This window comes from Bacillus sp. RC242, from assembly GCF_044908245.1.
In the GTDB taxonomy this organism is placed as follows: Bacteria; Bacillota; Bacilli; order Bacillales; family Bacillaceae_G; genus Bacillus_A; species Bacillus_A mycoides.
This window is the reverse complement of sequence record NZ_JBIYCZ010000003.1, coordinates 1-57,671: the sequence shown is the minus strand read 5'-3', so window position 1 is coordinate 57,671 and position 57,671 is coordinate 1. Positions and strand designations below refer to the sequence as shown.

The following is a 57,671-nucleotide window of genomic DNA, read 5'->3' as shown; positions in this document are numbered from 1 at the left end:
CATCTGTAATTCCTGCCAGTTTATTTGCTGTTTCAGCAGAAATTTTCATTTTTGAAACATCTTTTGCGAATTCAGGATTTAACTGAATATCTTTCGCATGATCTCCAACGAAGAAATCTTTTCCCATCACTGTATTCACTTGATTTTTCACAGAACTCATTAAGTCTTCAATATTTTTCTTATAACTAGCAATCTTCCCTTTCGTATCTATTGCTGATTGAATGGCTCCATCTGTTAAAGGAATATCCGATCCATAAATCGCAACAGTCATCGGTTCGCTCCCCTTATTTAATTGAAGTGGATATGTGTCTTGTCCATTTACTGTTAAAACACCATTCATTCTAACACTCGTAATATTAGGATTCATAGATTCATAAGACACTTCTATATTGGCATACTTAGACATCTCTGTAATAATGCGATCACGTTCGTCTAATAGTTGATTAGGTACTTGTGTCCCCGCTTGTCCAATTTTTTTATTCGCCTCTGCTAAACTAGCACCAAGACGATTAAATTCATTGACATGCGCTTCAATATCTTCTTTCGTCTGTACTTCCGCTGTATCTAGGTTTTTCGCAAGACGATTTATTTGACTTGTGAACTTTCCAGTTTCAGCAACTAATGTATCGTAGTAGTTTGATTGTTCTGGATTTTTCGCAACTTCACGAAAAGCATTAAAAAAACCATCCATTAAACTAGATAATGAATTCTTTCCTGTAGTTCCTACCATAGACTCTACTCGTGATAAAGTAGAATTCATATATGCGTAGTAAGAGAACTGTGACAACTGATCATTAAATTGCTTCGTTTTCACTTCATCAGTAATTCGGTCAACACCTAATGTTTGTACACCCGAACCAATTCTCTGTCCTGGCGTATGACCGTTACTTGCTCCTACAGAACCTAAATTCACGGCTTGACGCACATAGCCAGGTGTATGAATATTAGATAAGTTTTGTTTCGTCGTTTGTAATCCCATTTGGGCCGCTAGCATACCAGATAGCGGTGTATTATAATCGGATAACCTCATAATGCTTCACTTCTCCTTTACAATAGTTCATTCATAAAGATTTGCGAATTATTGTTTTTCTCCAAATTGTATTCAGAAACGGAATCCACAATGCTCTCTGTAGTTTTTAATAGTACGTTTAAGTAATATTGATTTTTCAAAAGAATCATTTTTACATTTTCTTCTAATCCATTTAAACTTTTTTGTAATTCTTCCATTTTTTCAATTTCTTCCGGTGAAAAATACGAAAATAGCGAACGCATACGCAATTGTTCGACTTTCTTTTCTTCACAAAACTGAACAACCATCTCCTCAAAAGAGCGAGATAATCCTTTTACACCTTCTATGTACTGCAATTGTTCCACTTGCAGCTTTTGAACTGCATTTACATTTTTATGTTTTAAATTCTCATATATTTGTTCTCCAAGCGTTTGAATATTTTCATATGCTTTTTGAATGATAACAAGCTTTTCATATAATTGTATGTACATATAGCTTCCTTCCCTTTTACAAGACTAAATTTACAATTAAACCATGAATTTCTCCAATTTGATTTAACATTTCTAAATGCCCTGTTTTCGTATTAATTAAATTCATAACATCTTCCATTTCATTTAATCCCACTTCAGCTTGTTTTACAATTGTCATTTTCTGCGAATATCCATAACGTGGATGACGAGACATAACATCTTTATATTGCAGTAAGTTATCAACGTAAAAATTCAAAAATGATTTCACAGTATTTTTGTATTCCATAACATTATCGAGCGTTAACTCTAATTCAATTTTCTCTTTAATTTCCCCAATATTATCAACTAGCGCTTCCATTTGTTCTAACAATTTATCTTTTTTCGGATCTGCATGCAAATTATCCGAAAATGCAAGTCCTGTCCTGACATTTGCTTCTTTCGGCATTTGAGTAGCAGGCGGTATATGCGATAAAATTGGATTATGCGCGATAGAACGTAGCATATATATCACCTATTTATTTTTTTATTTCTTTCAAAACTTAATCGTAAAATCCAGTTATTTATAATTATACTCTGAACACTCATATTTTGCAGTTATTTTTTATAGAAGATATGTTACAATTTAGCATGAGGTGGCACGAATCTATGAATATTTTTCTTTGTGGTTCAAATCAATTAACAGCATTAGATCAAGAAGAAATAAAAAAATTTTTAATTGACTATGCTCACAAACATAAAATTTACATATTATGTTATAAATCTATTGAAAATGAAGTTCTTCGTTTTTTCATTGAAAATGAAAGACTCGCTCAAAATTTATGCTTTTACACGCTACAACCGTTACATGTATTAACAGACGAATTTCAAGAAGTCGTTGATTATTTAAAAAAACACGGAGCTGAATATATTGCTTTTGATCATCCTTCCGACTCCATTTATCGATCAGATTATATGTTTTTTGTAAAACAAATTGTCGAAGATACTGATTTAGTTCTCTGTTTTTATAATAGGGATAAACATACGTCTGTCATTCCTGTTGACATTGCAAAAGAAGCAGGAATTGACGCCGTTATTTATGATTTACCTGGCTTACATGAAAAGCAGATGAAAAAAAGCTTTGAACAAAAAATTCGTATGATGTAAAGGGGGAGGCACAATATCGTTATTGTGCCTATTGTAAATATGAAAACTGAACAAGATTATAATCATTTTATTACGAGTTTTAAACAGCTATTTAATATGGATATCGCTTCCTATAAGCAAGATAGAATGCACAGAAGAATCGATGCGTTCATTTCAAGAAAAGGTTTTGACAATTATACAAGCTTTTTAAACAATTTACGCACTGATCAAACATTATTTTTAAGTTTTATTGACTACATTACGATTAACGTTTCAGAGTTTTTCAGAAATAAAGAACGCTGGCAAACATTAGAGACAAAAGCTCTACCAAAGCTACTTGAACAAAATAACGGTAAATTAAAAATTTGGAGTGCTGCTTGCGCTGCCGGTGAAGAACCATATACACTTTCTTTAATATTATCGAAGCATCTAGCTCCGTTTCGTTATGACATTCAAGCAACGGATCTTGATTTTCATGTTTTAGAAACTGCGAAACGTGGTCAATATACGGAACGCTCTTTGAAAGAATTACCTAATGATTTAAAACAACGTCATTTCACAAAAGAAGATGATACATATATATTGCATCAAAATATTAAACAACAAGTTACATTCAAACAACACGATTTATTAATGCAGACATTTGATACGAACTACGATTTAATCATTTGTCGAAATGTAATGATTTACTTTACAGAAGAAGCAAGAATAAAGCTCTATGAAAAGTTTAGTCGTTCTTTACGAAAAGGTGGCGTACTATTCGTTGGTAGCACAGAACAAATTTTAACACCCGAACGCTACAACCTTCAGCGTTTTGATACATTCTTCTACGAAAAAATATAAAAAAAGGTCGTCATAATTGAAATGACGACCTTTTTTTATTATATAATACGAATCAATATGATACCTATAACCCATATAAAGAGAAATAGAGCGGTAACAGACCATTTGTGCTCTTGAATCGTATGTTTCAACGCATGCGATAATTGCGTCATATTCATTTCTGCAAGTGCTTTCCACACACTTGCATCACGTTCTTTAGAAATACGATCCGTACCGCTAATTAAAATTGTTTCGTTAGACAATTTTGTCATGTAAGCTGTAATAACTGTTATCATTAAGTTCGTATTTCCTTCTGATGGATCTTGTTCCACTCTAGAAATGAGCGCACTTACATCAAGTAACGGAATATGTACTTTTCTTCCAAACGCAAGCTGCACTTCAGCGAAATCATACGTTCCATCTAATAACGGAACTCCCTTTATATGCGCTTGTTTAATAAGCCCCTGCAAACTTCTAACAATTTGTTCATATATTTTGTCCGATTGCTTCCCTTCCTCAGACAACATATGTAGCTTTGAAAACAACTGCAACACGGTATCCATTTCCTTAGAAAGCATTTCTTTTACAATCTTTCCATCACCTAAACTCGCAAGTAGAATCCCTATTTCATTATTTTTCGAAATGATTTGGGACTGCCCCGTAAACACAAGGTTACTCCGTTTTCGTTCTTTCTGAATTTCATGTTCTGAAATAGCAGCAGGCTGTTTTAATGGGTGTAGCGTCTTATTTTCAATTGTAGTACGTTTAATTTCCATTTAAGCGCCTCCACTACTATCAAATTATTAGCCCCACTCTTTATTACTCTTTAAAACTAAAAACAGTACAAATAATCCTGACATAATAGCAAACACATTAGAGGCTTGTACTCCCTGTTCACTTTCTTCTTCTTTTTTCTCTTGCTGTTCTTCTATTTTTTCTTTCTTTTTAGAAACGACTTGATCGTCATTTTTACCTCTTTTCTCTTTATGAGCCTTCACATTATTTACTTCCCTATTGTCTGCCCCTGGCTCTTTTATAACGTAATTGTTTTCCTCTTTCTCTTTCAACGGCTCTTTTATAAAATAGTTTACTTTCTCTTCTTGTTTTGGGATTTGAACAACTGGAAGCTTTTCTTCCGGAAGCGGAGTCGCTATTTTCGAATCTTCCTGCTTCTCAGCTTCTTTCTTATCTTCTTTCTTATCTTCTAGTTTATTTTGATTCTCATGTTCTTCTATCTTTTCATTATCTTCCACTTTTTGTTCGATAATAAAAATGATATATTCACTCTCTGTCACAAGTTTGTTACCTGCCACATCTGTTACTTTCACAATAAGTTGGTGCGGGCCAATAGGCAGCGCTTCTGTTATTTCAATTATTTTCTGCCAATCCATGTCGTGTTTATTATAGTCTAATAAAAAAGTAATATCGTTACCTTCTTCTTTTCCCTTTAATATAACTCGCACTTCTTTAACAGCAGATTCTATATCTACCGTCTTTACTCGTATATGAACGGATTCTCCCTTTTTCCGTTCAATGAAGTTCTCTTTCGCATCATCAATAGTAACCTTCTCTAACTTCGGCAATTCTTTATCTATAGTCGGTGTTTCGTTATTTATTCGAATGAGCGGTACATTTAATTCATTCTCTATTACTTCTTCCTTCTCATCTTCTTTATAACTTTCAACGAGCTGAAGGTTCCAATCACCTTGCAAATCATATATTCCGACTTTGTAATTGGCGATCCATCGTTTCGTTCCTTCTTCATACTCGAAAGATATGACTCTTTCCTGCCTGTACTGCACACCATTTTTTTGTAATTGCAGTATACCTTTTACACTTTGAATATTTTTTTCATTTGGCGCTACAGCAATTCGCAATTCTTCGCCAACCTTTAATTCCTGCTTATTAACTGTAATAATTCCTCGGTCTGTTTCTATCTTTCTTTCTTCTCGTTGTTCTTTCTCTTCCTCATTCTCTACTGCTTTTTTTTCATCTTCAACTAGGGGCATTTCCGTTCGTTTCGGCTGTTCCCGATTTTCTATATTTTGCTCTTCTTGCTCATTCACTTCACTTACATTTTGCTCTTGTACAATTATTTCTTCTGCTTGCCCTTGCAACGGGAAGAAAGTACATATATATACAAATATCAAACTCACTAGAAAAAACTTTACATCTTTCATCTATTTGTTCAAACTCCTATTTCGACGCCCTAGAGCGATTTCGTCACTTTCACTCCGAAAAACCCATCTACATTTACAAGCTCTCCATACGCAACTAATACATCGTTCACATAAATTTGAATGGGTTCATCAATATCTTCATCAAGTACGACTGCTTCGTTTTCTTGTAAACTTAAAATATCTTGAATTGTCTTCACTGTACTTCCAAATACAAATTTAACATTCATTTCTACATTTTGTATAATAGATGCATCCATATACACTGGCTCAACTTGCTTGACTTCTTTATATTCAATTGGCTGTACGACTGGTGCAGGAATTTCTTCCTCTTCAATAACTTCCTCAACTATTTCTTCTTGCTCTTCCATCATCGGATAAAGAAGTCTTCTAACCATTTCTTTCGCTTCTGATATTGGTAGTATTTGATACATCTTTGACTGAAGGAGATCACCAATTTCAAGATTAAAAGTAATTTGAACGAGTTCGTCAACTGCCATCGACTCTCCCAAATACTCCATTTCTTCTTTTAACGAAATAAATTTAACATCTGGTGGTGTCATATCCATTTTTTCTTTAAATATTTCTGACATTGCTGTTGCAGCATGCCCCATCATTTGGTTCATAATTTCTTTAATGCCACTTAACTCTAATTCACTTAGCTCTTTCTCCGGATCAATTTCACCCGTTCCCATCATCATTAAATCTACCATTGTTAAAGCAACATCTTTCGTAAATACGAATACATTCTCATTCTTTAATCCTTCAACAAAATCGACATTTAATATAACAAATGGAACTGGCACTCCGTCATAATGGCGAACATTAATAGCCTCTACACTTGGTGTACTAATAGTGACAGGCTGATTTAAAAGCGTCGATAGTACTGTTGACGCCGAACCGATTGAAATATTCGCAATTTCACCAAGCACATCTTTCTCTTCTTGTGTTAATTGCTCTTTTTCTACATGTTCTTCTACAATTTCAGTTACTACCTCTTCAACTGGAGTCTCTGTTTTTTCTACTTCACCAGATAATTGCAGTAATTTATTTATCATCCGTTTCGCATGTTCAACTGAAACAATTTGCACAAGTTTAGAGTTTACAAGGTTATCTATTTTTAAATCAAACGATACTTTAACAATTGTGTTATTTCCAGTTATTTCAGTGATTTTCTCCATCTCTTCTGATAGCTTTACGACTTTAATTGTCGGCGGAGACATATCTACTGTATCTTGGAAGAATTCCGACATAGATGTAGCTGCGAATCCCATCATTTGATTCATCGCTTCTTGTACAGCACTTAGCTCTAATTCACCAAGTTCTTTTCCTTCTTCCACTTCACCTGTCCCCATCATCATTAAATCAGCAATTGATAATGCAACATCTTGCTTAAGGACAAGAAGATTTTCCATATCTAATCCTTTTGTAAAATGAATATTTAACACAACATGTGGAACTTCAACATCGCTTGTATTATATAAATCTACCAATTCTATACGAGGAGCAGTAATGTTTACTTGCCTATTTAAGATTGTTGATAATACAGTCGAAGCTGAACCAAATGATATATTTGCAATCTCACCAAGAATATCGCATTCTTGAGGCGTTAAATGCTCATTTTCTTTTTCGAGCACAATCGTGCTCGCATTCCCTTTTGTGTGTTGCTCAGGCATTTTCCTTGCCTCCCCATTTCTGTTTTTCTTTCAACGATATAAAGTGAAACTTTAATCAGTGGGGTTTTGTTCCTCCCCCACTGATTATCAGCCCTCACCAATTGGGCGTTTACGGGCAGCAGAGCTCCCACCTAACTTCTTTGTTCCAATCGAATTTTGAGGTGGAAGTTTTACTGCCCACAAATAGTGGGATAAACTGTCTATTACACTCGTTATATTTATCAAACGTATTATTCCCACAATATTTGCAAACGACAGTTGTCACACACTTAATGAATATTTCTAACCCAAAAGCTCCCCAATTGTATACAAGTGGGGAGCTTCCTTCATTCCTATTATAAACCTTCCGGGTTTAAAATGAGGACCACTCGTCCATCACCGAGAATTGTCGCACCAGAGAAACAGTTAGAGCTCTCTGCAAAGAAGTCGCCTAATGACTTTAAGACTATTTCTCTTTGACCGATAATTGTGTTGACAATAAGTCCATAGCTACGACGTGAATTACGAACAATTAATACAGGAACCATTTGACTATCATATGATGCAAACGCATCCTCTACTGTTTTTTCACCAAATACAGTGTTTAAATGTTTTACTTCAATAATTTGATTGCGATAATTTAAAACGTCTTTTCCTTGTAATGATTGAACGTCTTCCTTTTGAATTCGAATCGCTTCGACTATATTACCGAGAGGCAACGCATAACGCGTATCATTTGTTTGAACAAGCATTGATTGAATAATAGACAATGTTAACGGAAGTTCAATTCTGAATGTACTTCCCTTTCCTTCTTCAGAATCAATAATTAAATGCCCACCTAAACTATGAATCGTATGTTTAACAACATCTAATCCAACCCCACGTCCAGAAAGGTCAGATACAACTTCCGCTGTACTAAATCCCGGTTGGAAGATAAGATCAAACACTTCACGATCCGTTAATTTATTTGCCTCTGATTCCGTTACAACACCATTTTTTATCGCTTTTTCTAATACTTTTCCTTTATGAATACCATTTCCATCATCAGTAATTTGGATTACGACATGATTTCCACTATGAAACGCCTCTAATTTAATAGTACCTGTCTCATTTTTCCCGGCATCACGTCGGTTTTCGACAGTTTCAATACCATGATCAATTGCATTGCGAATTAAATGAACGAGTGGATCACCAATTTCATCAATAACTATTTTATCAACTTCAGTATCTTCACCTGTAATTTGTAAATCGATTTTTTTCCCTAAATCTTTCGCTAACATGCGCACCATACGCGGGAAACGATTGAAAACTGTTTCAATTGGTACCATACGCATATTTAATAGTACATTTTGAATATCTTTTGAAATATCCCCTAATCGATTTAAATGCTCGATTAACTCCTTATTTTGAATCGTTTCTGCTAATTCATCAATTCGTCCACGCTCAATTACACTTTCTTCAAACATATTCATTAATGTTTCGATTTTTTCTAACTGAACACGAATAGAACGATTCTCCACTTTAGCATTTTTCGTTTTTGTAGTACTTTTAGTTGACGTATTGCTCACCGGTTGAATTGCCAGTTCTAAAGGTGACTTCAGCTGTCTGGTTTCAACCTGTGGAATCGTTTCTTCCACCTGTACGACTTCTTGTACTTTATGACTACCTTGCTTCACTTCTACTTTCTCAATTTCAGAAACATGAAGCACTACTCGTTTCAATTCTTCAACACTATGATCAGTATTCATATGTACTGTAAACTCAAATCCAAAAGCATCCGCTTCAATTTCTTCAATGCTTGGAACCGTTTTTTGTATATTACCTAAATTTTGTAACGCTTCAATACACATAATGGCACGTACCGCTTTTAAAATAGCTTGTTGTTCAACAGTTATATACACTTCATGAGAAACTGTATCATCATTATTTATACTACTTTGCTCTACATTTTCCATAGAAGCTTCTACATTGCCATTCAATAATGCTTCTAATTTAAGTTTCGTTGATACAACATCTATATTACCCATTCCGCCTTGCTGCACATCTGCAACCATCTTTTCTAAATTATCAATACATTCAAAAATAACATCAATAATATTAGCATTCACCATCATATTTCCGTGACGGATTTCGTCTAAAACACTTTCCATCTTATGCGTTAAATCCGCCATTTCTGTAAATTCCATACTCGCAGACATACCTTTAAATGTATGAGCTGAGCGGAATATTTCTCCTACAACACCCATATCGGCAGGATTGCGTTCTAAATTTAGCACATTTTCATTTAGCGACTGTAAATGTTCTTCTGCTTCTTCAAAAAATATATTTAATAGATCTGTTTGCATTTTAATCCCCTACCTGTCTAACAAACATTTCATTTATGTATAACAATTTAGTGTTTTAAAACAAGAAAAAAGGGGGGCCACATATCTATCTACTATCATTGTTTTGATTCCTTGTGGCACCCCTTATATTAGCTGTTTGCTACTTTTGTTAAAGCTTCAATAACACGATCCGCTTGGAATGGCTTTACAATAAAGTCTTTTGCCCCGCCCTTAATCGCATCTAACACCATACCTTGTTGTCCCATTGCGGAACAAATGACAACCTTTGCACTCGAATCAATTTTCATAATTTCTTTTAATGCTTCAAGTCCGTCCATTTCAGGCATCGTAATATCTAGTGTTACAATATCAGGTTGAAGCTCTTTATACTTTTGAATCGCTTCTACGCCATTCTCTGCTTCACCGATAACTTCAAATTCAGAATTACTTTTTAACAAGTTTTTAATCATTGTTCGCATGAACATCGCATCATCTACAACTAAAATTTTATGTGCCATTCTTTTCGGTTCTCTCCTTACTATGTATAAAAATATCTTAATATTTCACCTTATCATTCTCACTCATTATACAAAATAAAACGATAAAATTTAATATTTTTTTAAAAGAATTTCTGTATTTTTATTATTTTATTACTAAAATAGAAATATATTATTCCTTAATATATATTACAACGCGACGGTTCTTCTCCCAATTTTGCGGTGAATCATTTGGTGCTACTGGTTTTGTGTCTGCATATCCTACCGCTGCTAACCTTTTATCATCCACATTATACACTTCAATTAAATGATGAATCATATTAGCTGCACGCGCTGAAGATAATTCCCAGTTGGAAGGGAATTTTTCATTATGAATCGGTCTGCTATCCGTATGTCCTTCTACAACAATTGGATTTGGTACCGATTGGAAGAACCCTACTAATTGACTAATTACTTCTTTCGCTTCCACCTTAACATTCGCATCACCCGTATCGAATATTAAATTGTCTACTATAACGATGCTAACACCTGTATCTTCTCGATATACATTCACTTGACTAACACCATTATTATCCACATATGCTTTTAACTTTTTATACAATTCATCCATGCGCTTTTTTGAAACTGCTTTTTCATCATTTTTTTCATGTGAAATATCTGGTATTGTATTTTCCATTGCTTTTGCATTTACTTGCTCCGCGTCACTAAACTTTTCAAGCATCTTTGATAATTTTACTGTATCTTGCTCTGAAGTCGCAACTAGTAATACAAAGAAAGTTAGCAATAACATCATTAAATCAGTAAAAGTCGTCATCCAACGAGGCGCTCCTTTTTCCGGTCGCTTACTCATCTTACCACTCCTCAAACTACTAGGCTGCTCGTTTTTCTTTTTTTATCTTCGTTTCATATACGTATGTATCAAGTTTTAACTTTAATTTGGAAGGAATTTGTCCTCGGTACAGCTCTGAAATTGCTTCTATTACAAACTTCTTCTCTGTATACAAATCTTCAATACCACGATACACTTTTTCAGATAGCGGTATTGCAATCATATTTGCAATAATAGATCCATATAATGTCGTCAACATTGCAACGGCCATCCCTGTACCAATTTGTGAAGTATCTTGTAAGTTTTGCAACATAATAATAAGACCAATTAACGTTCCTATCATGCCCCATGCTGGAGCGAAATCACCAATCTTATCTAATAATGTCGCTCCTTTTCTTAACTCATACACTTCAGTTTCAACATCTTTCATTAACACTTCTTTTAATTCCGCTTCATCATAGCCGCTTAACATTAAACGAATTCCCTTTTGAATAAAAGGATTGTCTACTTGCTCTCCATCAACTTCTAATGAAAGCAATCCATGTTTTTTCGATTTTTTCGAAAAATCAACGAACAAATCCGTTAACTGTTCTAAATCTTCTTCTCTTCTATGTAAAACAGTAAAAATACTTTTCATATATTTTTTTATTTCTCCAAATCTATATGCCACAACGATTGTCGCTGTTGTTCCCCCTACGACAATTAAAATAGATGAAACATCTAAGAAATTTTTAAACCCTTTTATTCCACCACCGCCAAACATGATTGCCGCTATTACAATGGCAAAACCTACTATAATGCCAATTGGGCTAGAAATTTCAAACTTCCTTTTTTTTCTTTGTGGTCTAGCTAATACTTGATTTTCGTCTCCCATATTCCTTCCCTTCCTTATCATTTTTATAAAACATTTTTTTATTTTAATAATGCGTTTTCACATATAACATTCATTATACGCTTATCATCTATTTATCGCAATATACTCATAAAATTGACACATTTCATTTCCACATTAGAATTATAGTATGGAAATATGAGGAGGATCTCGATGGAACATAACATTTTGCAAGTCATTGCATTAGCAGAAAAACTAAAATATGAAATGCGACATAGTTGGCTTTCTAACGGACGTCAAGAAAGTGTTGCTGAACATACGTGGCGTATGTCCCTAATGGCTATCTTAGTTGAGCCTTATTTGGATCAAAAAGTAAATATAGAAAAATTACTTAAAATGGTTATTATTCACGACCTTGTTGAAGCAGAAGCTGGTGACATCCCCGCCTTCGATACGATGAATAGCCGTGAATTACAATTACAAAAACAAAAAAATGAGCAAAAGGCTATTTTAAATATTAAACGTACACTAGAAGGTTCTCTTGGCGTGGAATTATACGATTTATGGATGGAGTTCGAAGCGAAAGAAACGTATGAAGCAAAAGTTGCTAATGCACTTGATAAACTTGAAGTGAAAATTCAGCATAACGAAGCTGATATTGATACTTGGCTACCAATTGAGCATAAAATGACTTTCCAAGTTGGTAAACATACAGATTTTGACTCTTTCTTATCTAAATTACAAAAAATCATTGAACAAGACGGAGAAAAAAAATTACTCGCTGCCGGCATTGACGTTGAAGCATGCAAACAGTAATCATTTAATTATGAAATAAGACACTCAAAATGAGTGTCTTATTTCATAATTGTTGATATTGCCTGCTTATAAATAAGTTGTTGTTTTCCATCTACTAATATTAATACTGTAAATCTATCTACTCCAACTACTTCCCCTACTATTCTTACTCCGCTCTTTAAAAATATAGTAACTGCACCTTTTTCTTCTTTTATTTGTTTATACAACTCTTCTTGTAAATGTTCCAATAACTGTTCTCTCCTTTATCAGTAAATAATCCTAATATAAAAAATTAAAGATTAATCACTTACATACTTTGTCTTTTATATTCATAAACTTATTAATTAGTATATCTAAATCCCGACTAAATAACAAAACTTTATCATGATCTAATCCATGCCTAGCAACAAGTTGAATTAACTCTTTCTTTTTGTGTTCTATTTTATTGTGTAATTGTCCCATCTCCATCTCTATACTAAAACTCCCTTTTCCCATAATATTACTTGTAAAATTATAGTACATTTCCACTCATAAAAAAATAAAAAAATGGCTTTTTTTACAAATTTTATATTTATGAAAAGAAACTTTAATGTAATTGTAAGTTACATACCCCTTTCATTTGCAATACATTCACCTAGTATACACTTCCATATTGTTTTACCATTTTTAAAAAAGCGCTATGAAACAAAGTAAATATCACATTTAAATCCGATCACAGGCTCTTGTCTAATTAGAAGTAAGACTTGCTCCTTTTCTAAATAAAAACATATCTTATAAAGTAATCCATTAGTTATATAGATTAATTTCCTAAAAAGGAGGAAAAAACATGAGCTTTGGTGGTAGTTGCGCTGGTTTCGGCGGTGGATTTGCTTTACTCATCGTGCTATTCATCCTTCTAATCATTATCGGATGTAGCTGTTGGGGTGGCGGCGGAGGGTTTTAAATATAATACGTATCCTTTTCGCTAAACTCTAAATGAATGAAATAGGTTAACTAAAAACTATACGAAAACAGCTCATATTTGAGCTGTTTTTTCATACTTTCGTATGAATTTATGTCCATCTTTTTTGTGATTTCAACTAACAAGAAATCGTTTACTATGGAATAAGAAACATTTTTATTAAGGAGGATTATAATGATTAAAGGTCTTTATGAAGCACATTTACCTGTCTGTAATTTAGAAATTTCGATACCTTTTTATGAATCACTGGGGTTAAAATTATATAAAAGAGACAACGATATCGCCTTCTTTTGGATTGTAGAAAATGAAAGTTGGATTGGTCTTTGGGAAGGAAAAGAATACAAAGTCAATTATCATCCATCCTTACGACATATCGCTTTCCAAGTAAGCTTACACGATTTAGAAAACGCAATACACTGGCTCAAACAGAAAGGAATTCCAGCGCGAAAAGACTTTGGAATGGAGCCAATTGAGCCAATCGTTTTTCCAGAATTAGCACACGCCTCCGTATATTTTAACGATCCTGATGGAAATAGTTTAGAATTCATTGCACAATTACCTGTTGGACTACCTAAAGCAGAGAAAATGTATTTAAGTGAATGGAAAAAGCATGTACAAACATCGCCAATAGATAGGGATTAATTTTTATGTCAGTGCAATCAGTTTCTTATTCCACACTTCTTAGAACAAATAAAAACTTTAAAAAACTATTTTATGGTCAAACATTAAGTGTACTTGGGGATTGGTTTCATACTGTCGCTTTATTAACACTCGTCTATAGCATAACAGAATCTTCATTTATGTTAGCACTCACCTTTATGAGCAAAGGGTTATCTCAACTTCTTCTGAGCCCATTCATAGGCGGAATTGTAGACCGTTTTTCAAAAAAGAAAATTATGATTTTTACCGATATTTTACGAGGAATTATCGTCCTCACTTATTTATTAGCATTCTACAAAATTGAAATTATTTTCGTTTCTAATATATGCTTATCAGTACTCTCTTGCTTATTCGAGCCTGCTAAGCAATCAACTCTAAAAAATATCGTACATCAAAAGCATTTCGTAACCGCTAACTCTCTTTCTAGTACAATCAATGGTTTTATGTCTATTATGGGAGCTTCTTTAGGTGGGCTCATTGCACAATCTTTAAGTATCGAGATTGCCTTTTTTATTAATAGCCTATCATACTTTATTTCAGCCTATATTATTTATAAAATGAGTATTCCTGCTCGTGATACTTTTACCACGAAAAAAGCATTTTTTACTGATATAAAAGATGGTTATACATACATATTACAAAGCAAAATTATTTTAACATTAATTCTTGTCGGCATTTCATGGGGCATTATTGGAGGTGCCTATCAGTTACTTCTAACAATCTATGCCGAAAGAATCTTCCACACTAACATTGGCATTTTATATATGGTTCAAGGGGCTGGACTTATGATTGGCAGTCTCCTCGTTAATCTTTATATGTCTAAAAATGAAGACAACATGAAAAGATCATTTGGCTTGGCCTATTTACTACAAGGAATTTTCTTTCTCGGATTCATTCTATCCGATCAACTTATTATCGGTATCATTACTCTATTTTGTATGCGCATAGCAGGAGGAATCATCGTTCCACTTGATACGACATTGCTTCAAACTTACACGAAGGAAAATATGATGGGTAAAGTCTTTTCATTCCATTATTCCATTTACGGATTTCTTATTCAGTTATCTATGTTTATTACAGGATGGCTTTTAGAAATCCTTTCTCCTCAAGTAATTGGTAGCTTGTTAGCTATATGCTGTATTTTTGTTAGTTTTATATGGCTTTTCTTGTTTTATGGCGGGGAACTTAGTGAAGAATCTACTATCACTTAATGGCATGTATATGTACATGCCATTTTTATTTTTGTCGAAATTCACAAGAAAAAGGCGATTTATTTCTCTTACGTTCTAATTTTTTAGAATGTACAATAAATTTAGATTATAAGAAAGGGGCTAAAATAATGTTTGAGGATCGACTTACCATTTCAGCAGAACAACAAAAGCTAATTTCCAATGCAACTCGCATTCAAATTCTTCACCTTTTAAAAGACGAAACACTCACTGCAAAACAAGTATCTACTAAACTAAATAAATCTGCTGGTAGCGTTCACTATCACATCCAAATTTTATTTGACGGAGGCTTACTTGAATTAGTAGATACAAAGGAAAAACGAGGGATTATTGAAAAGTACTATAAAGCAAAATCTGCTCACTTCTATATTGAAGAAGCAGGAACGGAAGGAACAAATACAGGGAGCCATATTGTATCTCATTTATTTTTAACTCCAGAGGAATTACAACAACTCACTTGGGAGCTCTCACAAGTTTTATTACGCTGGGAAAGCAAAACCGCTCGTCAATCAGCCTCAGAAGAAGAATACGCTATTTCCTGCCGGATTAAAAAACAATGAAAGAAAGGTCCAATTGTTTATGAAAAATAAATTATTATTATTGTCGGGAACAGGAATTTCTCGTTTAGGTGATTTTATGTATCTCATCGCTCTAAACTTAATGGTGTTAAATAGCACAAACTCCCCTGCTGCTGTAGCAGGATTATGGATTGTAGGTCCAATTGCCACCGTTGTTACAAAAATATGGTCTGGTAGTATTGTAGATCGATTAAATAAACGGTCAATTATGCTCATCGCAGATATTATTCGAGCAGTTCTCATCGGCTGTATTCCACTATTTGATTCTATTTGGGCCATTTATATTTTTATCTTTTTGACTCGCATTGCTACATCATTTTTCGATCCAGCTTCATTCACTTATAAAACAATGCTCATACGAGCTGAAGAGCGCGCTCAATTCAATGCTTGGAATAGCTTATGTACAAACGGGGCTTTTATTATCGGTCCAGCTCTTTCTGGAATACTTCTCACTACTTACTCGGCAGACTTTGTTATTTACTGCAATTCACTTTCATTTCTACTTTCTACAATTCTCATTTACTTCTTGCCAAACATTACATTACAAACAAAGCAAAACGAAGAGGTTGCAAATACTTTCGTACAAACATTACGAAGTGATTGGAAACAAGTTTTTTCATTCGCTCGAACGGAAACTTACATTATTCTCATATTCGTTTTATTTCAATCCACTATGCTTGTTTCTATGGCACTCGATTCACAAGAAGTTGTTTTCACAAATCAAGTACTGTTTTTATCCGATATAGAATATAGCATGCTTGTTAGTATAACTGGTGCTGCTTACGTTTGCGGTTCATTTCTCGTCTCTCTCTTTGCCAAACGATTAGCAATTCAACATTGTATCGGATTAGGTATGATTTTCACAGCAATAGGTTATGTGATTTTTGCCTTTTCAAATTCATTTATAGTCGCAGCGAGCGGTTTCATTTTACTTGGCATTTCTTCATCATTTGCTGGTACTGGCTTTATAACATTTTATCAAAATAACATCCCTGTACATATGATAGGACGTATCGATAGCGTGTTTGATTCAATAAAAAATTTCATCCAAATCTTTTTCATTTTAGCAATTGGAGCATCCGCACAATTTCTTTCCGTTCAAATTACTGTAATCAGTAGTTCATTACTCATTCTTTTCCTTTCCTGTTTATTAGCAATCCGGGTAATGACGCCTTCACGAGAAAAATATTTTAAAGCTACAGGATCATCTTTGGAATATTAACCGCAACATAAAAAGCGGCTATTTGCCGGGCAGTAAGATCCCAATTGGTGTGGGCTAATAATCAGTGGGGGATGAACAAAACCCCCACTGATTAAAATTTCACTTTATGTTAAAATATTTATTGGATCTGATTATGTAGGGGGGCTATTTGGGAGATTATATTCATTTTCATATGTATTATATTAGTAGCTTCTATTTTACAAACAAGTACAGGTTTTGGCTTTTCTATTATGGCAACACCTTTCTTACTCATGCTATTTCTACCACAAGAAGCTATACAAATAAATATCATTTTATCATTAATTATTTCCATATCACTCATTTGGAAAATAAGAATGGACATTGATTTTATTCTACTGAAAAGATTAATTTTCGGAAGTATAGTTGGTGTTCCTTTTGGTATTTTAATTTTCATTTCCATTAACATCAACACATTTAAATTAGCAATTAGCATCCTGCTCTTACTATTAACGTTGATGCTAATATGCAACTTTAAGATTAAATCAACAAAATCTAGAGATTTCTTAGTGGGTGGATTATCCGGTCTTTTAACGACAAGTATCGGTATGCCAGGACCACCCCTGTTACTTTACTTTACAGGAACTGATACGAAAAAAGAGAAGTTGAGAGCAACTACTTTGGCTTTTTATCTGTTTATATATTTCATTAGTCTCATAACTCAAATACTCTTTACTGGCACAAACAAAACAATTTGGGAATCAAGTTTTTATGCAATTCCAATCGTATTTCTAGGTTTGTTTATAGGTCAAATTATCTTCAAATGGCTTAATCAACGGATTTTTAAAATATTTACGTATATCCTTTTAAGTTGCACGGGGGGGTATCTTCTTATTGAAAGTTTGAACTTGTTATAGAGGCTGCTTTAGATAGTGCACAATAATAGATAGGTTCAAACGAAATTATTGCTGCATTTTCAAGTGCGGTGGGGCATTCTATATCAAAACTTAAATAACTTTATTGGCAGTTTACAATTAGCAATAATCGTTCTTTCATAAGACAAATATTTTAAATCGAATACTAAATAAAACGATAAAAAGCGGCTATTATGCCGCTTTTTACATTAAATATTTTATAAAGCAAAGACCTGCACTTACTATCACGAATATATTAAAAAATAAGAAAAACCCTTTTTCAAAATCTGTATACTTTTCTACTTTTACTCCACGTTTTTTTAACTCCATAACTATCATTGCAACTTCACGTGCATACTCAATACTTCCAAATTGTATATGAGTGTTATTATATTTGATCTCAAAGACATTTTTCATTTTTTTATGTTGCGAAATAGATTGTATATCCTCTATTGGCATGCTATGCTCATTTGTTTTTTTAAAATAACAATCTAATCCTTTCATGATTACTCTTTTATTTGTTAAAACGATATAATAATAAAAAGTAGCTCCTACGTAATATATATTTGGTATTACTTTATTATTTGTCATATATCCTTCGTCTACTAATAGTTCCTTCTCAATTTCTTCACCAGTTTGTAATTCGTTCCTAATTGATTCTTCTAACATTTGTAAAGTTATTTTTTTTAGTAGATCTCCATTTCTCACATAATACTTATCTATATTGATAGACTCATTCGCCTCTTTTTCTAAACGTACAATTTCTTCATCTGAATATTGGAGCTCATTTAACATCGACAATAATCTTTTATCCATATTACACACTCCCTTTCCACAGTTTTTGAAGTTTTTTCTTCCCACGAGAAATTCGATTGTATATATAATCAGCCGTTACTTTTAATTCTTTTGCAATATCGTCAATGGAATACCCATCAATATACCTCTTTAAAAAGATATATCGATCCTTCGTATTTAAATCTTGTACGATTTCCATAATCTCTTCTTCTTGTTCTATTTCATACCTATCATGGATACCTGTATCTACTTCTACATCTTTATCAATTTTATTCTCTTTATATACTTTCTTTTTATATTCCAATGCCTTTAATTTAGTAATACCAATCATCCAAGATTTTAAGTTGCCCTTTTCTATATCAAATTGGTCGATATTAAACCAAATGACAGTAAATACATCATTATAACAATCATCCACATATTGTTTTTCAATAGGGGTACTTAATGATTTATGAATAATGTACAAAATTAATTTTCCATATTGATCAATCACTTCTTTCAAAGCATCTTGATCGCGTTTTTTCATAGCTATAATTAAATCCTCTTCAGAATCGAAAATCATAAACATCTTCCTTCCTCAGTTCCCCTTTAGCAGCTGCTTTTACTTACTATTGGCATTTCATTCTCATTTTCTATCACTTTTGTAAAAATTTATTAATTTTTATTTTATATAATAACAAATAAAAACCGAAGTTGAGAAAGCGAGTCTCGCTTTCTTAGCTTCGGTTTTGCATGTGATGTTATAGCTTAAGCTAATATCTCAGGTTTGTCCTTTTTACTCATTTCTTATTTAATCCTTTTTCATTTAAAAACTCTTTCATATGCATTCTTTTCTCTTTGGACATAAATGAACTCATTGATTCTGTCCATGTTACGTTTTTTTGATTTGACGATCTTTCCTTGTAATACGCACTCATCGTTTCATCATATTCGTTTAATAATTCATCATATTTCTTTTCATCGTATCCATTTTCATGAAGAATTGCTGCTACCGGTAATCGTGGTTTTACTCCATGCTCTTCATCTGGTACTCCGACTGTCATTCCGAATACCGGATATACTTTATCCGGTAAATGAAGCAATTCACTCACTTCTTTCGGGTTATTACGAATTCCGCCAATATAACAAATACCGTATCCTAAAGATTCAGCTGCAAGTGCTAAGTTTTGTGCAAATAATGAGGCATCTACTGTTGCTACAATAAAGTCCTCTACTCCCTCATGTTTAATCTCTGTTCCATGTTTTTCACATGCCATTTCAAGTCGCTTTAAGTCTGCACAACAAACAAAGAATGCTGCGCAGTCTTTCACGTGACGATTCCCGGATAACTCAGCTAGTTTACCCTTGAGTTCTTGATCTGTTACATATATAAGAGAATACGCCTGTACAAAATGTGAGGAAGCCGCATGTTGTGCAGCTTGCACCATTCTTTCTACTATCTCTTTTGAAATTGGTTCTTCTTTATATTTACGAACTGAAACGTGTTTCTCCATTTTATGTATCATCTCATTCATGAAAATCACTCCTTTTTTCTCTTCATAATGAAAAATTACCATATCTTTTTCATTATTCACAACTTATAAGCACAAAAAGAGCAATTCTTTTCGAATTGCTCTTTTTTAATGTTTATTAATACGGTATATGAAATTATATCGACGTTTTGGCAAATAACGACGAATTTATATGCTGTTATGCAATGCTTGTTAAGCTGCTTTCAACACTTTAATACCTTTTACGATATTCCAAATGAAGTAATAAATCCCTACAAGAATGAACACTGCATATGTGATCATCATTCCAATTCCAGCACCATCAGATTGATTGAAGCTTAAACCGTATACGCCCGACACTGCTAATCCTCCAAATAAAATTGCGTATGGGAAAACATGTGACCAAAATGCTTTTTTTGCGTGGTATTTCACTTCATCTTCCGCAACGAAGTACACGATAATTGGTAGTAAAAATGGTGCAAAAAAGATACTAAAGTAACATAACGAAGATAAAATATTATTTCCTTTCATCCGATTCACCTCTAAAGTTTTTTGTTACCTTCATTATGTCAGGAAACCTTTCCAGAAACTATCGCTTTACCTTTCATGAACATGACATTTTTGTAAGATTTCCCTCGAAATAAATCCCGCCTCAAATTTCGGGCGGGATTACTTTCACTATATTCGATTCATAAACCAATATTGCGTAATCGCTAAATATTCTCGTACATTCGATGGAATGATAATTGGCTTCGGTGTTTTGGCCGGAAGCCCTTCTAATTGCAAACCTTGTTTTGCAGCTATTTTTTTCGCTCTAAACATATGGAAATCGTTTGTTACGATCATACCTTTTTTCATATTGGCTGGAATTAACGGTTTTGAGAATTTAATATTTTCATCTGTGCTCGTCGACTTATCTTCCATTATAATGCGGTCTTCTGCAATATTTTGTTTCATTAATCCTTGTTTCATCGCTAATGCTTCTGTAATATCTTCACCTTTTCCTTGGCCTCCAGATACAATAGCAATTGTTTTATCATGTAATTTTAAATACTCAGCTGCTTTATCAATACGATATTGCAATGAATAAGAAGGTTTTGTTCCATTTACTTTCGATCCTAGTACAATTATATAATCCGCATCATCAATTGCATTCATATGCCCATGCTTATAAATGTTATATTGTAAAAAACCCGCATATACGGCGCAAATCATTATAACAACTAAAATATACTTGATTATTTTCTTCTTTCTCATATCCATATACCCCTATTTCCTTTACTTCCTTCATCATAATATCCATTTATTCGTTTGTATACAGACAAATTCCAATTAACCCTAATTTATCCTCCAAAAGGTAATATTTCTATTAATTTCGGGAATAGTAAGTACAACTTCGCACGAAGGAGTGTCCCTATTGCTTCTCTTTTTATGTAACGTATCATTCTTTTTTATCTTATTTTTACTATCACTTAAGCTACTTGGTAAATCTGCATTAGCACAACTAACTCCTCATGATTTTGGGGCTATTATCTTTTTATCCTATTTAGCTTTTCAAGCCATACCAGTCGCTGGTGCTTTACAAGCATTTCTCGGTATGGTCGTTATTACATGTTTGCATTTGCTTCTTACAAAATTAAGCCTACTCAACAAACTAAATCGTTTTATTCTCGGACACCCCATTATTTTAATTAAACATGGTGATATTATTTTTGAGAACTTACAAAAAAGTAGATATCCGATCCCTGAATTGCTTTCTAACCTTCGCGTCGCAGGATATCCAAGTGTTCATGAAATTGAGTATGCGATATTAGAAGCGAATGGAGCTATTAGTATTTTACCAAAAAGAGAACTTGTGCCTCTGACTCCAAAAGATATGAATATAGATGTTAAGTATGCAGGCTTACCAATTGCTCTTATCGTTGATTCACAAATTCAATACGATAACTTAAAATTAATCCATAAAAATGAAAAGTGGTTACATGCAGAGTTAATGGAGAAAGGCGTTACAAATATTAAAAATGTGGCTTTCGCTTCTGTTCAGGAGACAGATGGATCTTTTGCGATTAGTTTAAAAGAATAAAAAAATCCCCTTGACTTGTTCAAGGGGATTTTCTTCACTATATTGCTTCCTTCTCTCTCGCCATGTTTAACGGAACAGGATGTTTCATGCGATTCATCGTAAATACGATAATTGCTGTCAATACTTCCGCTACTGGCATAACGAGCCAAATTCCAGTTATACCAAATACTTTTGGCATAATCCATAACAATGGGATAACAAATAGTAAACCTCGGCTCATTATTATAAGTACTGATTTTTTCGTTTGTCGCACTGATTGGAAGTATTCTCCGTATACAATGTTATAGCCTAAAAATACATATTGAATAAAGAATAAACTAATACCTGTTAACGTTAACTCCAGTAGTTCTGGCGATTGAACATCAAATAAACCAATAATATATTTCCCGAAGAATAAACCGATGACAATTGCAATACCTCCGAGTACTACCGCAATTTTTACAGCGAACTGCAATCCTTCACGTAATCTTTCTGATAAATTTGCACCGTAATGGAAACTAGCGATTGGTTGTAACGCTGCACCAACACCGAAGAATAATAGCAATGTCATTGCATGAATACTATTCACCATCGCATAAGAAGCTACACCTAGTTCTCCTGCATATTGAACGAACGCAATATTAAAACCGATCGTTACGATTGCAACTGTACTTTCTGCTGTAAAGCTTGGGAAACCGATCACCATAATTTGTTTAACCGTATCCCATTCAAAATGGAATTTCGTCCACTTTAAAACACTATTTTTTCTAAAAAAGTGAGTTAATAATACAAGGAAACCAATTGCTGCCGAAAGAATAGTCGCTGAAGCAGCACCAGTTACACCCCATCCAAAGATGAAAATAAAAATATAGTCGAACACTATATTTAATACAGCCGTTACAACAAGACCTGCCATTGCTAAATTAGGATTTCCGTCATTTCGTATAAATGTACTTAAAATATTTTCTAAAACGTATATCATTCCAAATGTTAATAACACCTGTAAATAGTCTAATGCGTATGGTAAAATCACTTCATTCGCACCAAATAAATATGCTAAATCTTCTATTCTCCATAAGCAAATAGCCGCTAAAACGCCAACGATAACAACTGCTACTGTCATAGATTGAGTAAAGATAGACCTTGCTCTTTCCAGTTTATTTTCACCTAGTGCAATGGAATATAGCGTTGCTCCGCCCATTCCAATCCATAATGAAATAGAGAAGAAAATTGAAAATGCTGGAATAGCTACGTTTACTCCGGCTAAACCGTTTGCTCCAACTCCTCTACTAATCATGACTGCATCAATCACAATATTAACCGACATTAATACCATCCCAAGAACAGCTGGTATTAAATACGTAATAAATAAACTTTTAATTGGTTTTTCTCTTAATTTTTCTGTTGTTTCCATCATATAAATGCTCCTTTTTCAATGCTCTGTTCACAGTTTAAACCTTCAAGTTACTTGAAGGTCAATAGAGAATCGAAAAATATATAAGCCTATTTTTTAACAACAGGTATTTGAATTTCCGTTACTTGCTCCTTCGGATTTTCTGTTACGGACCAATCAATTAATGCAAGTTCCAGTGCATCTCCGCACACTTCATATCCTTCGTTATCAATGTGCTTTAATAATTCCGTATACGTTGCGTCTGTTTCTTCATATGGTCCATGGTGATAAGAACAGGCAAATATCCCTTCTTTTATTTCATCTGAAGTATGCGCTTCAAAAGGCATGTAATCCAATAAAATAAACACACTGTTATATGCTTGAAATTCATTTTGCATTAATGCTTTTTTTGAAACTGTTACACCGATATCACCTGAAAATAAACTATTATCAATTTGCTTCATATTTTTTTGCAACGAATGGATATAATATTCAAACATATCATCCGTTGTATTTGGTGCAACTGCAATTGCTGTAATTTTTCGTTTCGGTATCTTTTTATAAATAATTTGATTTGCTTCAGATTTCGTCGCTTTCTTCATTAAATGGATTTTATGTTCCATTTTTGCCAAAGCATACTCGATTTCTCTTTGTTTTTTCAGCATCATTTCTTGTTGTTTTTCAAGTAAATTCAGCGCATAAGATGGATTTCGTTCATCAATATATTTCTTTATTTCCTTTAATGGGATGTTCAATTGGCGTAAAAATTTAATCGTATCTAATAGTGAAAACTGATCAATTGTGTAATAACGATAATTGGTTTGAGGGTCAACAATTGACGGATGAAAAATCCCTTTTTCATCATAATAACGTAATGTAGATTCCGCTATATTATGCATTTTCGCCATTTCCCCAATTGTAAAACGTTGATTTAATAACATTTTTCTTTCTCCATTCATTATATGTAAACTTTATTACTTCCTATTATATATCTATATCCCCCGTTTCTAAAACGAATCCTCTCATGAAAATCTGCTATTTTTTCATTGATTTTTAATAAATTTTATTATATATTAATTACAGGTTCAAATTACAAGTTCAAAAGAACTCGTAAATAGACCCTTTGTTTAATGGATCTTTACATATTATCATTAGGCAAATTCCGAGAAATCGTATGATAAAAATAAAAAATGATGAGGAGAGGATCAAATGGAATTCGAATTTTTCTTTCAAATTGCACTTATCTTATTAAGTACAAAGCTTGCTGGTGACCTTAGTGTTAGATTAGGTCAACCTTCTGTACTCGGTAAATTAATTGTTGGTATCGTTATCGGTCCAGCTATATTCGGATGGATTGAAAATTCAGATCTTCTAACACAATTAAGTAATGTCGGAGTTATTCTTTTAATGTTTATGGCAGGACTTGAAACAGACTTAGAAGAATTAAACGCAAATCGTAATTCTTCTTTAGCTGTTGCACTTGGAGGTATCGTTCTTCCATTCGTAGGTGGTTACGTTGCCGGCCTTGTTGTCGGTATGGAACAAGGGAATGCTGTCTTTTTAGGATTACTTCTATGTGCAACAAGTGTTAGTATTTCCGTTCAAACACTTCGTGATTTAGGTAAAATGAAAACACGTGAAAGTACGACGATGCTTGGAGCCGCTGTATTTGATGACATTCTTGTTGTTATTTTATTAGCATTTGCAATGAGCTTCTTAGGCACAGATGACGTTAACTTAACAATGATTATCTTGAAGAAAGTAGTATTCTTTGCTTCTATCATTTTAATTGGCTGGAAAGGTGTTCCAGCAATCATGCGTTGGTTATCACCACTTCGCGTATCTGAGTCTATCGTTAGTGCTGCGCTTATCATCTGTTTCTCATTCGCATACTTCGGCGAACTATTAGGAATTGCTGGTATTATCGGTGCTTTCGCAGCTGGTATCGCTATTTCTCAAACGAACTACAAACATGAAGTAGAAAAGAAAGTAGAACCAATTGCTTACGCTATGTTCGTTCCAGTATTCTTTGTTAGTATCGGTATGAATATTACATTTGACGGTATTGGCGATCAAATTTGGTTCATCTTAGCATTAACAGTTATCGCTGTATTCACAAAACTAATCGGTTGTGGATTCGGTGCACGAATCACTGGATTTGATGCAAAGTCTTCTGCAATTATCGGTGCTGGTATGGTTTCTCGTGGTGAAGTTGCACTTATCATCGCAGGAACAGGACTTTCTTCTGGCCTATTAGCACAAGATTACTTTACAGCAATCGTTATCGTAGTTATTTTAACAACGATGATTACACCACCAATGTTAAAATACACTTTTGGTGCAAAAGATAAAGCAATGAAAGCAAGTAAATAAGTTTACTATAATAAAAGGAGATTGCTATCTTAAAAGATAGCAATCTCCTTTTTCATTTTCTCTTTAAACAATTCCATTCATTTTTAACCATTTTTCAAAAATGGAGCGTGCTTCTTCATCATCGATATCATCACGAAATGAATAGACTTTAATGCCGTAATCATCTATATATTCACCTAGCTTCATTTCACTTACTTTCTCATAAAGACTCCCTGCTTCATATTCTGGAATATATGCATCCCAAACTGCCTCATTTATTCTTTTGTACGCTGTCACTTCTAAATCATAACCATCTTCATAATATCCGATGTGATAATGTTTGTTAGAATCATATTTCTCCATTAAAAGCTCCTCCTAATAAACAAAAGCGAGCCTTATATTACAGCTCGCTCCTCTCGTTCTATTTATTAAATACGTTCCATCGCTGTCTTCAACGTTCCGACAATAAAAGCAATTTCTTCACCTGAAATAACGAGCGGCGGTGCTAATGTTAATACGTTATTATACCCTGCTGTTGTCATACCGTTGCGTCCGATAATGAGCCCTTTTTCTTTACAAGCATTTACAACACTTGCAATTTTGTCATTATCAATTGGTTCTTTCGTCGCTTTATCATTTACTAGTTCGATTCCAACTAATAACCCTTTCCCTCTAATATTTCCAACAAGCGGATGTGCCCCAATTTCTTCTTTTAATTGATTTAATAAAAGTGAACCCATTTGTGCAGAGCGCTCAATTAAATTTTCATTTTCCATAATCTCTAAGTTTTTAAGTGCTAATGCACAAGCCGCTGGATTTCCACCAAATGTATTAATATGACGGAAGAATTCATATTCTCCCTTCCCTTTAAACGCTTCATATATTTCTTTTTTCACAGCTGTCGCTGATAACGGTAAATAAGCACTCGTAATCCCTTTTGCCATCGTGATAATATCAGGCTTAACTTCATAATTCATAAATCCAAATGCTTTTCCTGTACGTCCGAAACCGCAAATCACTTCATCGCTAATGAGTAGTGCACCGTGTTTTTGACACGTTTCATGAACAGCTTTCATATAGTCTTTTGGCGGCATTAAAATGCCTCCGCCCGTAATAATTGGTTCCATAATAAAAGCTGCAATCGTTTCACTTAATTCCCATGTCATAACGCGATCTACTTCTTTTACACATTCTACATCATAAATATTTTGCGATTCCATTTCTGGCATGCGGTAACAATCTGGAGGCGTTACGTGTAAAAAACCTGAAGCAAATGGCTCATATTGGTATCTACGCTGTGCTTGGCCAGTTGCCGCCATCGTTGCCATTGTGTTTCCGTGATAACCACGATAACGTGACATAAATTTATAACGATGCGGTTCACCTTTTTGAGCATAGTATTGCCTTGCTATTTTAAAAGCTGTTTCGTTCGCTTCCGAACCACTATTAGAGAAGAATATAACATACTCTCCTCCAAGCCACTCGTTTAACTTTTCAGCGAGCTTAATTGCTGGTTCATGTGATTGTGACATCGGAAAGTACGATAATGTTTGCAATTGCTTATAAGCTGCCTCTGCGAGCTCTTTTCTTCCATACCCACTATTTACACACCAAAGGCCACTCATACCGTCTAAGTATCTTTTCCCCTGTATATCTTCAACCCAGCACCCTTCTGCTTTCGCCCCTACCATTGTACTACTCGGGCTAAAGGGACGCATTCCGTGCCACACATATTGCTCATCTTTTGCTAATAATTCATCGGTTTGTTTTGTCTTCATCATTTCTTCCACCTTCCATAACAACTTATTTTTCACAAAGCTGCGCTGGTACCATGATGAGTTAAATTTCTCCCTGCCTATTTTCATTCCACAAAATTAAGACAAATCCTACTTACAAAGCAGTATTATTTACAATAAAATGACAAAAGAAAAAGGAGCTTTTCTTATATATCGAAAAGCCCCTCTTTTTTAATGTGAAGACGCATCGCTAATACCATGACCAGTATTAGATTTCACAAGAATTTCATCAAATTTCGCTGCATCTTCTTTCTTACTAGATAAAACTGTCCCTAAATATGCTGCAAGGAATCCAAGCGGAATTGAAATAATTCCAGGTGTCGTATATGGGAAAATCGCTTCCCCAACAAATATAGCTTTTCCAGCTACTGGGTTCCAAACGTTTGGACTTAACGCTACGAGAACAATCGCTGATACAAGACCAACAATCATACCAGAAATTGCTCCTGTTGTATTAAAACGCTTCCAATAGATTGTAAATAATATAACCGGTAAGTTTGCACTCGCTGCAACTGCAAATGCTAGTGATACTAAAAATGCTACGTTTAATGTTTGAGCAAATAAAGCAAGTATAATAGATACTATCGCCACCCCAATAGACGCATAACGCGCCATTGACACTTGCTCTTTTTCCGTTGATTTTCCTTTACGAATAATCTCATTATAAAAATCATGCGCGAATGCTGATGCTGCTGTTAACACAAGCCCTGCTACTACAGCTAAAATAGTTGCAAAAGCAATTGCTGATACGAAAGCAAATAAGAAATCTCCGCCTAATGCTTTTGCTAATAAAGGTGCTGCCATATTACCAGCAGGGTTTGCTTTAATAATCGCCTCATTTCCTACAAACGCTGCTGCTCCAAACCCTAAGAAAATTGTCATAATATAAAACGCGCCAATTAACCACGTCGCATATACAACAGATTGACGTGCAGTTTTTGCATCACGTACTGTAAAAAAGCGGACAAGAATATGTGGTAATCCCGCTGTACCAAGGACTAGTCCTAAATTTAAAGAAAGTGTATCAAGACCATCCTTATACTTTACTCCTGGATTTAAAAACGAATCTTTTAATGGAGTAGCTGTTTTCATGTGAGCGAACATTTCAGTCACACTGAAATTAAATTTGGAGAAAACGATAACAGAAATAATAAATGTCCCTGCCATAAGTAGTACAGCCTTTACAATTTGAACCCAGCTCGTAGCTGTCATTCCTCCAAAAATAACATACACAGTCATAAGTGTACCTACGATTAATACAGATGTTGTATATTCAATACCTAATAATAGTTTAATAAGTGCACCCGCACCAACTAATTGTGCAATCATATAAAAAATTGAAATCGTCATCGTATTAAGCGCTGCTATACCACGAACTTTTTTCGCATCAAAACGTGCCGCAATCATATCCGCTAACGTGTACTTCCCTAAATTTCTAAGCGGTTCTGCGACAAGATATAGAACAACTAAATAAGCAACTAAAAAGCCGATACTATAAAAGAACCCATCAAACCCAGTTAACGCTATCGCTCCGGCTATACCAAGAAATGACGCAGCAGACATGTAATCCCCAGCAATAGCCAGACCATTTTGCCAGCCAGTTAATCCCCCTCCAGCCGTATAAAATTCACTCGCATTTTTCGTTTTTTTCGATGCGAAATACGTGATAACGAGCGTACCAAGGACAATAATTAAAAATAGTGCAAACGCAGTAGTATTCAAATTCAGCCCCTCCCTTTTTGCATATCTTGCAGAATTTTTTGCGAAATTTGATCAAAGGATTCGGCTTTCTTGCTGTAAATCATACATAATGACCATGTCATAATAAATTGCGCAAAAGCAAATACCCATGCCCATGTCACATCACCAAACGCCGGTGTATTAAGCACCTTTGAATAGGATGTTAAAATAGGTAGTGCTATAAAAAAACTTAAAAAGAAAATACTCATCGGAATGATAAACTTCTTTTTCGTATTTAATAACAATTGAAACTCTTCAGACTGAACAACTTCTGTATAATTCACCTCATTTTTTAACTTACGTGCTGACGTATCATCTCGTTTCATTCTCTGGTCCCCTCTCTTACTTGAAATGCACTTCCCCCTTGTATACCTAAAAACTAAATTTTATAAATATTCAGAAACTTATTTTCATTTTAGACAATCCGTACATTCCTGCAAAGATTTTTCGATAGACATTTTCCGGCATTTTCCCCTAAGTTTTTAATATACTTTTTCACCATAAAATTCGAGTACTTCAATCCACACCAATCGGGATAAAAAAAGTAGTGCTTATCGCACCACTTCTGTCTTTTTCTCTTTTTCTAAATTACGGGCTGTTTCGCTTAATTCAACTTCTTTTCCATCTTTAAGCGTTCCAAATATAAAATCGAATACTGGATTTGAAACACCAAACCAAAACTTTTCATTTTTATAATGGTGTAATATATGCTGTTTTTTTAGCCATCTTCCAAACTTAGTGAAGGGACGAATCGGTTTATGTGCAATATAATGTTTCCATTCATAAACGAGGAGCATGATAATCATTCCGATTCCGAATGAAAGTGTAACAGTAACACTTTTTGTAATACCATACGTTATAAGTAAATATATAGTAAAGCTAGGTATACTAAACCATACAGGCAAAAATAAAAGCTTTAAATCATCTGGATATACGTGATGATCATAATGTAATCTTCTTAACATTTTTAATAAAAATGCGTTTTTAGGCGGCTTTAGATGGAATAAAAAACGGTGTGTCATATATTCGTTAAACGTATAAAAAACAATCCCAAACATACACGCTAACATACCAATCCATGTGAAAAATTGCATTTTTAAAATAATGATAAAAATTAATAAAATACTATACATAATAACAATATCATGTTGCAAAAAGAACTCTTTTACCACTCTCTTCATCGTTCTTCCCCCTTTTCCAAAAAAACAGCCGTAACATATCGTTACGACTATTTTTTTCTATTTTATTCTATTCACTTTACAAATTTGCCTGCTGTTCTATTGCCGAGAAAAAAGTGTTCGGACCAAATATATTTTGCTTCGGAATAATGTGTTCTACTGCAAACACTGTTACTTCTCCTCTTTGTACTTCTCCAATAATGAGACCAAATACTTCATGATTTACCGCAAACGTTGGTTGTTTCGTTTGCAGTAACCTTGCTGCATTTTTAAATACCGCTTCATATAATGGGTTCCTGTCAGTAATTTCTTTTCGGATTTTTGGTGCTAACGTGATGATAATTTCTTTTCCGTCAATAGTGGTTCGATACATAAAAATCTCCCCTTCAATCTTATGTGAACAACTGTAAAGCTTTGTATGCAAAATGGATGGAATATCCTACTAAAATAATACCTGCTCCGGCTGTAATATAGCCAAGTGCTTTTGGTTTTAATAAAGTTCTTCCAAAATGTACAGAAAAAGCAATATTTAAGTTCCACAAAATAATACCAACAATAATGCAAAGACTGTACAAAAAAGCTTCTTGTTTCGTTACCTTTGTAAGCAATGAGCTAAGTGTACTTCCGTATATACCAAACCAAAAAACGAGATTTAATGGGTTGGATATCGCAATTAAAAATCCCGCCATAAAAGATTGTTTAAGTCCACCTACCTCTTCTTTGTTATATTCCATATTCGAGTGGGAGATTCCTTGTTTTACACTTTGAAATCCTAAATAAAATAACAGAAAAAACCCAGTGCAGTACATAAAAGCTTGTACATATGTATACATAAACACAGAAGATAAACCAAAATAAATAAGAAGCATAAACAAAATATCAGCAGTCATTCCTCCGATTCCAACAATCCACGCATGCCAAAATCCACGTTCAATTCCACGTTTTAACATTTCAATATTAATTGGACCTACCGGCGCAGCTAATGAAATACCCAATACTATTTGTTGTATAATTGCTCCAAACATCGCTCTATCCTTTCTACTTCTTTTACTATTAAGTAATGATGCAAATATAGAAAATAGACTAGCTTTCATAAAAATTATTCACTAATACAATACCCTTTTTTATCCAAAATATACAAAAGAGCCATCAGTTGATGGCTCTTATTTCTCTACTCTATGATGAAAAGGACATTTACCTTTAACCGGCTCAATATCATCCCCTATGAAATATTGTTTCCATTCACGATGATTAGGATCGCCGTAGTGACTAATGTTAGGGTGCTTCGGCAACTGATCCCACTTTTCAACTCGTTCACGGACCATTTGTCTTGAATACGACCCTTTAGGACGATCTCCTTCTAATCCCTCGAAAATAGTTCGTGGCTGGAATCCAATAACGAGAGAATTTCCTAAATGCCTAGTCTTTCGCTGTTTATAAGCCGGCGCATTTCCAAACGCAAATATCGGTTCACCACCAAATGAAAATTCCCATAAATAATGATCTGGATCTTCAGGAATTTGCTTCGGCCATGTTTGATCATCGTTTTCATGTAAATATTGTAGTACTTTCCAAAAATAATCTCGATAATATTCGATTGATTTCTCTTCACATTCCGGCTCTACAAAAAGAAAAAAGCCTCTTCTTACAATTGGCCGTTCTTTCATTAACTCCAAAAAAGATAACATTGTATTGGGTAAATGCCCCCAATCATTATGAGAGAGAAATGAATAACGAAGTTCATTCTTTTTCAAAGCTGTTAAACCGAAATAACACGGAAAAGTTGGTTCTAGCACGACATTCGAAAAATCATGAAATTCTTTTGCAACCCAATTCGGTATGTCGGCTCTATTTTTCATCCCTTCATTATCTAATAAATAAGACTCATCCATTCTTTCACCTCATTATGTACAGCATTCACTTAAGAATATTACATACTCGGCTTGTCCTATACCTTTTTAAAAATTCGAGAAAAAATTAATTCAAAATACAAAATTTTTAAAACGCTTACTTGACTAAATTCTACCAATTCATGTATATTTAAATTAATCATTTGGCAGAATATTCGAGAATATAGCATTTTTTATTTATATTATTTTTTAATGAATTTCACTAAATGAAAAAAGGAATCGTTTTTAGGAGGAATTGTGACATGCAAGGAAAAGTAAAATGGTTTAACAATGAAAAAGGTTTTGGATTTATCGAAATGGAAGGCTCTGAAGATGTATTCGTACATTTCTCTGCTATTCAAAGCGACGGCTACAAAGCTTTAGAGGAAGGTCAAGAGGTATCTTTCGACATTACTGAAGGAAACCGTGGACCTCAAGCTGCTAACGTAGCAAAACTTTAATCCCACATATGACAGGAGGTTACCTTACTTGGTAACCTCCTTTGTTATTCCTTTGTATATTTCCGTTTTCCAGAGCAAAAACTATGTGAAATGCGCAAAATACAAAGGAGGCAATAACAATGGGGTCACATGTAAATGATTTTGAAGAAGTAAAATTCCGTGTAGAAACTGCACAAAAAATGGTAGGTTCTGCAACAATTTCAATGGATCCAGACACATTAGAGCATGCCACTACTGCAGTAGAATCGGCTCGTTCTCAGCTTGAAATCATGAAATCCGTTGCAACGGATTTAGATGAGCCATTTCTAATGAATGAAGAAAAAAAATTAAGTAAATGCGAGCATCAATTACACGAAGCAAAGCACTAAAAAACATCCAGAGAAAATTCTCTGGATGTTTTTTTATGACAATTGCTCCCCATACTTTTTCAACTTCTCTCCAACCGTACATTGCCGTATACAAAAAGAATGGGCATAGTATTTACTATGATTTTTCCGATTATGTTCCTGCAGGAAACATCCTCCGCAATACGTTTCTAATAAGTCATTTACCTCTGTAATGAGTTGCTTCTTCTTCACGTGTGCACCTCTCTATTCGGTTATTTCTTTATGACTATCAATTGTCGTCCCTTCTAATGCTTGCGCTGCTAATTGATGTGCCTCTTTATTTTGTTTTCTAGATATCGGTTCACAAATAAGCTTTAATTTCAGTTGCTTCGCTTTTTGTTCAATTTGGTCTAAGTAATGATTTAAATGTTCATCATAGCAAGGCCATTCACCAGCTAATTGCTGCAGTACAACTTGAGAATCTCCACGAAGTGTAACTGCTTCATATTTAATTCCTAATTCCTCGAGTGTATTCATCCCGTATAATAATGCTGCATACTCCGCTTCATTATTATCATATATGCCTTCTATGTATGCATTGCGACGAATTCGGTAATTTGTATTTCCTTTTTTATAGTATACACATATACCAACCCCAGCTTCTTTCGTCTGCACATCATAACCACCATCAAAATAAACTTGAATTTCTTGCGGATCTTCCTCCACTTGCTTACTCAGTTTTTTCATTTCTTTTAATGACCATTCCGCGTCCATTTCATCGAAAAATAAAAGTTCTTTCACCCTACCTGTTTTCTCAAAATCCTCTGCAAATTGCAGTACATCTTCTATGTTCATATAATCTGTCGTTAATTCCGTCTGCAAACCGCGCTTCGTTTTATACAACCAATGAATTTTATATTTCATACTAGATTCCCCTTTTATAAGACTTCTTATATGTAGCCAGCTAATGAAAGCCTCACTTTATTTTATTATATTGTATCAAGAGTCACAGCATTATATTCAATGTGATTACATACAAAAAGAGCTATCCCTATAGGAATAGCTCTTTCATCTATTGCATAAATCTTTCAAATTGCACTCGCTTATTAATCCAGTACATTACAGGCATACCAATTGCCATTACAACAAATTCACCAACTGCACAAGTTAGCCATGTCAATAAAAATGGCAGATCAAACGCAAGATGAAGTTCAATTGCAATCATAAACATTGTGACTGTAAAAATAACTGTATTAAAAATCATACGAGCCCAAACACCTTTAATGAAGCGCATAGAAATAATAGTTGCAAGTAATGCAAGAATGGATTGCCCTACTCCAAATACTAAATCATAAGCGATCATAGGTGAGAAAAAGAGATTCGTTAAAAATACCCCTAATACAATCCCGTAAATTGCTTTCTTATTGAATACAACGAGATGATTAAACATCTCTGAAATACGAAACTGTACACTGGTAAAGCCAAATGGCTGAATAAGCATAGAAACAGCAATATATAATGCCGCTAAAATACCATTACCGACTAATGTCCTTATATTCATGACAAAATCTCCTTAGTTTTTTTACGTGGGATGGTTTCGAACCACGTTATTCGTTTTTAAGCAACAAGATTATATTTTACGCAATAGGCACTCTTTCGTCAATAGATTCCTATCATTTACTACCTTTTTTCTTTTGGACAACGTATAATAAAACATATGAAAGATTTAGGAGGTTTCACTTCATGACAGCAACAATTCAAAATGAAAAAGTGATCGTTTCCATTTCTGACAAAGGTGCAGAATTACAAAGCGTTCGCTTAAAAGAAGATAACACTGAATACTTATGGCAAGGCGATTCTACTTATTGGGGGCGCCGCGCACCAATTTTATTCCCAATTGTCGGCCGATTAGTAGATAATACATACTACGTAGATGGTAAACCATATTCTTTAACACAACACGGCTTTGCTCGTGATCTTACATTCTCTGTAAAAGAACAAAGTGAAACGAATATTACTTATATTGTTACTAGTAATGAAGAAACATTAAAAAAATACCCATACGAATTCGAATTACTCGTTTCTTATGAGCTAGATGGACAAATCGTTCATGTAACATATAAAGTAAATAACCCTACTTCAAAAGAGATGTTTTTCTCAATCGGAGCACATCCTGGTTTCAACTTCCCCTTATTAGAGGGCGAATCATTTACAGATTATCATTTATCATTTAATGGTTCTGAACGCTTAAAAACAAGCGTATTAGAAGGACCTTATCTTTCAAGTAAAAAGCAATTAATCGCTGAAAATGCGAATGAATTACCACTTACATACGATTTATTCAAAAATGATGCACTTATTTTTGAAAATATGAATACGGATGAAATCTCTATTCGTTCTCATAAACATAATAAATTTGTAAAAGTAGAATTTGACGGATTCCCATTTGTGGGTGTATGGACACCAGGCGAGAACGCACCTTTCTTATGTATTGAACCTTGGTACGGGATTGCTGATGAAGTAAATCCGGCAAAAGATTTCAAGGAAAAAAAAGGAATTCAATCTTTACAAACGAATGAAACATTTACATGTCGTTATAGTATTACAATCGGCTAAGTCACTCTATCCCCTACTTCAAAGAAACATATAAGTAGGGGATCATCTTATAATTTGGAGGTTTCTCATTTTGATTGAAGTATATATTGATGGTGCATCAAAAGGAAATCCTGGTCCTTCTGGTGCAGGAGTGTTTATTAAAGGGGTGCAACCAGCTGTACAGTTATCATTGCCCCTTGGGACAATGTCCAATCATGAAGCAGAATACCACGCTTTACTTGCGGCATTAAAATATTGCACGGAGCATAATTATAACATTGTCTCTTTTCGTACCGATTCGCAGCTTGTCGAGCGAGCTGTCGAAAAAGAATACGCAAAAAATAAAATATTTGCACCACTATTAGAGGAAGCACTGCAGTACATAAAAAGTTTCGATCTCTTTTTTATTAAGTGGATTCCAAGTAGTCAAAATAAAGTTGCTGATGAATTAGCTAGAAAAGCTATCTTACAAAATTAACGGGGGTATGAGTGTGAAAAAAGATTGGGTTGCTCCTCTTGCTTTATTATTCGTCTCTTTTATTTGGGGAGCTACGTTTGTTGTCGTTCAAAATGCTATGTCTTTCGTTGGTCCATTTACTTTTAATGGTATTCGCTTTTTATTCGCTGGAATTATTTTATTATTCGTTCAAATGATTTTCTCAAAAAGAGCTTCAAAACAAGATATAAAACAGAGTAGCTTCGCTGGATTAATTGTTGGATTCTTTTTATGTATTGGCTATGTATTACAAACATTCGGCTTACTTTATACAACTTCTTCAAAAGCTGGTTTCTTAACAGGGCTTAGTATCGTTATGGTACCAATTTTGTCTTTTATCTTTTTAAAACAAAAAGCTACCATTTTTATCGTAATGGGCATTGCTGTAGCAACAGCAGGTTTATACTTATTAACGGCTGGTGATTCTTTTCAATTAAACATTGGAGATATACTCGTTCTCGGTTGTGCAGTTGCTTTTGCTGCCCATATTCTTGTTAACGGTTTCTTTTCTAAGAAAATATCACCTTTATTACTAAGCACCTCTCAAGTATTAGCTGTCGGTATATTTTCTTCTATTTGCGCTTTTTTGTTTGAAGATTGGGAAAAATTATTTTCAGTTTCACTATGGACGAATCAATCCTTTTTATTCGCTCTATTTCTAACTTCCCTATTTGCGACATCCATTGCTTTTTTCATTCAAACATCGGCACAAAAACACACTTCTCCAACGAGAGTAGCAATAATCTTCGCAATGGAGCCTGTTTTTGCAGCATTAACAGGCGTTCTAGTTGCAAACGAACAACTTTCTATTTCTGCCATTATCGGTTGTTTATGTATTTTCCTAGGCATGGTTTTTGTTGAGCTACCTTCCAAAACAAAAAAAGAAGCGCAGGCTGCGTGAAGTTATGCTTGTAACTTCCGCATAAAAGCCTTAGCGCTTTTTTTATCTGTAATTTCTTCCTCTTTCAATCGTTCTAATAACGCAACAAAATAACTGCCATCAAACTGTAATTGATGTTTAATCGTCGCTTCTATTGCTACGTTCACAATCCCATCAGATGCACCAGTATATCCTTGTCCGAACATAATAAATCCTTGTGCTTCCTCTGATAATTTAAATCCTTTCGTATGTAAGAATGAAAGATAATCTTCTACTGTTTGCATGATATTCCCACCTACTCAAAAATTCTCCACTTCCTATCATACATGTTTTTACACTCTATGAGAATGAAATTTATTTGACAACTTTGTAAATCTATCGTCTACTTCTTAGAAAAAAGAGGAGTTCCTTACAATATAAAAGAATATGTAAAGTGGAATTTATTTTATATTAAAGGGGATATCGAATGAAACAAGCACTATTAATTATCGATGCTCAGCAAGAATTAATGGATGGAAATGAACAAGAAAATGAAGTTTTTCGTAAAACCGAGCTATTATCTACACTAAATACAGCCGTACAGAAAGCAATAGATTCAAATGCCCTTATTGTTTTCGTAAGAGATATCGATGTTGCTTCTGGTAGCGGAGAAGGATTTGAAGTACATAATCAAATTAAAGTACCTCAGTCTGCAATCCTTATTAATAAAGCAGCAACAAACGCTTTCTATGGCACTTCTTTACTTGAACTTTTAAAAGAAGAGAAGATTAGCCATATCGTTATCGGTGGATGTAAAACAGAACATTGCATCGATACCGCCGTTAGAACAGCAACTGTACAAGGATTTGACGTTACATTAATTAAAAATGGTCATTCCACAACTGATTCTAACGTGTTATCTGCAGAGCAAATTATTGGTCATCATAATAAAACTCTACATGGACATTATAACGTTGATCATTTTTCAATGGTTAGAGATGTCGAGGAAGACCTTTTTCAACCTATTCATGATCAATATCGCGATTAATATGGCTATAAAAAAGAATCCTTTTCACAAAAGGATTCTTTTTTATCCAAAAATTTGCGCTGCAATACTGTATAGTTCTCCATTTCTTTTCAAAATTTGATCACTATTTTTTATCATAATTGGTGGGGTATTAACCTTTTGAAAACCAGTAATCTCTAATTCTTTCATGAAACCTTTCTTTCCTTCTGGTACATCAATTCTTAATTTACCATGATGCTCTCTTGCTAAATAATGTACCATTCTCATTGCCATCGCATCATTTTTAGCAACGACCGGCCCTATTATTTTATTTTCTGGCGTTTGTATACTTAAACCGTAACCTAATACATTTTGTTGTGCATCCTTTGTAACAATACATTGTTCACTTTGAATAATTCGATACTTTAAAAACTCTTCTCTATTTGTTCCAAATGCATCTTTATCTATTTGTATTATTTCTTCTAAATCACGTTCTTCATAATTCACAATATACTCTTCATTTCCTACACAATGGTAATTCGCATTGTACGAGTTACATATGTATTTAGAAACATAACTAACAGCCCTGAATCCTAGTTTTTCATATAAAATTTTCCCCTCATCCGTGGCAATAAGCATAATGGGGGTTTGAGTTAATACGCTTTTAACACATAAATCCGTTATTATCTTTCCAATCCCTCTTCCTTTATAATCTGGATGTACAATTACCATTCCAATTGAGGCTAATGTCTCCCCGTATAGTATAATTGCTGCGCTAGCAATAAGCTCTTCTCTCTCATTTACTACACCATATACTATACCCGTATTCAAAATCATCTCAATTTCCTCTCTGTTGTAATCCCAGCCAATATGAGAAGATAATGCTACAATATCCTCTCTTTTCCCTTTCCTAAGACGCTCCACCCTAATCTCCACTTCAATCATTCCCCATCTCCTTCTTTAGACGTTTGAACCATTCTGCATGAATCAACTTGTACATGTTTCCCTTTATCACTCACACACATATCCTATTTTGACCAAGACTATATTGTAAATGAGGTGACAACATGCCCATTACGAATCGATTTTCTACCACCACTAACGGCGCACTCGCTATTACAGGAAACACACTAGGTTTAAGTAAAATTAGCAATCTAAACCGTGCTGGTACAATCGGTGCAATTGGTGCATTCGTAACTACGAATACCGCTTTACAAGTAACTACTTTTCCTGCAGGTACAACGTTAAACTATACACAAAATAGTTCTACCGCTATTTTGAATATCCCTGCTGGTAGTACTATTCTTTACGCAGAACTCGTTTGGGGTGGAAACTATTTATCTCGGGATCAAAACATTACGAGTGTATTAGGAAACCCCGTTTCTTTTACAACACCTGTGTCAACATACTCAATTACCCCTTCGGCTGTTACAGCTTCAAATCAAACATTCGTTTCTGGATCTGTCACATTTGGATTTTACACACGATCAGCGGATGTAACGTCACTCGTTCAAGCTGCTGGATCTGGATCTTATACAACAGGTTCTGTTCCTGGACTTGTAGATCCTTTAGACGCTTCTAATGGAGCCATTAATTCTGCAGGATGGACGCTTATTGTCGCTTATCAAAACGGTTCCTTACCCGCAAGAAATTTAACAATTTACGTAGCTGGTAACCGCGTTTCTGTAGAAACCGGTAGTGCAGATGTATCTGTCTCAGGGTTTTTAACACCTGCCGGGGGACCTGTAAGCGGGAGATTATTTTTAAGTTCTACTGAAGGGGATGCTGATTTAACTGGGGATCAAGCTTTATTTGGACCAAATTTCAGTTCATTAAATGCATTATCTGGGCCAAATAATGCTGTTAATAATTTCTTCGGTTCTCAAATTAATAATGCTGCAGGGAACTTAGATACAACTGGTACATTTGGAACGCGAAACCAGAGTGCCTCTACAAGTACAAATATCTCCGCTGGAAGACAAGGATGGGACATTACTTCCATTGATATTTCTCCTTATTTAACAAATTCCCAAGTATCTGCCTCAATTCGTTTAACTACTAACGGGGATGCATATATGTTAAATACAGTCGGTTTACAAATCAATATAAACTCACCTAATATACAAGCAACTAAAAGCGTGAATAAAAGTGTCGCTACAATTGGAGATATTCTAACCTATACAGTTACTGTTCCTAACACCGGGCTTCTTCCTGCAAATAACGTTACTTTTACAGATGTTCTCCCTAACGGTACTTCCTTTATACCTGGAAGCGTAACGATAGATAACGTACCACAAACAAACGCAAATCCGGTCGCCGGTATATCTCTGGGGACAATTAATAATGGCTCTTCTCGTACAGTAGCTTTCCAAGCGACTGTCGTTTCTCTTCCAAGTCAAAATCCTATCTCTAACACTGCGAATATTACATTTCAATATACACCGATTGCCGGAGGAACGACTTTTAACGGTCTTGCAACAAGTAACTCTGCAGGAACACAAATTAACCTCGCAGATATTAATGGCACAAAATCAGTTAACAAACTTTTTACCGATATTGGTGAAACATTAACTTACAGTATTGCCTTAGCTAATATAGGAAATATCGCTGCAACTAATGTTATATATACAGATCCGATTCCTAGCGGGACTACTTTCATTCCAGGGAGTGTAACTGTTAACGGAGTTACTCAAGCTGGAGCAAATCCCGCTAATGGTATATCAATTGGATCTATTGCTGCAAATTCTACTACTACTATTTCCTTTCAAGTATTCGTTCCTTCTATCCCCCAAACAAATCCAATATTAAATAGTGGTACAACAACATATCAATACATTCCTGTACCAAATCAGCCGGCAGTAAGTGGAACTGATACGACAAATATTGTCTCCACTCAAGTGAATAATGCTACTGTAACAATGACGAAAGCAGTAGATAAAAACTATGCAGATATTGGCGATACCCTGACTTACACTGTTGCCTTTACAGGTACAGGTAATACGAATGCGAACAATGTTATTTTTACAGATGTCATTCCTACAGGAACAACTTTTGTCCTAAACAGTTTAACAATAGATGGCTCGACACAAGTTGGCGCTAATCCCGCTAATGGTGTGAACATAGGATCCATCCCAACTGGCACAACCAAAAGTGTTTCATTTCAAGTAGTAGTAAACACAATACCCGCGTCAAATGCCATATCTAACGGATCAAGCGCTTCTTATCAGTACACCGTTAACCCTAGCCAATCACCCATTATGAAAAACATTTCTTCTAACGTCGTTACTACTCAAATTAACAATGCGAATTTAACATTAACAAAGTCTACAAATAAACAATTTGCCACAATTGGCGAAACGATAAGTTATACAATCCTTATTACAAACAATGGAAATACGGCCGCCAATAACGTTCAACTAACAGATCCACTTCCAAATGGAACGATATTAACATTAGGTTCTGTAACGCTCAACGGAGTTTTGCAAAATGTAGATTCTCTCGTTGCTTTACCTATCGGCACAATTCCTGGTGGAGCTACTTTCACCTTATCCTTCCAAGTAACAGTCATTAACATTACTGCACAAAACCCTATCATTAATAACGCTTTCTCCTCTTATATTTACACTGTAAATCCAAGCCTGCCACCAACTTCAAAAACAGCAAATTCTAATTCTGTTACATCAACAATTAGACTAGCAAATCTTCATGCTAATAAATCTGTAAGTCAAACGTTTGCGGAAGTTGGAGATGTATTAACTTACACCTTTGCTCTTACAAACGATGGAAATGTTACAGCGAACAATGTATTACTATCCGATTCCATTGCGAATGGCACTTCCTTTGTACCGAACAGTGTTATAGTTAACGGTGTTACTCAGCCGGGCGCAACACCGGCTAGCATCAATATTGGTAGCATCAATGCTAATACTACAATTACAGCTTCATTCCAAATATTAATAACTAGTATTCCAAATCCTAATCCTATTTTGAATAGCGCTTCCATCTCCTATAACTTTATCGTTGATCCAAACGCTTCTCCTGTAAGTACAAACACAACTACAAACACTACATTTATCCAAGTTAATGATGCAAATGTAATTTCGGCAAAATCAGTGGATCGAGAGTTCGCTACTGTTGGAGATATATTAACTTATACCGTTATTTTAACGAATGCAGGAAGCGTTTCTGCTGATAATCCTACTTTCATAGATATAAATCCAGATGGTACTACCTTTATTCCAAATACTTTTCTTATTAATGGCGTTTTGCAAAACAATGCAGATCCAAATATCGGTGTCCTGTTACCTTCTATTCCTGCTAGCGGATTAATTACCGTTTCTTATCAAGTAACTGTCACTGCTTTACCAGCCCAAAATCCAACAACTAATTCATCGAGTACACAGTATAGTTTCGTTCTAAATCCAGGTGATCCACCAATTATAGAAACATCTTTAAGTAATACTGTAAGTACACAAATTAATTTAGCAAATGTAGTTATTGTCAAAGAGGTAGATTTAACTATTGCCGATGTCGGGCAACCAATCACATATACAATTTCCTTAGCTAACCTTGGCAATACTACAGCAAACAATGTTGTTGTTACCGATATAATCCCTCTCGGCACCACTATCGTACCAAATAGTATTTTTATAGGTGGCGCTTTACAGCTAGGTGCAGACCCAAGTACCGGCCTTCAAGTCGGCTCCATTCCTGCAGGTGGTTTTACAACGATTGTTTTTCAAATAAGTGCAAATGGGCTACCTTCACCAAATCCAATTCAAAATAGCGCTTCACTTCAATATAACTTTATCGCTGATCCAAATTTACCTGTTGTTGTGAAAAACGCTACTAGTAATATAGTAACTACACAAATTAATACTGCTAATATTGTTGCTACAAAACTAACGAGCACAAATTTCGCTGATGTTGGTGATGTCATATTATATGCGACTATTTTAACAAATAACGGGAATATCCCTGCTTCTAATGTAACGTTTACAGATATCATTCCAGCGGGTACCCTGTTCATTCCTAATACTGTAACGATTAACAATGTCCCTATAGCAAATGCAAATCCTGCTAACGGTATTTTTATCGGTACGATAGGAGCGAATTCATCACGAACCGTTGCATTCCAGGTTCTTGTACCAACTATCCCTGCTGTAAATCCGATTACAAATCAATCAGGCACAACATTCCAATATACGTACGATCCATCCAAGCCAGCTGTAATGCAGATGGTGGCTTCTAACACGGTACAGACAACTATTAATAACGCCTCAATTGCCGCTACAAAATCTGCAGATAAACAGTTTGCTAACGTAAATGATATTATTACGTACACGACTACTTTAACAAATAACGGGAATACACTTGCATCAAATATAGTATTTACAGATGCCATTCCAAGTGGGACTTCATTTATTCCAAATAGTGTAACAGTAAATGGTACTACACTCCCTAATATAAATCCAGCAAATGGCGTAGCAATTGATCCAATAAACCCCAATACAAATACAACAATCTCATTTCAAGTAATAGTAAATTCCATCCCTAGTCCAAATCCAATCCCGAACCAAAGTAATACAACGTACCAATATGTCGTAAATCCTAACTTACCTCCAGCATCCGCCAATGCGTTAAGTAACGTAATAACAACTCAAATTAATAACGCTACGATCGTCGCTACTAAATCAGTGAATACACCGACAGCTGCAATTGGAGATATCGTTACCTATACGATTGCAGTTACAAACACAGGTAATATCCCTGCTAGTGCAAATGTTTTAACGGATGGGCTTGGCGCAGGAGCTTCATTTATCCAAAACTCCGTAACTATCAATAATGTTCCACAACCAGGATTAGATCCATCACTTGGTATTCACTTAGCAGATATTCCACCAGGTAATACTGTATTTATTGCTTTTCAAGCACAAATTTTAGCGATACCGCCTAGTGGCACATTAACAAATAATGCCCTTGTAAATTATGAATATACAGTGAACCCAAACCAATCACCTGCTGTTGGTAGTACAATTACAAACACAACGGTTACTCCAATTATTGATGCTACTCTATCTATAAATAAAACTGTCAATTCAACATTCGCTACTATTGGAGATACACTTACTTTCACTTCTACCATTACTAATTCCGGTAACACTACCGCAAACAATGTTATTTTTACAGATTTAATTCCAGATGGTACAACGTTTATTCCAAATAGTTTTACAGTAAATGGAACAACCATTCCTAATGCAAATCCACAAAATGGTATCAATATCGGTAACATAAATTCAAATGCATCAGTTATACTCAGCTTTCAAGTAAACATTACAACGATTCCAAATCCTAATCCAATCCCTAATAAATCATCGCTTCAATATAGTTTTATTGTAGATATTAATGAACCACCTGTTTCACGAACAGTTAAATCCAATAAAACTTTTACACAAGTAAATACTGCTTCCGTTATCGCAACAAAAACTGCGAGCAGTGCATTTGCTGCTGTTGGCGATACAATTACGTATACAACTACTCTCACTAATAACGGAAATACAACTGCAAACACACCTGTTTTTATCGATATATTACCACCTGAACTTTCATTCGTTCCTGATAGCATACAAATTAATACCACCCCACAACTCGGATTTAGGCCAGATAACGGGGTTCCTTTAGACCCCATTCCAGTTGGAGGAACGACAACCATCAGCTTCCAAGCTATTGTCGGTTCAATACCAGATTCAAACCCTACGATGAACCAATCTAGTACAACATACTCTATCATTATTGACCCTACCGAGCCGCCTGTTACAGAAACGGCTACTAGTAATCCGGTCTTAGTTCAAATAAATGAAGCAATCATTCAAGCAACGAAAAGCGTGGATCGTATCTTTTCTGACGTAGCACCTGGAAATTCATTTTTAACGTATACTGTTTTATTAGAAAATATAGGGAACACGACTGCTATTAATATCATTTTTACAGATCCGATTCCAAATAATACAGTATTTATAGAAGATAGCGTTCGAGTAGGTGGGGTTTTATTACCTGGAGTAAATCCAGCGAATGGGATACCAATTGGAGATATTATTGCAGGAGATTTTATAAACGTCACCTTCCGCGTGCAAGTAGTTAGTATTCCAAATCCAATTTTCACAATTGGGCCTGGGGGACCAAACTCACCGGTTGTAAACGGTGCTTCTATTAATTATCAATTTATGACAGGACCTAATTTACCACTCGTTTCACGAAGTACAACATCCAATTCTGTTTCGACACAAATAAATTCCGGGGAAATTGTAGCGGTTAAATCCGCGGATAAAAATTTCGCAACGATCGGCGATACAATTTCTTATACAATTACATTAAATAACCCTGGAAATGTCACTTCACAAAATATAATTTTCACGGATATTTTGCCTGATGGAACGACATTTATTTCCGGGACTCTTACAAGCGATTCTGGTACACAGCAAATTGGAAATCCGGCAAACGGGATTCAGATTGGAAATATAAATCCAGGTGGTACGGCTACTATTACGATAAATGTCCTTGTGACAAACATTCCAAGTATAAATCCAATCTCTAATTCTAGTTCTGTACAATTTCAGCATATTGTCGATCCAAGTCAACCCGCTATAACACAAACCGTTTCATCTAATACCGTGACTACGACAATAAATAGTGCAATATTAACTACAACAAAAAGTGCTGATAAATCTATAGTGTCTGTTGGAGATACGATTACGTATACCACTACTATTACAAATACAGGGAATACAGCAGCAACGAATATAACATTCACAAGCGCTATTCCAGCTAGCACTACATTCATACCAAATTCAGTTACAGTAAATGGAGTTCAGCAACCTGGTGCGCAACCAGCACTTGGAGTAAATTTACCAAATATCGCACCCGGTGAAACAGTAACTGTTACTTTCCAAGTAAATGTTATTTCTATTCCCCCTTCAAGCTCGATTATGGATAATGACACAATTTTATATTCTTATACTGTTGATCCAAGCGGAGCTCCTATTACAACTTCTACTTCAACGAATATCGTTACAAATCCTGTACTAGATGCCATGATAACGATGGTAAAATCAGTCGATCAAACGCTTGTAACACTAGGTGATACCATTACCTATACGACCATTTTAAAGAATAGTGGTAATACAAATGCAACTAACATTACTTTCACTGACCTTATTCCAGATGGTACAACGTTTATTACTGATAGCATTACAATAGATGGCATCACACAAATTGGTCTTAATCCTAATACAGGTATAACGATTGGATCAATTGCTCCTAACAGCTCAATATCTATAGCATTTCAAGTTACCGCTACTTCCACCCCTGTTCAAAATCCCATTGCCAACTCCGCTACTGCTTCTTACACATTTATCGCTGATCCAAATGCACCTATTGTTTCAAGAAATGTTACTTCAAACACAACGTTTACTACAATTAATACAGCTACCATTCTTTCATCAAAGCAAGTTGATAAAGCCTATAGCCACATCGGAGATACACTCACTTATACTGTCACTTTAACAAACAACGGAAATTCCTCCGCACAAAATGTTATTTTCACAGATACAATGCCGAGCGGAACTACATTTATCACAAACACATTTTCTATCAATGGAATTCCTCAAAGCGGTGCGAATCCAACGAATGGTGTAAATATTGGTCCTATAACAGCTGGGGCTACAGTAAATGTTTCATTCCAAGTAAACGTGACCTCATTACCAACCGCAAATCCAATTGTAAATTTCTCATCGACATCGTATCAATTAGTCTCACCACCTGATGCAGAAACTTCAATTAGTAATCCTGTTTCAACGCAAATTAGAGAAGCTATATTATCCATGACGAAAAATAAAAGTGTATCCTTTGCAGATACCGGGCAAACTGCCTTTTATACTACTTCTATTATCAATGTAGGCAATACCGATGCAACTAACATTGTATTCACAGACGTATTACCAAGTGGACTCACATTTGTTCCTAGCACGTTAACTGTCGATGGCGTTTTACAACCTAATGCGAATCCAAATACAGGTGTATTACTCGCAGCACTTCCACCAAATGAAATATATAGTATCGTCTTTCAAGTTACAGTGAACAGCATCCCACCGAGTAATCCAGCACCAAATACAGCATCAACGACGTATGAGTTTACTGTTGATCCAGGTAATCCGCCGGTATCGAATACAGCTAGCTCCAACACTACACTTCTTCAAATAAACAACGCAAATATTATTAGTACAAAAACAGCAAATCTTACTTTTGCGGATGTTGGTAATACAATAACATTTACACTTAGCCTTCCTAATACAGGGAATGTGGCTGCAACTGATGTAACTATTATCGATATTCTTGATAGCAATTTAAGTTTCATTCCAAACAGTTTCACAGTTAATGGGCAAACCATTCCAAACGCTGATTTGTCTACTGGTGTAAACATAGGTTCAATTAATGGGGGTAATACGGCAATCGTTACATTCCAAGCAACTGTTACTACACTTCCAACACTTAATCCAATTTCTAATTTTACTTCTACCACATATCATTATGTCGTTGATCCTAGCCAGTCACCTATTACAACTTCCAATCAATCGAATACAACGACAACCCAAATTAATAGCGCTATCCTTACTGCACAAAAAAATTCAAATGCGGAAACGGTAGATATCGGGCAGGATATCGTCTACTCCGTTACAATTACAAATAGCGGAAATGTTAGTGCAACGAATGTTATTTTTACCGACCTTATTCCAGCCGGAACTTCCTTTGAACCGAATAGTTTTACACTTAACGGAATTAGCATCCCAAATGCAAATATAATTACAGGTGTTCCAATTGGTGATATCGCGCCAAACCAATCTGTCATCGTAGCATTTCATATTAATGCCAATGAAATTCCGCCTATAAATCCAATTTCCAACCAAGCTAGCGTTAGCTTCCACCATATCGTTAATCCAGCAAATCCTCCAGTTTCAAAAAATATTACTTCTAACAGCGTTACAACAAAAATTGAAAGTGCTATTTTAAACACTATTAAAATAGGAGATAAAGCTTTTGCAACTATCGGTGATACGATTACGTATACAACTACTATTACGAACACAGGAAATATCTCTGCTAACAACGTTGTTTTCTCAGACCCTATACCGACATGGACACAATTTGTTGCAGGATCAGTCATTGTTGATGGCACTTCATTACCATCCGCTTCTATCATTGACGGTGTTGGCATAAATACAATAACTCCAAATCAAATCGTAACAATTATGTTCCAAGTGCAAATCGTAAGCAATCCAACAACGTTCACACCTGAACTCCAAAACTTAGGATTTGTTAACTTCCAATATAACGTAGGCAATTCATTACAAGCCCAGCCTGGCAATGTGGAAACGAACGTCTTCGTTACTTCTATTAATTCAGCAATACTTTCAGCTGTAAAAACTGCTAATACAGCCTTTGCAAATATCGGAGACACAATCACTTATACAGTTTTGATTCAAAACAGCGGCAATACAAACGCTACGAATTTAAATTTCTCAGATCTTATTCCAGCTGGAACGACCTTTGTTGAAAATAGTTTTTCTGTAAATGGAAGTATCATTCTAGGGGCAGATCCAAATAACGGGGTTAATATCGGAACCGTTAGTACGAACAGTTCCTTAACTGTTACTTTCCAAGTCATGGTTGCATCTACTCCACCTTCAAACCCAATTACAAACGTTGGATCTATTCAATTCACATTCATTGTTGACCCGGCAGCTCCTCCTGTTACAAGCACAATAAATTCTAATGGCGCTTCAACACAAATTAATAACGCTACCGTTACTACTGTTTTAGAAGCAAATCGATCAATCGTATCCATCGGAGATATAATTACGTATACAGCAACATTAACAAATACCGGAAATTTCCCTGCAAATTCTGTATTGCTCATAAACGGAGTTCCTGTAGGTGCAGTATTCGTTCCAAATAGCGTTACGTTAAATGGAATGTCACTTCCAAATGCAAGTCCAACTCTCGGTATTCCAGTTGGTATTATCGCACCAGGTGATTTTGCTACTATTACGTTCCAATTTCTTGCAAGTTCTATTCCACCGCAAGGGGCGATTATAAATCAAGCCATTACAAGTTACACGTATATTGTCGATCCAAGTCAACCTCCAGTTACAGCAACATCCTCATCTAATACGGTTAATACAGCTGTCGTTGATGCATCGTTATCCGTAATTAAAAATACAGATTCTCTCGTACAATCTACTAACGGTACAATCACTTACACAGTAGTCGTTCAAAATAACGGAAATACAACTGCAAATACAGTTAATTTAACAGATTTGGTCCCAGAAGGAACTGCATTTATTCCTAATAGCGTGACCATTAATAGCGTTTCCGTTCCAGGTTCCGATCCAAACGTAGGGATACCATTAAACGCCATCGCGCCGTCAGAAATCGTCACCGTCACATTCCAAGTTATCGTTCAATCCATTCCAAGCGTGAATCCAATTTCTAATACAGCCCGTATTGACTATACTTTTATCGCCGATCCAACCTCTCCTATCATCTCTCGTACAATTACTTCTAATCCAGCATCCACACAAATTTCAGATGCGACTATCATTTCTTTAAAAGCAGTCAATGCACAACAAGCAACAACTAGCGATATTTTGACCTACACGATAACATTAGAAAATAACGGAAATATCTCAGCAACTAATCTCTCATTTTTAGATTCTACTCCAAATGGGACTACATTCGTAGAAAATAGTTTTACACTTAACGGAACAGCTATACCTGGTGCCAATCCAAACGTAGGTGTTACTTTGCCTAACCTTGCAGCAAACGCTACTCACCTTATTTCGTTTCAAATTCTTATTAATAATTCATTCTCGCAAGATTCTATTACAAATCAATCCAATACAACATATACAATTCAACCAGATCCAAGCCAGCCGCCTATTACTGAAACATCTACAAGTAATATTGTCATTACAAATTTTGTGCAAGCACAATTGACAATTACAAAAACGTCCAATCCAATAACTGTAGATATTGGCGGAACTATACTTTATATTTCTGAAGTGAAAAATATCGGCAATGTTGACGCAATAAATATTATTTTTACAGATTCTATTCCAGCTGGGACTACATTCGTTCCCGATAGTGTCACAATTAACGGTGTCCTGCAGCCAGGTGTAAATCCAGAAAACGGAATACCGATTGGAACGATTCCAGCAAATAGTTCAAAAACGATACTATTTCAAGTGCAAACAAACAATCCACCTACTGAAACCGAAATTGTAAATCAATCTTCTGCAAATTACCAATATGTAAGTATTCCTACAGCTCCACCGGTGAATCGCTCTGCAAACTCTAACATTGTTACAACATCACTTCAAAATGCAAATATTATTTCTGTTAAAAGCGCTGATGTAACTTTCGTATCAATTGGGCAAATTATTACCTACACAAATACACTACAAAATATAGGAACCATTCCAGCTAACAATACCGTGTTTATTGATAACATTCCAGAAGGTACTATATTCATTGAAGATAGCTTATCAATAAATAATGTGATTCAGCCTGGCGCGAATCCTGAAAACGGAGTAACTCTCGGCACGATACAACCAAATGAAACAGTCACTATTTCATTCCAAGTACAACTTACAAATATACCGTCCGGCAATACAGTCATTAATATTTCAGACACTTCGTACGAATACCAAATTGACCCTAGCTCTCCGATTATTCAGCGTAGATCGTTATCAAATGCAGTAAACACGGTAGTGCGGACGGCAAATGTTAGTGCAATTAAATCCGCCAATAGATCCATTACACGCATCGGTCAAATCATCACATATACAGTCGCAGTTACAAACGCTGGTACAGTACCTATTACAAATACTCTCCTAATTGACGCAATTGCAGCTGGCACCACATTCGTTCCAAATAGCATCCTTGTAGATGGCATACCAAGACCTAACGAAAATCCAATTACCGGAATCACCCTTGATATTATCCTTCCAAATAATACGATTATTGTTACGTTCCAAGTAAATGTAGTCTCTATACCTTCTCAAAATAACATTAATAATATCGCTGTCATTCACTATGAATATCAACCGGATCCAAGCTCACCACCAATTTCAGAAACGACCTCTTCCAATAGTACAAATATACAATTTATTGACGCTATTCTTATCGCTACAAAATCCGCTAATAAAGTATTAGCTAATATTGATGAAATCATTGAATATACAGTATTAATCCAAAATAACGGATCCACTACAACTAACTCCATCTTTTTTACAGATACTATAGAAGATGGAACAGTATTTATTCCGGGAAGTGTAATAGTTAACAATACTGTACTTCCTGCAGCAGATCCGAATATCGGCTTTCCCATTGCTAATATCGCGTCAGGTCAATCGACAACAATAACATTCCAAGTTTCCGTTACGAATTTACCTGCTGTAAATCCAGCACCTAATACTGCAAACATCGTCTACGACTTTATTTTCAATCCTGACTTTGCACCAATTCAAAAATCTACTACTTCCAATACTACTTTCGTTCAAATTAATGACGCTGATATCGTTTCACTGAAAACTGTTGATTTAACTTCTGTAACGATTGGTGACATTTTAACTTATACAACAACTTTAACGAATACAGGGAATACGGATGCTACTGCTGTTGTATTTACAGACAATATTCCTGATGGAACAACCTTTATAGACGGTAGCGTTTTAGTAAATAACATTCCGCAGCTTAACGCCAATCCAAGTACCGGTATACTTGTAGGAACGATTGCTCCTGACATTTCTATCCCAGTCACATTTTCTGTTACCGTCGTAGCTCTTCCAGCTAGCGGCCATGTTCAAAATCAATCAGCTTCCCGCTATACAATAAACGGGGAAGAACAAATATCGACTAGTAATATTACCTTCACTGAAGTTATTTCTGCTAATGTAATTGCGACAAAAACAACGCCAATCCAATACGCTGACCTACAAACTATTATCCCTTATACAATTTCCATCATAAATAACGGAAATATACAAGTGGAAAACATTATCGTTACAGATATCATCCCAGCAAATACGAGCTTTATAGAGAATAGCGTTATTGTAAATGGCAACGCTCGGCAAAATGACAATCCACTTAGCGGTATACCAATTGATAACATTCCGCCTAATACGACAGCAACTATTCTATTCCAAGTCCGGGTTATTTCGATTCCGCAAACAAATCCAATCTCTAACACGAGTGCAATTGAATATGAATACACGGTACCAGACCAACCACCTATTACCGAAACTATTATTTCATCAGCTGCTGTAACAGAAATTAATCATGCGAATTTGAATAGTAATAAAGCTGTTGACCTTGCATTTGCAACGGTTGGTGATACGTTAACGTATACGATTACATTAAATGAAACTGGTAATGTTGCAGCAAATGATGTAATCATTCAAGATATTATTCCTCAAGGTACTACGTTTATAGAAAATAGCGTCATTGTCAACGGAGAAACTCTTCCGGGAGTTAATCCAGTAAGCGGCATACCAATTGGCACTATAATTGTAGGTGGAAATACTATCGCTTCATTCCAAGTAACTGTAACTTCTATTCCAACACCAAATGAGCTCAACAACAAAGCAATTACTACTTTTAACTATATAGTCAATCCAAATAACTTACCTGTTACAAATACGACTACAACAAATACTGTGACAACAACTGTCCAAAATGATAATGTCGTTGCCATAAAATCTGTTAATGCCACGAATGCATTACCTAGTCAAACTTTAACGTATACAATTACTATTACTAATAGTGGCAATGTGACTATTGACGATTTTCTTATTGTAGACACTGTACCAGTAGATACAACCTTCGTTACTGGTAGTGTTACGATTAACGGAATCAATCAACCTAATGCGAATCCCGAAAACGGTATTACATTAGGAAACCTTGCTCCTAATGAATCTGTTGTCGTTACGTTCCAAGTAACAATATCTTCTTTGACTCTTCAATCTGCTATCAATAACGATGCTACTATCTCCTATACGTTTATCGTCGATCCAACCGAACCACCTATTACAATTACAAAGCAAACAAATACCGTTACAACAACGATCGTTGATCCAATGGTGCGCATTGAGAAAAACGCTGACAAATCTTCTGTCGTTATAGGAGATATTATTACATTCACATTAGAGATATTTAATCATTCCCCAATTCCTACAGTAAGTACTTCCGTTTTAGATATGATTCCAGCTGGTACAACATTTATAGAAAACAGTGTAACAATTAACGGTACTTCGGTTCCAAATATTCGACCAGACACTGGTATTAACATTGGTTCCTTATCGGCAGATGGAGTAGCAACTATAACATTTAAAGTTCTCGTAACTTCTATCCCTTCAAACAGTACAATTATCAATTCCGCAACAGTTACAGCTGCTTTCCAATTGACACCACAGGATCCAATTATTATTTTCATTGTTAATTCGAATATTGTTCGTATACCAGTTCAATTTATAACGGCAGCAGTGATAAAAAATGCTTCCGTCAGCTCTGCTTATTTAAACCAATATTTTGATTATACAGTGCGTATTACGAATACTTCCGAGATTTCACTTTCAAATATTTCATTACAAGACACCATTCCAGCAGGTTTACAATTTATGAACGGTACGGTCTTCATTAATGGGGAACGCTCTCCACTAGCGAATCCGAATATCGGTTTCCTAGTCGCTACTAATTTGGAACCGAACGAAACAATTATCGTGTTATTCACAGTACAAGTGATAAGTCCACCTATTAATAATGAATTTAAAAACACGGCAAACGTTTCTTTACAACTTCAAGTCTCTCCTACCGATCCACCAATCACAGTAACCATTACAAGTAACGAAAACATCGTCACCTTTATTCCAGAAAATCCAGATGAAACACTTCCAAATTTAAATTGTTTCTTTGACGGTGAACGTTTCATACGCATTACTCCTCGAAATATACGAAATTACTTTTGGACTTGGATTTGGTGGCGTTAATCAAAAAAGAAAAAGCTTGTAGTTCGGATAATATCCAAACTACAAGCTTTTTTCATAAACAAAATTATCAATTGCTAGCAGCACTATATGCTACATGTCGTTTCTCAATCCGTTCTTCAATTTCTTTCATATTCTCTTTATTAGTTAGTAGGGATTGTTTATTTTCTATTAATAATTGTTTAAAGGATTTTCTCACTTTTTTTCGCATGTTTATTTTCCTCCTTGGGGGATGGTTTATATAAAAGATAACTTGAAACTTTAATCAATGAGAGGATTTACCCTCACTAATTATTAGCCTACATCAATCGGGCTTTTACAGGGAGTTACTCTTCCATCATCACTCTTTATTCAGCTATAATACTGAGATAGAAGTCCTATCTCCCGTTAATGCGGGATAAGGATTTATCTGTGTGTCCTTATAATAGTTGATTGTTGTGAATTCCATTTGAACTTCATATGAAAATTCCGTTTATTTTCTGACAACTTTGTGAACAAAAAAAGAAAGGTTAATCAAAAATATATTTGATCAACCTTTCCATGCTCTTTAAAGCATATTAATTAATATTTCAGGTCTTCCCCAATTCATTTCGTTACAAACAAAGCGTAGTTTTTCTTCGTCCATTGTGTGTAACCCTTCTTCTAACGAGCATGAAATTGGAACTTCACAATGAATTTGCGCTAATTGTAAAGAGATATTTAAATTCTCTAAATCACTTTCAATTTTTGTGCGCTGCGCTTTCGTTAATGATGCTATATTTTCTAGCACTGCCGATACTGTCCCGTATTCTTGAATAAGCTTATACGCTGTTTTTTCACCAATACCTTTTACACCCGGATAATTATCACTTGTATCTCCCATGAAAGCTTTCGCATGAACAATTTGCCAAGGTTCTACACCTTTATCTTCCATGATTTTTTCCGGTGTGTAATACTCGTAATTTCCAATTCCTTTACGAAGAAGCATAACTGTAACATTCGTATCAACAAGTTGAAGTAAATCTGTATCACCTGTCAAAATATAAACTTCCGCTTCATTGCAATATTGTTTTGCAAGCGTACCGATACAATCATCCGCTTCATAACCTTTCATACCGATTACAGGCATAGATAATTTCGCAGTCATTTCTTGCACTAAATCAAATTGCGGAATTAATTCTTCCGGCGGTGCTGCACGATTTGCTTTATAATTCGAGAAAGATTCCGTTCTAAATGTCGTACTTCCCATATCCCAGCACGTTACAATGTGCGTTGGTTCGATTGCTTGTGTTGCTGTTAATAAATGCTTCATATAACCATGAATCCCATTCGTCGGGGTACCATCTTGTCGTTTCATAAATTGTCCATATACACTTGTTGCGTAAAAAGCACGAAATAATAGTGCCATACCATCAACTAATAATACTTTTTTCATAATTCCTCTCCTACTAACAAAAAATAATAACCTCACGTTATCACGTAAGGTTATATATAGATTACCATTCTACGTTTTTGTTCAACTTTGTCTATTATACATTGTTTTTGTATATTTAGCATCATTAACACATTAAGACATTCTACCACAGCAAGTATGAAGTATTCCTGAATACGTATTTTTACCTGTCGAAACAACTACAGCCTTTGCATTTCCGTCAACAATATACGTACCTTTGAAACATACATTTTCAAGTTCAAGTGGATTATAGTCTTTCATCCGTTTTAATGGAATAAATCGTTTACGTTCAAGATGATAGCAACTTTCAAATTTCTCAATACTAGCATCATTTCCTGTCAGCATAGATTCATTTACTAATAAATCATTTGCATAAATAATACGTACATCTGCCGGCACTGTATCGCCCTCTGAAAGAAAAATCATATCTCCAGGTACAAGCTCTTGTATTGGTAATTTCATCATTTTCAGTTCACTGTTTAGCCCTGTTACGCTAGAGGCTTCTACTCTAGAAACAGTAACTGTTTCACATTGTAATTCATCACCCATATTTTGTTTTGAAAGACCTGGGATCATTCCACTTAGCTTCATCATTACTTCCGCAATACGCGCTCTTTTTGAAGTTAATTCATTTCGACCGTATACTTGAATACGCTTTTGTGCCTCTTTCATAGATAGTCCGTCTCTTGTTGTTTTAAAATACGCAAATACAGATTTTACATCTCTTGTTGCGATTTCAATTAATAAATCTTTATTTTTTTGAAGCATTGTTTGTTCTTTCATTGCTTTTTTACTTAATTTATACGAAGTGTTACCCACACTTTTATTTACATATAACATATTATCGTCTCCTCCTTTACAACATAGGAAGAAACACTTTGTTTCTCAATTTATCCACTTTACCGTGAAAGTGTCTAGCGCTTAAATACTCGAATAAACGCTACATTACGATAAATATAGAGGGAGGAACAAGTCGTTTCCTGCCTACATCATATATTTTTGATTTGAAGTATATGGGTAACGGAACCGAGTCAGAATTTGACATGCTCCTCACCTCCTCTTTAATTTTTTAGTTATAATCTATACTATGAAATTACTCATAGCTTGCTAACAAAAAAGACCCTTACTCATAAGAGAGCAAAGGTCATTGCATACACAAATAAGCGATTCCTAATATAATACAATTAGAAATCTACGGACCTCTCCCTCGCCGAGTTTTAGCACTGTATAGCATAGGTTCATTACCAGCTACGTTAAGAAAAACCTTAATTCGATCATTCCTGTTGACCCATTGGCGTCTCTCGACATTTTTGGGCAGTAGCATTTCTCTATACAGGAGCCTCACCTAACAGAGACTTATTATAATTACATAGAAAATGTTACTCTTATTTAAAATAGATGTCAACACTTTGTATGGAAACTTTTCCTTTTATTACAACAACTATCTCGAGTTTAGTACACTAATACGTATTCTGCTCAGCGTTCGGCTACATAAATTAATTGAACACATATTGCAAGAAATTAGCACATGAAAAATAAAACCCTTACGTTAAAATGAAGTGAACCCGAATAGTGGTACATGAAAAAAACACCTCCTGAATTCGCATACTAAGTATGCAAATTCAATGGAGGTGTTTTTCGTTTGAAGAC

General features: G+C 34.9%; 53 protein-coding genes and 2 riboswitches (1 of these 55 running past the window's edge). Of the genes, 18 read left to right on the top strand and 35 right to left on the bottom strand.

Going from position 1 to position 57,671, the window contains the following annotated elements:
* From flgK to ABH957_RS07195, 3 genes are all read right to left on the bottom strand, one after another.
* Positions 1-979, bottom strand: partial view of a flagellar hook-associated protein FlgK gene (gene flgK / locus ABH957_RS07205; protein ID WP_404511020.1) — the 5' portion only. It extends 908 nt beyond the left edge of the window; the window shows 979 of its 1,887 coding nt (coding positions 1-979); it begins with the start codon at positions 977-979; its stop codon lies beyond the left edge, outside the window.
* A gap of 68 nt (positions 980-1,047) precedes the next feature.
* Entirely contained in the window at positions 1,048-1,500 is a 453-nt protein-coding gene (locus ABH957_RS07200; protein ID WP_404456037.1) for a hypothetical protein, read from the bottom strand.
* Between the two features lie 16 nt (positions 1,501-1,516).
* Positions 1,517-1,981: a YaaR family protein gene (locus ABH957_RS07195; protein ID WP_404456034.1), complete on the bottom strand. Its 465-nt coding sequence runs from the start codon at positions 1,979-1,981 to the stop codon at positions 1,517-1,519.
* Between the two features lie 143 nt (positions 1,982-2,124).
* Here ABH957_RS07195 and ABH957_RS07190 point away from each other — a divergent pair, with 143 nt between their 5' ends.
* Positions 2,125-2,622, top strand: coding sequence for a flagellar motor switch protein FliG (locus ABH957_RS07190; RefSeq protein ID WP_098636181.1), 498 nt, complete (start codon positions 2,125-2,127; stop codon positions 2,620-2,622).
* A gap of 39 nt (positions 2,623-2,661) precedes the next feature.
* Positions 2,662-3,444, top strand: coding sequence for a CheR family methyltransferase (locus tag ABH957_RS07185; RefSeq protein ID WP_256491126.1), 783 nt, complete (start codon positions 2,662-2,664; stop codon positions 3,442-3,444).
* 38 nt (positions 3,445-3,482) lie between these two features.
* Here ABH957_RS07185 and ABH957_RS07180 read toward each other — a convergent pair whose 3' ends face one another.
* The 7 genes from ABH957_RS07180 to ABH957_RS07150 all read right to left on the bottom strand — a co-directional run bounded on the left by ABH957_RS07180 (position 3,483) and on the right by ABH957_RS07150 (position 11,779).
* Positions 3,483-4,199 (bottom strand): hypothetical protein, encoded by a 717-nt coding sequence (locus tag ABH957_RS07180; protein WP_113708659.1) that lies wholly within the window; start codon positions 4,197-4,199, stop codon positions 3,483-3,485.
* A 27-nt stretch (positions 4,200-4,226) separates the two neighbouring features.
* Positions 4,227-5,603: a transglycosylase gene (locus ABH957_RS07175; RefSeq protein ID WP_404510843.1), complete on the bottom strand. Its 1,377-nt coding sequence runs from the start codon at positions 5,601-5,603 to the stop codon at positions 4,227-4,229.
* A 29-nt stretch (positions 5,604-5,632) separates the two neighbouring features.
* Positions 5,633-7,276: a flagellar motor switch protein gene (locus ABH957_RS07170; protein WP_404456024.1), complete on the bottom strand. Its 1,644-nt coding sequence runs from the start codon at positions 7,274-7,276 to the stop codon at positions 5,633-5,635.
* 335 nt (positions 7,277-7,611) lie between these two features.
* On the bottom strand, positions 7,612-9,600 hold the full coding sequence (locus ABH957_RS07165; RefSeq protein ID WP_404456021.1) for a chemotaxis protein CheW: 1,989 nt from the start codon (positions 9,598-9,600) through the stop codon (positions 7,612-7,614).
* A 128-nt stretch (positions 9,601-9,728) separates the two neighbouring features.
* Positions 9,729-10,097 (bottom strand): response regulator, encoded by a 369-nt coding sequence (locus ABH957_RS07160; RefSeq protein WP_000940577.1) that lies wholly within the window; start codon positions 10,095-10,097, stop codon positions 9,729-9,731.
* Positions 10,098-10,248: 151 nt separating this feature from the next.
* Positions 10,249-10,926 (bottom strand): OmpA family protein, encoded by a 678-nt coding sequence (locus ABH957_RS07155; RefSeq protein ID WP_404510841.1) that lies wholly within the window; start codon positions 10,924-10,926, stop codon positions 10,249-10,251.
* A 19-nt stretch (positions 10,927-10,945) separates the two neighbouring features.
* Positions 10,946-11,779, bottom strand: a complete 834-nt coding sequence (locus ABH957_RS07150) for a MotA/TolQ/ExbB proton channel family protein (RefSeq protein WP_131245961.1) — start codon at positions 11,777-11,779, stop codon at positions 10,946-10,948.
* 171 nt (positions 11,780-11,950) lie between these two features.
* Between ABH957_RS07150 and ABH957_RS07145 the strand changes: the two genes are divergently transcribed.
* Positions 11,951-12,553, top strand: coding sequence for an HD domain-containing protein (locus ABH957_RS07145; protein WP_061688870.1), 603 nt, complete (start codon positions 11,951-11,953; stop codon positions 12,551-12,553).
* 38 nt (positions 12,554-12,591) lie between these two features.
* Here ABH957_RS07145 and hfq read toward each other — a convergent pair whose 3' ends face one another.
* Positions 12,592-12,780, bottom strand: coding sequence for an RNA chaperone Hfq (gene hfq / locus ABH957_RS07140; RefSeq protein ID WP_002012071.1), 189 nt, complete (start codon positions 12,778-12,780; stop codon positions 12,592-12,594).
* A gap of 55 nt (positions 12,781-12,835) precedes the next feature.
* Positions 12,836-13,054 (bottom strand): aspartyl-phosphate phosphatase Spo0E family protein, encoded by a 219-nt coding sequence (locus ABH957_RS07135; RefSeq protein WP_002189061.1) that lies wholly within the window; start codon positions 13,052-13,054, stop codon positions 12,836-12,838.
* 304 nt (positions 13,055-13,358) lie between these two features.
* On the opposite strand from ABH957_RS07135, the gene ABH957_RS07130 reads away from it, so the two are divergent.
* The 6 genes from ABH957_RS07130 (at position 13,359) to ABH957_RS07105 (ending at position 18,057) form a co-directional block, all read left to right on the top strand.
* Entirely contained in the window at positions 13,359-13,475 is a 117-nt protein-coding gene (locus tag ABH957_RS07130; RefSeq protein ID WP_000007805.1) for a YjcZ family sporulation protein, read from the top strand.
* A 192-nt stretch (positions 13,476-13,667) separates the two neighbouring features.
* The gene (locus ABH957_RS07125; protein ID WP_033730498.1) at positions 13,668-14,135 is read left to right on the top strand and encodes a VOC family protein; all 468 of its coding nucleotides are present in this window, start codon (positions 13,668-13,670) and stop codon (positions 14,133-14,135) included.
* Positions 14,136-14,140: 5 nt separating this feature from the next.
* On the top strand, positions 14,141-15,364 hold the full coding sequence (locus ABH957_RS07120) for an MFS transporter (RefSeq protein WP_404510839.1): 1,224 nt from the start codon (positions 14,141-14,143) through the stop codon (positions 15,362-15,364).
* Between the two features lie 128 nt (positions 15,365-15,492).
* Positions 15,493-15,942 (top strand): ArsR/SmtB family transcription factor, encoded by a 450-nt coding sequence (locus ABH957_RS07115; RefSeq protein ID WP_113938438.1) that lies wholly within the window; start codon positions 15,493-15,495, stop codon positions 15,940-15,942.
* 19 nt (positions 15,943-15,961) lie between these two features.
* Entirely contained in the window at positions 15,962-17,182 is a 1,221-nt protein-coding gene (locus tag ABH957_RS07110; RefSeq protein ID WP_000791669.1) for an MFS transporter, read from the top strand.
* A 146-nt stretch (positions 17,183-17,328) separates the two neighbouring features.
* Positions 17,329-18,057: a sulfite exporter TauE/SafE family protein gene (locus ABH957_RS07105; RefSeq protein ID WP_404511018.1), complete on the top strand. Its 729-nt coding sequence runs from the start codon at positions 17,329-17,331 to the stop codon at positions 18,055-18,057.
* Positions 18,058-18,258: 201 nt separating this feature from the next.
* Here the strand turns inward: ABH957_RS07105 and ABH957_RS07100 are convergent, their stop codons facing one another.
* The 5 genes from ABH957_RS07100 to ABH957_RS07080 form a co-directional block, all read right to left on the bottom strand.
* Complete coding sequence (locus tag ABH957_RS07100; protein WP_097871722.1) at positions 18,259-18,870, bottom strand: PH domain-containing protein; 612 nt, start codon at positions 18,868-18,870, stop codon at positions 18,259-18,261.
* Between the two features lies 1 nt (position 18,871).
* On the bottom strand, positions 18,872-19,417 hold the full coding sequence (locus tag ABH957_RS07095) for a sigma-70 family RNA polymerase sigma factor (RefSeq protein WP_404456001.1): 546 nt from the start codon (positions 19,415-19,417) through the stop codon (positions 18,872-18,874).
* A 211-nt stretch (positions 19,418-19,628) separates the two neighbouring features.
* Complete coding sequence (gene nfsA, locus ABH957_RS07090; protein ID WP_063217923.1) at positions 19,629-20,363, bottom strand: oxygen-insensitive NADPH nitroreductase; 735 nt, start codon at positions 20,361-20,363, stop codon at positions 19,629-19,631.
* A gap of 189 nt (positions 20,364-20,552) precedes the next feature.
* Positions 20,553-20,870, bottom strand: coding sequence for a magnetosome magnetite crystal formation protein family (locus ABH957_RS07085; RefSeq protein WP_002064599.1), 318 nt, complete (start codon positions 20,868-20,870; stop codon positions 20,553-20,555).
* Between the two features lie 147 nt (positions 20,871-21,017).
* The gene (locus ABH957_RS07080) at positions 21,018-21,596 is read right to left on the bottom strand and encodes a YdcF family protein (protein ID WP_033708135.1); all 579 of its coding nucleotides are present in this window, start codon (positions 21,594-21,596) and stop codon (positions 21,018-21,020) included.
* A gap of 160 nt (positions 21,597-21,756) precedes the next feature.
* Here ABH957_RS07080 and ABH957_RS07075 point away from each other — a divergent pair, with 160 nt between their 5' ends.
* Positions 21,757-22,422: a DUF421 domain-containing protein gene (locus tag ABH957_RS07075; protein ID WP_219301895.1), complete on the top strand. Its 666-nt coding sequence runs from the start codon at positions 21,757-21,759 to the stop codon at positions 22,420-22,422.
* A 37-nt stretch (positions 22,423-22,459) separates the two neighbouring features.
* Here ABH957_RS07075 and ABH957_RS07070 read toward each other — a convergent pair whose 3' ends face one another.
* Complete coding sequence (locus ABH957_RS07070; RefSeq protein ID WP_219303702.1) at positions 22,460-23,815, bottom strand: MATE family efflux transporter; 1,356 nt, start codon at positions 23,813-23,815, stop codon at positions 22,460-22,462.
* 89 nt (positions 23,816-23,904) lie between these two features.
* Positions 23,905-24,735, bottom strand: coding sequence for a MerR family transcriptional regulator (locus tag ABH957_RS07065; protein WP_002086530.1), 831 nt, complete (start codon positions 24,733-24,735; stop codon positions 23,905-23,907).
* 268 nt (positions 24,736-25,003) lie between these two features.
* Here ABH957_RS07065 and ABH957_RS07060 point away from each other — a divergent pair, with 268 nt between their 5' ends.
* Positions 25,004-26,167 carry a cation:proton antiporter gene (locus tag ABH957_RS07060; RefSeq protein WP_404491297.1) on the top strand — a complete coding sequence of 388 codons (1,164 nt, stop codon included), beginning with the start codon at positions 25,004-25,006 and terminating at the stop codon, positions 26,165-26,167.
* Between the two features lie 63 nt (positions 26,168-26,230).
* On the opposite strand, the gene ABH957_RS07055 is transcribed toward ABH957_RS07060, so the two are convergent.
* From ABH957_RS07055 to ABH957_RS07020, 8 genes are all read right to left on the bottom strand, one after another.
* Positions 26,231-26,509 (bottom strand): DUF3986 family protein, encoded by a 279-nt coding sequence (locus ABH957_RS07055; protein ID WP_404510837.1) that lies wholly within the window; start codon positions 26,507-26,509, stop codon positions 26,231-26,233.
* Between the two features lie 65 nt (positions 26,510-26,574).
* Positions 26,575-27,924: an aspartate aminotransferase family protein gene (locus ABH957_RS07050; RefSeq protein ID WP_404510835.1), complete on the bottom strand. Its 1,350-nt coding sequence runs from the start codon at positions 27,922-27,924 to the stop codon at positions 26,575-26,577.
* A 189-nt stretch (positions 27,925-28,113) separates the two neighbouring features.
* Positions 28,114-29,664 (bottom strand): solute symporter family protein, encoded by a 1,551-nt coding sequence (locus ABH957_RS07045; protein WP_113937089.1) that lies wholly within the window; start codon positions 29,662-29,664, stop codon positions 28,114-28,116.
* A gap of 2 nt (positions 29,665-29,666) precedes the next feature.
* The gene (locus ABH957_RS07040) at positions 29,667-30,008 is read right to left on the bottom strand and encodes a DUF485 domain-containing protein (RefSeq protein WP_404444730.1); all 342 of its coding nucleotides are present in this window, start codon (positions 30,006-30,008) and stop codon (positions 29,667-29,669) included.
* A 225-nt stretch (positions 30,009-30,233) separates the two neighbouring features.
* Positions 30,234-30,863: a sterol desaturase family protein gene (locus tag ABH957_RS07035; RefSeq protein WP_219301847.1), complete on the bottom strand. Its 630-nt coding sequence runs from the start codon at positions 30,861-30,863 to the stop codon at positions 30,234-30,236.
* Positions 30,864-30,939: 76 nt separating this feature from the next.
* The gene (locus tag ABH957_RS07030; protein ID WP_002086539.1) at positions 30,940-31,233 is read right to left on the bottom strand and encodes a hypothetical protein; all 294 of its coding nucleotides are present in this window, start codon (positions 31,231-31,233) and stop codon (positions 30,940-30,942) included.
* A gap of 19 nt (positions 31,234-31,252) precedes the next feature.
* On the bottom strand, positions 31,253-31,885 hold the full coding sequence (locus ABH957_RS07025; protein ID WP_002086541.1) for a LysE family transporter: 633 nt from the start codon (positions 31,883-31,885) through the stop codon (positions 31,253-31,255).
* A 138-nt stretch (positions 31,886-32,023) separates the two neighbouring features.
* Positions 32,024-32,752: a YqcI/YcgG family protein gene (locus ABH957_RS07020; protein WP_404444734.1), complete on the bottom strand. Its 729-nt coding sequence runs from the start codon at positions 32,750-32,752 to the stop codon at positions 32,024-32,026.
* 260 nt (positions 32,753-33,012) lie between these two features.
* Between ABH957_RS07020 and cspB the strand changes: the two genes are divergently transcribed.
* Positions 33,013-33,210, top strand: coding sequence for a cold shock-like protein CspB (gene cspB, locus ABH957_RS07015; RefSeq protein ID WP_002011904.1), 198 nt, complete (start codon positions 33,013-33,015; stop codon positions 33,208-33,210).
* 119 nt (positions 33,211-33,329) lie between these two features.
* Positions 33,330-33,578, top strand: a complete 249-nt coding sequence (locus tag ABH957_RS07010; protein ID WP_002011905.1) for a DUF2564 family protein — start codon at positions 33,330-33,332, stop codon at positions 33,576-33,578.
* A 33-nt stretch (positions 33,579-33,611) separates the two neighbouring features.
* On the opposite strand, the gene ABH957_RS07005 is transcribed toward ABH957_RS07010, so the two are convergent.
* The 3 genes from ABH957_RS07005 to ABH957_RS06995 all read right to left on the bottom strand — a co-directional run bounded on the left by ABH957_RS07005 (position 33,612) and on the right by ABH957_RS06995 (position 35,097).
* Positions 33,612-33,788 carry a zinc-finger domain-containing protein gene (locus ABH957_RS07005; protein WP_002011906.1) on the bottom strand — a complete coding sequence of 59 codons (177 nt, stop codon included), beginning with the start codon at positions 33,786-33,788 and terminating at the stop codon, positions 33,612-33,614.
* A gap of 12 nt (positions 33,789-33,800) precedes the next feature.
* Complete coding sequence (locus ABH957_RS07000) at positions 33,801-34,460, bottom strand: ribonuclease H family protein (RefSeq protein WP_404444739.1); 660 nt, start codon at positions 34,458-34,460, stop codon at positions 33,801-33,803.
* 148 nt (positions 34,461-34,608) lie between these two features.
* On the bottom strand, positions 34,609-35,097 hold the full coding sequence (locus tag ABH957_RS06995) for a QueT transporter family protein (RefSeq protein ID WP_002011909.1): 489 nt from the start codon (positions 35,095-35,097) through the stop codon (positions 34,609-34,611).
* 6 nt (positions 35,098-35,103) lie between these two features.
* Positions 35,104-35,148, bottom strand: a riboswitch (PreQ1 riboswitch).
* Between the two features lie 131 nt (positions 35,149-35,279).
* On the opposite strand from ABH957_RS06995, the gene ABH957_RS06990 reads away from it, so the two are divergent.
* From ABH957_RS06990 to ABH957_RS06980, 3 genes are all read left to right on the top strand, one after another.
* A complete protein-coding gene (locus ABH957_RS06990) occupies positions 35,280-36,152 on the top strand; it encodes an aldose 1-epimerase family protein (RefSeq protein ID WP_404444742.1) in 873 nt (290 codons plus the stop codon).
* A gap of 70 nt (positions 36,153-36,222) precedes the next feature.
* Positions 36,223-36,609: a reverse transcriptase-like protein gene (locus tag ABH957_RS06985; protein WP_002011911.1), complete on the top strand. Its 387-nt coding sequence runs from the start codon at positions 36,223-36,225 to the stop codon at positions 36,607-36,609.
* Between the two features lie 13 nt (positions 36,610-36,622).
* Positions 36,623-37,528 (top strand): DMT family transporter, encoded by a 906-nt coding sequence (locus ABH957_RS06980; RefSeq protein ID WP_158664725.1) that lies wholly within the window; start codon positions 36,623-36,625, stop codon positions 37,526-37,528.
* A gap of 2 nt (positions 37,529-37,530) precedes the next feature.
* On the opposite strand, the gene ABH957_RS06975 is transcribed toward ABH957_RS06980, so the two are convergent.
* Entirely contained in the window at positions 37,531-37,791 is a 261-nt protein-coding gene (locus tag ABH957_RS06975; RefSeq protein ID WP_001195213.1) for a DUF6123 family protein, read from the bottom strand.
* Positions 37,792-37,973: 182 nt separating this feature from the next.
* Here ABH957_RS06975 and ABH957_RS06970 point away from each other — a divergent pair, with 182 nt between their 5' ends.
* Positions 37,974-38,534, top strand: a complete 561-nt coding sequence (locus tag ABH957_RS06970; protein ID WP_002186259.1) for a cysteine hydrolase family protein — start codon at positions 37,974-37,976, stop codon at positions 38,532-38,534.
* 42 nt (positions 38,535-38,576) lie between these two features.
* Here the strand turns inward: ABH957_RS06970 and ABH957_RS06965 are convergent, their stop codons facing one another.
* Entirely contained in the window at positions 38,577-39,437 is an 861-nt protein-coding gene (locus ABH957_RS06965; protein ID WP_404510833.1) for a GNAT family N-acetyltransferase, read from the bottom strand.
* Between the two features lie 122 nt (positions 39,438-39,559).
* Between ABH957_RS06965 and ABH957_RS06960 the strand changes: the two genes are divergently transcribed.
* A complete protein-coding gene (locus tag ABH957_RS06960) occupies positions 39,560-54,592 on the top strand; it encodes a DUF7507 domain-containing protein (RefSeq protein WP_404510831.1) in 15,033 nt (5,010 codons plus the stop codon).
* 67 nt (positions 54,593-54,659) lie between these two features.
* Here the strand turns inward: ABH957_RS06960 and ABH957_RS06955 are convergent, their stop codons facing one another.
* From ABH957_RS06955 to ABH957_RS06945, 3 genes are all read right to left on the bottom strand, one after another.
* Positions 54,660-54,800 carry an FbpB family small basic protein gene (locus ABH957_RS06955; protein ID WP_001228051.1) on the bottom strand — a complete coding sequence of 47 codons (141 nt, stop codon included), beginning with the start codon at positions 54,798-54,800 and terminating at the stop codon, positions 54,660-54,662.
* Between the two features lie 336 nt (positions 54,801-55,136).
* Complete coding sequence (locus ABH957_RS06950; protein ID WP_113937083.1) at positions 55,137-56,003, bottom strand: 5'-3' exonuclease; 867 nt, start codon at positions 56,001-56,003, stop codon at positions 55,137-55,139.
* A gap of 132 nt (positions 56,004-56,135) precedes the next feature.
* Positions 56,136-56,861 carry a P-type ATPase actuator domain-containing protein gene (locus tag ABH957_RS06945; RefSeq protein ID WP_113937082.1) on the bottom strand — a complete coding sequence of 242 codons (726 nt, stop codon included), beginning with the start codon at positions 56,859-56,861 and terminating at the stop codon, positions 56,136-56,138.
* A gap of 354 nt (positions 56,862-57,215) precedes the next feature.
* Positions 57,216-57,381: riboswitch (M-box (ykoK) riboswitch) on the bottom strand.
* Positions 57,382-57,671: the final 290 nt, after the last annotated feature.

Excerpts from the sequence above, each read along its gene's own strand:
- ABH957_RS07200 (WP_404456037.1), bottom strand. The coding sequence starts at position 1,500 with ATGTACATACAATTATATGAAAAGCTTGTTATCATTCAAAAAGCATAT.
- ABH957_RS07195 (WP_404456034.1), bottom strand. The coding sequence starts at position 1,981 with ATGCTACGTTCTATCGCGCATAATCCAATTTTATCGCATATACCGCCT.
- ABH957_RS07190 (WP_098636181.1), top strand. The coding sequence starts at position 2,125 with ATGAATATTTTTCTTTGTGGTTCAAATCAATTAACAGCATTAGATCAA.
- ABH957_RS07185 (WP_256491126.1), top strand. The coding sequence starts at position 2,662 with ATGAAAACTGAACAAGATTATAATCATTTTATTACGAGTTTTAAACAG.
- ABH957_RS07180 (WP_113708659.1), bottom strand. The coding sequence starts at position 4,199 with ATGGAAATTAAACGTACTACAATTGAAAATAAGACGCTACACCCATTA.
- ABH957_RS07175 (WP_404510843.1), bottom strand. The coding sequence starts at position 5,603 with ATGAAAGATGTAAAGTTTTTTCTAGTGAGTTTGATATTTGTATATATA.
- ABH957_RS07170 (WP_404456024.1), bottom strand. The coding sequence starts at position 7,276 with ATGCCTGAGCAACACACAAAAGGGAATGCGAGCACGATTGTGCTCGAA.
- ABH957_RS07165 (WP_404456021.1), bottom strand. The coding sequence starts at position 9,600 with ATGCAAACAGATCTATTAAATATATTTTTTGAAGAAGCAGAAGAACAT.
- ABH957_RS07160 (WP_000940577.1), bottom strand. The coding sequence starts at position 10,097 with ATGGCACATAAAATTTTAGTTGTAGATGATGCGATGTTCATGCGAACA.
- ABH957_RS07155 (WP_404510841.1), bottom strand. The coding sequence starts at position 10,926 with ATGAGTAAGCGACCGGAAAAAGGAGCGCCTCGTTGGATGACGACTTTT.
- ABH957_RS07150 (WP_131245961.1), bottom strand. The coding sequence starts at position 11,779 with ATGGGAGACGAAAATCAAGTATTAGCTAGACCACAAAGAAAAAAAAGG.
- ABH957_RS07145 (WP_061688870.1), top strand. The coding sequence starts at position 11,951 with ATGGAACATAACATTTTGCAAGTCATTGCATTAGCAGAAAAACTAAAA.
- ABH957_RS07135 (WP_002189061.1), bottom strand. The coding sequence starts at position 13,054 with ATGTACTATAATTTTACAAGTAATATTATGGGAAAAGGGAGTTTTAGT.
- ABH957_RS07130 (WP_000007805.1), top strand. The coding sequence starts at position 13,359 with ATGAGCTTTGGTGGTAGTTGCGCTGGTTTCGGCGGTGGATTTGCTTTA.
- ABH957_RS07125 (WP_033730498.1), top strand. The coding sequence starts at position 13,668 with ATGATTAAAGGTCTTTATGAAGCACATTTACCTGTCTGTAATTTAGAA.
- ABH957_RS07120 (WP_404510839.1), top strand. The coding sequence starts at position 14,141 with ATGTCAGTGCAATCAGTTTCTTATTCCACACTTCTTAGAACAAATAAA.
- ABH957_RS07115 (WP_113938438.1), top strand. The coding sequence starts at position 15,493 with ATGTTTGAGGATCGACTTACCATTTCAGCAGAACAACAAAAGCTAATT.
- ABH957_RS07110 (WP_000791669.1), top strand. The coding sequence starts at position 15,962 with ATGAAAAATAAATTATTATTATTGTCGGGAACAGGAATTTCTCGTTTA.
- ABH957_RS07100 (WP_097871722.1), bottom strand. The coding sequence starts at position 18,870 with ATGGATAAAAGATTATTGTCGATGTTAAATGAGCTCCAATATTCAGAT.
- ABH957_RS07095 (WP_404456001.1), bottom strand. The coding sequence starts at position 19,417 with ATGTTTATGATTTTCGATTCTGAAGAGGATTTAATTATAGCTATGAAA.
- nfsA (WP_063217923.1), bottom strand. The coding sequence starts at position 20,363 with ATGAATGAGATGATACATAAAATGGAGAAACACGTTTCAGTTCGTAAA.
- ABH957_RS07085 (WP_002064599.1), bottom strand. The coding sequence starts at position 20,870 with ATGAAAGGAAATAATATTTTATCTTCGTTATGTTACTTTAGTATCTTT.
- ABH957_RS07080 (WP_033708135.1), bottom strand. The coding sequence starts at position 21,596 with ATGAGAAAGAAGAAAATAATCAAGTATATTTTAGTTGTTATAATGATT.
- ABH957_RS07070 (WP_219303702.1), bottom strand. The coding sequence starts at position 23,815 with ATGGAAACAACAGAAAAATTAAGAGAAAAACCAATTAAAAGTTTATTT.
- ABH957_RS07065 (WP_002086530.1), bottom strand. The coding sequence starts at position 24,735 with ATGTTATTAAATCAACGTTTTACAATTGGGGAAATGGCGAAAATGCAT.
- ABH957_RS07060 (WP_404491297.1), top strand. The coding sequence starts at position 25,004 with ATGGAATTCGAATTTTTCTTTCAAATTGCACTTATCTTATTAAGTACA.
- ABH957_RS07055 (WP_404510837.1), bottom strand. The coding sequence starts at position 26,509 with ATGGAGAAATATGATTCTAACAAACATTATCACATCGGATATTATGAA.
- ABH957_RS07050 (WP_404510835.1), bottom strand. The coding sequence starts at position 27,924 with ATGAAGACAAAACAAACCGATGAATTATTAGCAAAAGATGAGCAATAT.
- ABH957_RS07040 (WP_404444730.1), bottom strand. The coding sequence starts at position 30,008 with ATGAAACGAGATGATACGTCAGCACGTAAGTTAAAAAATGAGGTGAAT.
- ABH957_RS07035 (WP_219301847.1), bottom strand. The coding sequence starts at position 30,863 with ATGAAGAGAGTGGTAAAAGAGTTCTTTTTGCAACATGATATTGTTATT.
- ABH957_RS07030 (WP_002086539.1), bottom strand. The coding sequence starts at position 31,233 with ATGTATCGAACCACTATTGACGGAAAAGAAATTATCATCACGTTAGCA.
- ABH957_RS07025 (WP_002086541.1), bottom strand. The coding sequence starts at position 31,885 with ATGTTTGGAGCAATTATACAACAAATAGTATTGGGTATTTCATTAGCT.
- ABH957_RS07020 (WP_404444734.1), bottom strand. The coding sequence starts at position 32,752 with ATGGATGAGTCTTATTTATTAGATAATGAAGGGATGAAAAATAGAGCC.
- cspB (WP_002011904.1), top strand. The coding sequence starts at position 33,013 with ATGCAAGGAAAAGTAAAATGGTTTAACAATGAAAAAGGTTTTGGATTT.
- ABH957_RS07010 (WP_002011905.1), top strand. The coding sequence starts at position 33,330 with ATGGGGTCACATGTAAATGATTTTGAAGAAGTAAAATTCCGTGTAGAA.
- ABH957_RS07000 (WP_404444739.1), bottom strand. The coding sequence starts at position 34,460 with ATGAAATATAAAATTCATTGGTTGTATAAAACGAAGCGCGGTTTGCAG.
- ABH957_RS06995 (WP_002011909.1), bottom strand. The coding sequence starts at position 35,097 with ATGAATATAAGGACATTAGTCGGTAATGGTATTTTAGCGGCATTATAT.
- ABH957_RS06990 (WP_404444742.1), top strand. The coding sequence starts at position 35,280 with ATGACAGCAACAATTCAAAATGAAAAAGTGATCGTTTCCATTTCTGAC.
- ABH957_RS06975 (WP_001195213.1), bottom strand. The coding sequence starts at position 37,791 with ATGCAAACAGTAGAAGATTATCTTTCATTCTTACATACGAAAGGATTT.
- ABH957_RS06970 (WP_002186259.1), top strand. The coding sequence starts at position 37,974 with ATGAAACAAGCACTATTAATTATCGATGCTCAGCAAGAATTAATGGAT.
- ABH957_RS06965 (WP_404510833.1), bottom strand. The coding sequence starts at position 39,437 with ATGATTGAAGTGGAGATTAGGGTGGAGCGTCTTAGGAAAGGGAAAAGA.
- ABH957_RS06960 (WP_404510831.1), top strand. The coding sequence starts at position 39,560 with ATGCCCATTACGAATCGATTTTCTACCACCACTAACGGCGCACTCGCT.
- ABH957_RS06955 (WP_001228051.1), bottom strand. The coding sequence starts at position 54,800 with ATGCGAAAAAAAGTGAGAAAATCCTTTAAACAATTATTAATAGAAAAT.
- ABH957_RS06950 (WP_113937083.1), bottom strand. The coding sequence starts at position 56,003 with ATGAAAAAAGTATTATTAGTTGATGGTATGGCACTATTATTTCGTGCT.
- ABH957_RS06945 (WP_113937082.1), bottom strand. The coding sequence starts at position 56,861 with ATGTTATATGTAAATAAAAGTGTGGGTAACACTTCGTATAAATTAAGT.